This is a genomic window from Paenibacillus sp. J22P90 (genome assembly GCF_059692195.1).
The window spans coordinates 1-56,207 of record NZ_JCAUAY010000018.1 but is presented as its reverse complement, the minus strand read 5'-3'; the positions used below and the strand labels follow the sequence as shown (position 1 = coordinate 56,207).

Below are 56,207 nucleotides of genomic sequence, written 5' to 3'. Positions count from 1 at the left end.
AAGTCCAATTCCAGTGGATACAACGATACCTAATACTAGTGTTGTCCAAAATAAATGAAACCATTTACGCAATGTCACGTTAAATTACCTCCACACATCAACTCTAATTGTTAATTGTACCAACCTTTGCGATAAAAAGCCAATCACGACCCCTAATATTCTGACCCTAACCACACATACTAAGACCATTAAAGTTAAGGGAAGGGAGCACGTAGTTATGTTAAAGACAAGACTTAGAAAGCTTCACGTCCTACCGATCATTTCAATGGCTTTACTTCTCACTTCTTGCGGAACTGATAACTCGTCACAAGGCCAATCTCAAGCAGCTACGTATAAAGAACAGAAGACGATGATTCTCGATATTTTAAAATCAGACGATGGTAAGAAAGCCATCAGTGCTGCGAATCGCAGTATTATGAATGGAGACATTGGCGCAAACAGTATTTCCGGGCAATCGCAAATCAAGCTTCTGTCCGCAAATGAATCCCTCCAGCTTCAGATGGCCGTTAAGGACGTCCTGACCGCTAAGGAGAACAATAAATTTTTATCGGATATGATGAAAGACCCTAAATTCGCAGGAGATTTTGCCGCGGCAATCCAAAAAGAAACCAAACAGATGTTCAAAGAACTGTTGAAGGATCCGACCTATCAAAAGTCGCTCATCGACGTCATGAAAAATCCGGATTACGAGAAAATGGTATTAGACGTCATGAAAACAGCGCCATACCGGCAACAGATGATGACTGTCATGGAAGAATCCATTCAGAGTCCTCTCTTCCGGGCACAGTTAGTCGAATTACTTAAGTCGGCAATTGAGCAGCAAAGTAAGCCAGATCAAATGCCTTCCGCAAAAAGCCAAGATAAAGGTGGCGACGCAGCTAAAGAAGGCGATAAGAAAGAAGAAGGCGGGGATGACAAAAAGAAAGAAGAGTCCTCAGGTGATTCCGAAAAGCAAGGTGAAGAGAAAAAAGATGGTGGGACTGACTCTGGTACTTAAATCAAATGCAAAAAGGAAGAGGTTGCAGTATATCACTGCTCCCTCTTCCTTTCTCATTTTCCAAGCTTCGCAATCATTCTATCTGCGATTTCTAGATAGATTTTTCCTGTTTTGGATTCCGCTTTATAGACGGATGGCGAGTAATCCTTTTCAGAAATATGGTTATCCGGAGCCCCTAATGGGATTTGTGCTAATAACTCACTATGTAGATCTTCTGCAAGCTTAGCTCCGCCACCTTTACCGAAAATGTAATCAATGCTACCGTCTTTACTCTCATAGTACGACATATTCTCAACGATACCCAGAATTTCATGATTCGTCTGAATCGCCATAGCACCTGCTCGCGCAGCAACAAAAGCAGCCGTCGCATGCGGCGTCGTAACAATGACTTCTTTGCTTTGTGGAATAAGCTGATGTACATCTAACGCAACGTCACCTGTACCTGGCGGAAGGTCAAGCAAGATATACTCAACATCGCCCCAATTCACTTCGTTGAAAAAGTTACGCAGCATTTTACCCAGCATTGGCCCACGCCATACAACAGGTGCATTGTCCTGGACAAAGAATCCCATCGATATCACTTTTACCCCGAATTTCTCAACAGGAATAATGACGTTCTCAACGAGCTGCGGCTGCTCTTCAATCCCCATCATGTCAGGAATACTAAAGCCATAAATATCCGCATCGATGATCCCAACCTTTTTACCTCTACGCGCCAGTGCGACTGCTAAATTAACCGTTACAGTTGATTTACCAACGCCACCTTTACCACTCGCAACAGCGATAAACTCTACTGTAGAGGATTGTCCAAGAATCGGTTGTTGAATTGGCGGTTGCACCGGTTTTGGCGGAGCAGCTTGATCCGATTGTTGTGCAGTCCCTTCCATACGACTCCGCTCATGGTCGGTCATTAATCTGAAACGGATATGAACTTGAGGAACTCCTATATTTGCTAAAGATTGTTGAATGAATGCTTTGGCTTGCTCTTTATATCCTTCATCCTCTGATGCTACGATCAGGCTTAAGGATACCGCATCTTCCTTCACCATGACATCACGAACTAAATTCAATTCGACTACACTTTTATTAAACTGAGGGTCTATAAGCGTGTTCAACGCTTCTAGGATTTGATCTTTATGTACCATAGCCACATCACACCTTTTATTGGGACATTGTTTTTGCGGCTTTAATTATAACACATTATGAGGCAGAACCCACTTTTTCCCCTGCAAAATATCTCAGGATCCCTTGGTACACAGACGCGGCCAGCATATTCTGATAATTCTCATCCGCTAATAGTTTGGCTTCTTCCGGATTGGATAGAAAGCCAACCTCAACGAGAGCGCTCGGAATTTTTAGCGTTTTCAACAAATACACCGTCTTATCCGCCACTTTAGCAACACGATCGGTATTCTCCAGGTTCCGCCTCAACTCAGCTTGAATAAGCGCCGCTAGGTTAGGATTATCTGGATTATTCAAATAATAGAACGTTTGTGCGCCCCTCCACTTTTCGGACGGAATACTGTTCAAATGAATACTCAGAAACATATCCGCCTTATTGTCTTGAATAACGTCAGCGCGGTTGTGGAGATCTTGTGTTTTTCTTTTACTATAGCCCTTCGTACCGGACTCAGCCAGATCTGTATCCGTTTCTCTCGTCAGAACAACAATCGCACCAGCTTGCTGCAAATAATCACGCAAACGCAAAGTAATGGCCAAATTGATGTCCTTCTCAATGACACCATCCTTGCTCTCAGCACCGCCGTCTGGGCCTCCATGGCCCGCATCAAGCGCGATTGTCTTACCCGATAGAGGAAGCGTCCAATCGGACCATGTCTTCGTTGCAGGGAGCTCGTACGCATAAATAAAGACAACCAATGCAAGCAGCAGAGCGGAAAGCATTAGTTTCATACTGCTGTGAAAGGTCAGCCATACCACTAACCTTTTCTTCCTTTTGCGCATAAAAAATCCACCTCTGTTCCCCTATAGACTCTGTAACATCTATATGGGACAGGGTGGACAAATATACCGACTTACTTGTGTAGACCACATTCCGTTTTCTCGATGCTTGACCAACGTCCTGCGCGCGGATCTTCACCTTCTGCAACTGGACGTGTGCAATGCGTGCAACCAATACTCGGGTAATTACGATCATGAAGTGGATTATATATAACGTCATTATCACGAATATATTGCCAAACATCTTCCGAAGTCCAGCTAGCTAATGGATTGAATTTGATTAGACCAAACTTCACGTCATATTCAGCTTTTTTAGCATTTGCGCGTGTAGGTGCTTGATCGCGGCGAATACCTGTAATCCACGCATCGTAGTTTCTAAGAATATCTGTCAATGGATCTACTTTACGGATGTTGCAGCATTGGTTCGCGTCAGTTTTCCAAAGCTCATCCCCGAATTTTTCAGCTTGCTCATCAAGCGTAAGTTTAGGTAAAACTTGAATGAATTTTGTACCATAGTGTTTCTCAAGTCGTTCTTTCGTTTCATACGTTTCGTCAAAGTGTACATTCGTATCTAAATAAAAGATATCCACATTCGGGTTAATCTTTTGTAGCATGTCGACGAGAACCACATCTTCAGCACCAAAACTACAAGCAAGAGTTAAACTTCCGAACGTTTCTACAGCAAGTTTCAATATGGATTCAGGCGATTGATTTTCGAATTCTTCCGCTGCTTTCGTTACAAAGGCTTCCTTTTCAAATAGATTCATCTTTACGATTCCTCCAATAGTCGATAATCCCGACTGCTATTGTATGATTTATATTTAATTATATCTGACTTCTACAAGGTGTCAATTACTTTTCATCATTTTGGTATTAACTTCTTTTTCACGTAGGAGTGCAGATGATGAAATGCAAAAAAACCTCTCCAGCCATAAGCTGAAAAGGTTTTTCTGAAGCGCCAGAGGCGCAAAATCTTAACGTTTGGAGAACTGAGGAGCACGACGTGCTGCTTTCAATCCGTATTTTTTACGCTCTTTCATACGGGAATCACGTGTTAGGAATCCTGCTTTTTTCAAGGATCCACGGTATTCCGGATCAGCTTTCAACAATGCACGGGAGATACCGTGACGAATTGCGCCAGCTTGTCCGCTGATTCCGCCACCATTTGCAAGAACTAGAACATCGTATTGACCGATAGTTTCAGTTAGAGCAAGTGGTTGTTTAACGATTAGTTTCAACGTTTCTAGACCGAAATACTCATCTAGATCACGTTTGTTGATAATGATGCGTCCTTCGCCCGGTACTAAGCGCACACGCGCTACCGAATGCTTACGACGACCCGTTCCATAATATTGAACTTGTGCCACGAAACGTTCCTCCTTATATTAACCGCGAAGATTCCAAACTTCAGGTTGTTGTGCTGTGTGCGGGTGCTCTGCTCCACCGTATACTTTAAGCTTAGTTTTCAAGCTGTCGCCTAGACGGTTCTTAGGAAGCATACCATGAACTGCGAATTCGATCATACGATCAGGTTTGCTGTTAAGCAAATCTTGAGCGGAAGTCACTTTCAAACCACCTTGGTACATGGAGTGGCTGTAGTACATTTTGTTTTGCATTTTCTTACCAGTAAGCTTAATTTGGGAAGCATTGATAACGACAACGAAATCACCAGTATCTACGTGTGGAGTGAACTCCGGTTTGTGCTTACCGCGGATAATGCTAGCAACTTCACTTGCAAGACGGCCAAGTGTTTGGCCTGCAGCGTCAACAACGTACCATTTACGCTCTACTTCATTTGGCTTAGCCATATATGTGGTGCGCATGCTTAATCCTCCTAAAAATATATCTGAAATACATTAGTTATAGTTGTAAATGTAACATAAAACGATGGATTGGTGTGGTCTTTGTGATCAGGGGCTGTGGGATAGCCGATCACGAAAGCCAAGTTATATTTTACACGAAAATGTCTCAAGAAGCAAGTGGTGATGATAACTTTTTAATAGTCGACTTTCCACAAGGTTAATCCCATAGCTTCAGCTGTAGGGCCTGCCTGAGAGCGATCTCGAGCTTCAAGAACACGCTGCATATCGCTGCTTGGTCTCTTACCCTCACCGATCTGAATCAGGGTTCCTACGATGATCCTCACCATGTTATAAAGGAAGCCATTCCCGGTTACGATCAACCGAATACGCTCTACTTTACCCGTCGCTAACAACGGATCGGTCTCCGTCTCCAACCTTACCTCAAATAAGGTTCTCACTTTGATTTCCTTATCCGTTCTCACAGTACAAAACGAAGTAAAATCATGCTCACCTAGCAAACAAGGGAGCGCCTCTCTCATGGCTTCCACATTCAAAGGTGTGGGGTGATGATACTCGTAGTTGCGGTGAAAGACATCAGGGAAGCGCGCCGCTCGAATCGTATAACAATAAGTCTTACGTTTCGCGGCTTTGCGAGAGTGAAAAGTAGGAAGCACTTCTTCCGCAGTATGTGCGACGATATCCCTGGGTAGTCTAGCATTTAGAGCTAAACACCAACGTTCCACTGGAATCTTAGAACTCGTAATAAAATTAATAACCTGCGCTTTGGCATGAACACCGGCATCTGTACGCCCTGATGAGATGACTTTCACCGTCTCACCTGTCAACATGAACAAAGCCTGCTCTAATCGGTATTGTACCGTGTCAGATTTGGGCTGTATTTGAAAGCCAGAATAAGCTGACCCATCGTAGCTTATGGTAAAACGTAGATTTCTCAAGGCTTGATCCTCCATGAGTCATCCTTTCTGCCTAGCAGAGTCAATTGAAGCAACTCTTAGCACTAGAAAGCGATCCAAGACTGCAAAAAAAGGGCTTCACCAGAATCTAGTGATTCCGTCCACCCTTTCCCATCCGTCTTCTATGCGCGATCTACTAGCTCTAGGTAAACCATTGGTGCTGCGTCGCCGCGGCGTGGTCCCAGTTTAAGGATACGTGTGTATCCACCTGGACGCTCGGAGTAACGAGTAGCCAAATCAGAGAATAGTTTTTGAATCGCATCTTGATTTTCGTTAGCAGCTTCTCTACGAACAAAAGCAGCAACCTGACGGCGTGCATGAAGATCTCCACGTTTCGCAAGAGTAATTAACTTCTCAGCGATTGAACGGATTTCTTTAGCTTTTGCTTCTGTTGTTTGAATGCGCTCATGTATGAACAGATCTGTTACCAGATCACGAAATAATGCTTTACGATTACTGGAATCGCGGTTCAATTTTCTGTAGTTCATTGAGTTAACCTCCTTCTGACAAGATTATTCCTCGGTACGTAGACCTAAACCCAGCTCTTCGAGCTTCTCTTGAACTTCTTCAAGGGATTTGCGACCTAAGTTCCGAACTTTCATCATGTCTTCTTCTGTTTTGGTAATCAGCTCTTGTACGGTATTAATCCCTGCACGTTTGAGACAGTTGTAAGAACGAACAGATAGATCTAGTTCTTCGATAGTCATCTCAAGAACTTTCTCTTTCTTATCTTCTTCTTTTTCAACCATGATCTCAGCGTCTTTTGCCTCATCCGTCAAACCGACGAACAACAGCAAATGCTCAGTTAAGATTTTCGCGCCCAAGCTTACTGCTTCTTCTGGTCGAATACTTCCATCGGTCCACACTTCGAGGGTCAGTTTATCATAGTTAGTCACTTGGCCGACGCGAGTATTCTCAATAGAATAGTTTACCCGAGTAATAGGCGTGTAGATCGAATCAATTGGAATAACACCAATTGGTTGCTCTTCATGCTTATTTTTGTCTGATTGGACGTAACCGCGCCCTCTGCCCGCATGAATCCTCATGTGAAGACGTGCATCTGGAGACAAGGTAGCGATGTGTAAATCCGGGTTAAGGATCTCAACGTCACTATCACCACGGATATCAGCCGCAGTAATATTACCTTCTCCTTCAGCATCAATTTCTAGCACTTTCTCCTCATCGGAGTGAATCTTCAACGATAAGCCTTTCAGATTGAGGATAATTTCCGTAACATCCTCAAGTACGCCAGGAATCGTTGAAAATTCGTGCAAAACGCCATCGATTTGGACAGAGGTTACTGCTGCCCCCGGTAAGGAGGACAGTAGGATACGACGTAGTGAGTTTCCTAAGGTTGTACCGTAGCCACGCTCCAAAGGCTCAATGATAAATCTACCATAAGCGCCATCTTCACTTAATGCTACAGTTTCTATTTTTGGCTTTTCGATTTCGATCATGAAATGTACCCTCCATTCAATACGTCGGTTCCCTCTGGATACTTCGTTGAAAATTTCATAGTATGCCTATCCTTCAATCCATTATTCACGGATTTGGAATAATTATACTACAAAGTGATCCTGAATTATACGCGACGACGTTTTGGAGGACGGCAGCCATTATGAGGAACCGGCGTCACGTCTTTAATCAGGTTTACTTCAAGACCTGCTGCTTGCAAAGAGCGGATTGCTGCTTCGCGGCCAGCGCCTGGACCTTTAACCATAACTTCAACAGTTTTCAAACCGTGCTCCATTGCTGCTTTAGCTGCTTTTTCAGCTGCCATTTGTGCTGCGAAAGGAGTACTTTTACGGGAACCTTTAAATCCAAGGTTTCCTGAACTTGCCCAAGAAATTGCGTTACCATGCGGATCCGTGATCGTTACGATCGTGTTGTTAAATGTTGAACGGATGTGTGCTACACCGCTCTCAATATTTTTCCGGTCACGACGTTTCGTACGGACAACTTTTTTAGGTTTTGCCATTAGCTCTAACCCCCTTTATTATTTCTTCTTATTAGCTACTGTACGACGAGGACCTTTACGTGTACGAGCATTTGTTTTAGTACGTTGACCACGAACAGGAAGACCACGGCGGTGACGAAGACCACGGTAGGATCCGATTTCGATTAGACGCTTGATGTTAAGGGAAATCTCACGGCGAAGATCGCCTTCTACTTTAAGAGTTTTGTCAATTACATCACGGATTTTGCTCACTTCATCTTCCGTTAGGTCGCGAACGCGAGTGCTTCCATCGATTCCAGTGGATTCAATGATTTTTTGAGCAGTAGTGTTACCAATACCGAAAATGTAAGTCAACGCAATTACAACTCGTTTGTCACGAGGTAAGTCAACTCCAGCTAAACGTGCCATCTACAGATGCACCTCCTTTTAACCTTGTTTTTGTTTGTGTTTCGGGTTTTCGCAAATAACCATTACATTGCCTTTACGGCGAATGACTTTACATTTCTCACAAATAGGTTTTACTGACGGTCTTACTTTCATTTTAAGCCCTCCTTTTCATCGTAAGCAACCATGTTGCGTTTTCGTTAGAAAACTTGCTTCGTAAGCATACGCCTTGAGAGAGTAACTTACTTCTAAGCCGAACATTTATTTGAAACGGTAGGTTATACGGCCTCTCGTCAAATCATAAGGCGATAATTCTACGGTAACCTTATCTCCAGGCAAAATGCGGATAAAATGCATTCTGATTTTTCCTGAAACATGGGCTAGGATTTTATGACCATTTTCCAATTCAACTTTAAACATTGCATTCGGAAGAGGTTCAATCACTGTACCTTCTACTTCAATTACATCTTCTTTGGCCACAGTCATTCTCCTTTCTCTTGTGCTTCAACTTGCATAAGTTCAACGAATTTGGCGATTGCAAAGCGCAATTTCCCATTAGTCACACGACCTGTATCCCTAATGCTTGACGCTACTTCGCTGCTAATCGTTTCTTGTAAATGAAGATGATTCAGGTTCTTCTTCTTCGGTTGATCGAATTTGCGATGATCGCCGTCGGCAAGCCAGACAAAACGATGATCTACAATACCAATCACGACCGCATATTCTCCGGGATCTCTACCGCGAAGCACCTTTACGATTTGACCTACTTGCGGAATCTTACTATCCACTCAGTTCACCTACGATCTAGGCAAAGTTAATATTTCATAACCAGCTGCCGTTATAGCAACCGTATGTTCGAAATGAGCACATAAGGTACGATCCGAAGTGACAACTGTCCAATCGTCTTCGAGTGTTTGGACAAATCTTTCGCCAACGACCACCATGGGTTCAATGGCTAAGACCATGCCTGGTTTGAGCCTGGGACCTTTGTCAGGTATACCATAGTTCGGAATTTGTGGTTCTTCGTGAAGATCCGTTCCAATACCATGACCGACATACTCTATAACCACGGAGAAGCCTGCGTCTTCAATACAAGTTTGGATTGCATGCGACAACGTGTAGAGTCTAGCATCCGGTTTAGCTTCTGCAATGCCTCGATAGAGTGATGCTTCTGTTACTGTCAACAAGCGTTGAGCAGTTTCAGAAATTTCACCGACAGGATATGTCCAAGCAGAATCTCCATGATAACCTTTATATTGAGCACCAATATCAATACTGATAATGTCGCTCTCTACGAGCTTTCTTGGACCAGGAATACCATGAACTAATTCTTCGTTGACTGAAGCACATATGCTTCCAGGAAAACCATTGTAACCTTTGAAAGATGGAATTGCTCCCTGACTGCGAATGAATTCCTCTGCGATCTGATCAAGTTCTTTCGTTGTAATGTTCGGACGAATCGCCCTTGCCAATAAGCGGTGCGTTTCGGCTACGATACGCCCAGCTTCTCGCATTAGGTCTAGTTCAACCTCGGACTTACAAATGATCATTACGCTAGACCTCGTAGCAGTGAGCTAATTTGTTCGGTTACCGCATGAATGTCTTGTTCCCCGTTAACCTCACGCAATAATTCCCTCTTTTGGTAGTAATCCAGAAGTGGAGCCGTTTTGTTGATGTATTCATCCAAACGTGTTCCGACTTTCTCTTCCGTATCATCAGATCGTTGGTACAACTCACCGGAACATTTATCGCATACGCCTTCTTGCTGAGGTGGGTTGAAGATGACATGATACGTAGAGCCACAGGATTTACAAATTCTTCGGCCAGTAAGTCGAGCTAGCAGAAAGCTGCGATCAACGGATAGATTGATAACAATCTCAATCTTCTTACCAAGTGAATCAACGATTTCAGACAATGCATCTGCTTGAGCTACCGTACGTGGAAACCCATCGAGCAAAAATCCTTTATCGCAATCCGGCTGAGCAAGACGCTCTTTCACAATACCGTTCGTTATTTCATCAGGAACTAGAAGCCCTTTATCTACATATCCCTTAGCTTCGATACCCATTGGAGTACCTTGGCTCATAGCTGCGCGGAACGCGTCGCCAGTAGAAATATGAGGAATTTGAAACTCGGAAACGATTTTCTCTGCTTGCGTACCTTTGCCTGCACCAGGAGGCCCCATAAATATTACGTTCACAATTAAAACCTCCCCATCGCACTCGGCATTACGAACAGCACAATAGGTGCCGATGTCGCAGAACTTGCCCCATCAGAACCTATTAGCTATTTATTGATGAACCCTTTGTAATGACGCTTAATCAATTGGCTCTCGATTTGCTTCATAGTCTCAAGACCAACGCCTACTACGATAAGTAAAGAAGTACCACCTATTTGAACCGAACTAGGCAAACCGGCAAGTCCTCCAAATAGCATTGGAAGAATTGAAATTGCTGAGAGAAACAGAGCTCCAGAAAGAGTAATTCTGGTCATTACGCGCGTCAGATAAGTTGATGTGGTTTTACCTGGTCTGATACCTGGTATGTATCCGCCATTTTTCTTCATCTGATCAGCCATTTGAACCGGATTAATTTGTACGAAGGTGTAAAAGTAAGTGAAACCAATAATCAACAGTACATAAAGTACAATCGCTAATGGTGCAGTTTGGTTAATACTCAAGTTGTTGATGATCCATTCTGCCACTACATTTCCTCTCCAGTAACTTGCAATGGTTGGAGGAAACATCAAAAGAGATAGTGCGAAGATTACCGGGATAACACCAGCAGCATTCACTTTAAGTGGAATGTGCGTTGTTTGCCCACCATACATTTTACGTCCAACTACTCGCTTCGCATATTGTACAGGTATCTTACGAACACCCTGTTGTACGAATATAACGCCCGCGATAATCAGAACAACAACTACTGCAATAATGATCAGTTTCACAATGTTCAGGAACAAAGCTCCATCGGTTGCAAACAGTGATTTGTAGATTTGTTGAATGCTTGTTGGAATCGCCGAAACGATACCAGCAAAGATGATAATGGAAATACCGTTACCAATACCGTACTCCGTGATTTGCTCACCTAGCCACATCAAGAAAGCTGTCCCAGCTGTCAACACGATAGCGATTAATGCGAAAGTTGTAAACCCAGCATCAATGACCAAACCACTGTATAGGCGGTTAAAGCCGATTGATAAACCGAAAGCTTGAATCAACCCTAGAACAATCGTACCGTAACGAGTCACCTGCGTCATTTTCTTTCTTCCTACATCTCCTTCTTTCGCCCATTGCGCAAAGCGCGGGATGACATCCATGGACAAAAGCTGAACAATGATCGAAGCCGTGATATAAGGCATAATTCCCATCGCAAAGATGGAGAATTGGAAGAGCGCACCGCCGGAGAACGTGTTAAGCAAACCAAAGACATCGCTCTGATTCGCTTGATCTTGAAGTTTCAGAACATCTGTATTAATGTTTGGCACCGGAATGAAGGCACCCAAACGGTAGACGATTAGCAAGAGTAGCGTAAATACGATCCTTCTGCGTAAATCTTCTACTTTGAAGATGTTGGCAATGGTATTAAACATTAAATCACCTCGGTTTGACCGCCGGCAGCTTGGATTTTCTCAATCGCTGATTGAGAGAACTTATTCGCTTTAACGGTTAATTTTACTGTGATTTCACCGTTTCCTAAAATCTTAATACCGTCTTTAGGAGCTTTAACAATACCAGTCTCCATTAATACTTCTGGAGTTACTTCGGTACCAGCTGCGAAATTGTTCAAATCTTCAAGATTCACGATCGCGTACTCCGTACGGAAACGGTTCGTGAAACCACGTTTAGGTAAACGACGGTACAATGGGTTTTGTCCACCCTCAAATCCAGGACGAACGCCTCCACCGGAACGTGCGTTTTGACCTTTATGTCCGCGAGTTGATGTTTTACCCATACCACTACTTGTTCCACGTCCAACACGCTTAGGTGATTTACGAGCGCCAGTAGCAGAACTTAGCTCATGTAACTTCATCGTTGCACACCTCCTCTAGATCTTAAATTCGTAATTCTATGCTTCGATTTCTTTAACTTCTACCAAGTGGCTAACTTGATTAACCATGCCTCTGATTGCAGCATTATCTTGGTGAAGAACAGTTTGGTTCAACTTACGAAGACCAAGTGTTTTCACAGTAATGCGTTGTGTTTCAGGACGGCCGATCAAGCTGCGTTTTAGGGTAACTTGTAATTGTTTAGCCATGTTTACCCCTCCTAACCTAATAGCTCTTGAACAGTTTTACCGCGAAGCTTTGCAACTTCTTCCGCTTTTTTCAAGCGGCTCAAGCCTTCAAGCGTTGCGTTAACCATGTTCATGGAGTTCGATGAACCCAGGGATTTTGTCAAGATATCGCCTACACCAGCAAGTTCAAGTACTGCACGAACTGGTCCGCCAGCGATAACTCCTGTACCTTGGGATGCTGGTTTCAAAAGAACGCGTCCTGCGCCAAATTTACCAGTAACAAGGTGAGGAATCGAAGTGCCTACGATAGGAACATGAATCAAGTTCTTTTTCGCATCTTCAATACCTTTACGGATTGCATCTGGAACTTCGGAAGCTTTACCGATTCCTGCACCAACCCAGCCATTGCCATCGCCAACGACGACAAGTGCGCTGAAGCTGAAACGACGTCCGCCTTTTACTACTTTAGCTACGCGATTAATATTAACGACTTTTTCTGTTAGCTCTAAAGTATTAGGATCTACACGCAAGTCTTTTACCTCCTTATTAATGTATTTCTAGAATTCAAGACCAGCTTCACGAGCTGCGTCAGCTAATGCTTGAACACGTCCATGATAAAGGTATCCACCGCGGTCAAAAACCACTTGTTCTACACCTTTTTCTTTCGCACGTGCCGCGATTAATGCGCCAACTTTACGAGCAGCTTCAACGTTACCACCGTTACCAATTTCACTTTTCAGCTCTTTATCTTGAGTCGAAGCTGCAACGATTGTTACACCAGTTGTATCATCGATTAGTTGAGCGTACATATGTTTGGATGAACGGAAAATGTTCAAACGTGGGCGAAGAGTTGTACCTTCAATTTTCTTACGAACACGAAGGTGTCTTTTCAGACGAGCTTTATTTTTATCGCTTTTAGTAATCATCTATACTTACACTCCTTTCATCATCTTATGATGCGAGGCTTATGCTTACGTAGCAAGTTTTCAATAGAAAACTGTTAGCTATTACCCGCGATCTTTCGATCTTATTTCTTCTTACCAGCTTTACCTTCTTTACGAAGAATACGCTCGCCTTCATACTTGATACCTTTACCTTTATACGGTTCTGGCTCACGTACGGAACGAACTTTCGCTGCCATTGCGCCAACTACTTCTTTATCAATACCTTTAACGATGATTTTCGTGTTCGTTGGAACATCGAACTCAATACCGTTCTCAGGCGTGATTTCAACTGGATGGGAGTACCCAACGTTGAGAACTAGTTTGTCACCGCTTTTGTTTGCACGGTAACCAACGCCGACTAGATCCAAAGATTTCGTGAAGCCTTCCGTTACACCACTTACCATGTTGGCAACAACACTACGTGTTGTACCATGCAGGGAACGGTGGAGCTTGTTATCGGAAGGACGCTCAACAGAAATCTCGTTCTCTAGAACACTGATTTTCATATCTTTATGAAGTTCACGGGACAAGGATCCTTTAGGACCGTTAACCGTGATTTGAGTATTGTCTAGTGTTACATTTACACCATTTGGAATGGTGATTGGCTTACGACCAATACGAGACATGTTTGCACCTCCATTCAATTACAATTGTATTACCAAACGTAGCAGATAACCTCTCCGCCAGCTTTGGATTGACGAGCATCTTTATCCGTCATAACTCCTTGAGACGTGGAGATGATGGCAATCCCTAATCCGCCTAGAACACGAGGGACTTCTTGAGATTTAGTGTAAACGCGTAGACCTGGTTTCGAAATTCTTTTCAAACCAGAGATAACACGCTCATTGTTTGAACCATATTTCAGGAACAAACGAATGATACCTTGTTTGCTATCTTGAACGTACTCAGCATCACGGATAAATCCTTCTTTTTTAAGGATTTCTGCGATCTCCCTCTTCACTTTTGAAGCTGGGATTTCAACTGTCTCATGACGTACGATGTTCGCATTACGAATGCGTGTTAGCATATCTGCAATTGGATCTGACATGACCATTTTGTGTAAACCTCCTTCCCGAAAATAGGGTGATTACCAGCTTGCTTTTTTCACGCCTGGAATCTGACCTTTGTGTGCTAATTCGCGGAAACAAATCCGACAAATTTTGAACTTGCGAAGCACTGAATGCGGACGTCCGCAGCGCTCACAACGTGTGTATGCTTGCACTTGAAACTTCGGGGTACGTTGCTGTTTTACTTTCATCGAAGTTTTTGCCACTTAATATAACACCTCCTGATAGGTACGACTGGTAACCTATTTAACGAAAGGCGCTCCGAGTTGTGTTAAAAGCTCGCGAGCTTCCTCGTCGGACTTAGCCGTCGTTACGATAACAATATCCATACCACGAACTTTATCGATTTTATCATACTCAATTTCAGGGAAAATGAGTTGTTCTTTCAAACCAAGCGTGTAGTTACCGCGACCATCAAATGCTTTGTTGGAAATACCGCGGAAGTCACGTACACGTGGAAGTGAAACGTTAAACAATTTATCCAAGAAGTGGTACATACGCTCGCCACGAAGAGTTACTTTCGCACCGATCGGCATATTTTCACGAAGTTTGAAACCCGCGATCGCTTTTTTGGATTTTGTTACAACTGGTTTTTGACCAGAGATTTTTTGAAGATCTTCAACTGCAGTATCAAGTACTTTGGAGTTCGATACAGCTTCACCAACACCCATGTTGATTACAACTTTCTCGATTTTAGGCACTTGCATAACTGTTGTGTAGTTGAACTTTTGAATTAATGCAGGTGTAATTTCGTTCAAGTAACGATCTTTCAATCTTACTGCCATGACTTAGTATCCTCCTTTCCTTACATGTGTGTATTAGTCGATAACTTCGCCGGATTTTTTCGCGATACGAACTTTCGTTCCGTTATCCAATACTTTGTATCCTACGCGAGTAGGTTTGCCGCTCTTAGGATCAATTAGCATCACGTTAGAAACGTGGATTGCAGCTTCTTGAGTCAAGATACCGCCTTGTGGGTTAAGTTGGGATGGTTTCGCATGTTTCTTAACCATGTTTACACCTTCAACAAGAACACGATTTTGACGAGGGTAAGCAGCGATAACGCGGCCTTTCTTACCTTTGTCTTTGCCCGTGATTACAAAAACAGTATCGTCTTTTTTCACGTGCAATTTATTGTTATGAGATTCTAATCTCTTTTTAAGTCTTGGCATTAGCTTCTACACCTCCTGGGGTTCTCCGCATCGGAAAACAACATCGTAACACGTCTTAGATAACTTCTGGAGCCAAGGATACGATCTTCATGAAGTCTCTATCGCGAAGTTCGCGAGCAACTGGTCCGAAGATACGAGTACCACGTGGGCTTTTATCTTCTTTCACGATAACAGCTGCATTCTCATCAAATGAGATATATGAACCGTCTTTACGACGAGCTCCGCTCTTCGTACGAACGATAACTGCTTTAACAACGTCACCTTTTTTGACAACGCCACCTGGTGTTGCTTCTTTTACTGAACATACGATCAAATCACCAATGTGACCAACGCGACGACCAGTACCACCCAAAACGCGGATACACATTAATTGTTTCGCGCCAGAGTTGTCAGCGACAGCCAAACGAGTAAATGGTTGAATCATCGTATTCCCTCCTTTCGGGGTTCATATCTAGAATATTAGATAACAACTGCCACTTCAAGAATTTCAACCAGTCTCCAGCTTTTATCTTTGGACAACGGTCTAGTTTCACTGATTTTCACAGTGTCACCAATCTTAGCTTGGTTGTTTTCATCATGTGCTTTGAATTTCTTTGTAGATTTAATTCTTTTGTGGTAGAGTTCATGTTTTTTGTAAGTTTCTACAGCAACTACAATGGTTTTATCCATTTTATCGCTGACAACCTTACCGATCAGAACTTTACGATCGTTACGTTCAGTCATCTAAGGAACACTCCCTTCTAGATTTGGTTACCCAATACCCAGTTCTCTTTCACGCAAAATAGTCTTGGCACGAGCGATCTCTTTACGCAAATCACGAATCTGAGTCGGGTTGTCCAATTGACCAGTAGCTAGTTGAAAACGGAGGTTAAAGAGTTCTTCTTTAAAACCATTAACTTTTTGCTCGATTTCAGCAGTGGTTAAGTTCCGGAATTCACTACCCTTCATTTGCTTCACCGCCTACTTCTTCTCTTTTCACGAACTTCGTTTTGATTGGAAGCTTGTGAGCAGCAAGACGCATTGCTTCACGAGCAACCTCTTCGCTTACACCCGCTAGTTCAAACAAAATTTTGCCCGGTTTTACTACGGCAACCCACTTCTCCACGCTACCTTTACCACTACCCATACGAACTTCAAGCGGCTTCTGTGTAACTGGTTTAGCTGGGAAAATTTTAATCCATACTTTACCGCCACGTTTGATGTAACGTGTCATGGCAATACGTGCTGCTTCGATTTGACGGTTGGAAACCCAAGCCGGTTCAACTGCTTGCAGACCATATTCGCCAAAAGCAACTTCCGTACCGCCTTTAGCGCGACCTTTCATGTTACCGCGGTGTTCTTTACGGTGTTTTACACGTTTAGGTACTAACATGATTTAATTTCCTCCTTCCGGCTGAGCCTTTTTCTTAGCTGTCGGAAGCACTTCTCCACGATAAATCCATACTTTAACACCAATACGTCCATAAGTAGTAGCTGCTTCAGCTGTACCATAGTCGATATCCGCACGAAGTGTATGAAGTGGAACAGTTCCTTCGCTATATCCTTCCGTACGAGCGATCTCAGCACCGCCAAGACGTCCGCTAGTTGCAACTTTAATACCTTTTGCTCCGGATCTCATAGTTCTTTGCATAGCTTGTTTCATTGCACGACGGAAAGAAACGCGACGCTCCAATTGAAGTGCAACAGACTCAGCTACTAGGATAGCATCAAGATCTGGGTGTTTGATTTCAGAAATGTTGATATGAACCTTTTTATTGGACATTGCTGCGATGTAGTTGCGAATTACTTCAACTTCTGCTCCGCCTTTACCAATAACCATTCCTGGTTTAGCAGTATGAATCGTTACGTTAACGCGGTTAGCCGCGCGCTCGATATCGAAGTGGGAAACTGCTGAATCTTTAAGTTTATTTTTTAAGTATTCGCGAATTTTAACGTCTTCAAGCAGCAGAGTTCCAAAATCTTTTTCTGCGAACCATTTGGACTCCCAATCACGAATGACACCAATTCTAAAACCTATCGGGTGTACTTTCTGACCCACACGTTACCCCTCCTTATTTTTCAGATACCACGATTGTGATGTGGCTGGTACGTTTTTTGATCGCGCTAGCGCGGCCCATTGCACGTTGTTGGAATCTTTTCATTGTTGGCCCTTGATTTACGAAAGTCTCGGAAACAACAAGTTTGTTTGGATCTAGTGAATAGTTATGCTCTGCATTGGCAATTGCGGAATTCAATAGTTTCTCCAGAATTGGAGAAGCTGCTTTCGGTGTATGACGCAGAATTGCGATCGCTTCACCTACCGCTTTTCCCCGAATCAAGTCAACAACTAGCTTTGCTTTACGAGGAGCAATCCGAGCGTGGTTCAATATTGCTTTAGCTTGCATGGTAGTACCTCCTCTCGGTTAAAAATGAATTAACGTTTTCCGGTTTTCTTATCGTCATCGTGACCTTTATACGTTCGTGTTGGAGCAAATTCACCAAGCTTATGCCCAACCATATCTTCCGTTACATATACTGGCACGTGTTTTCTTCCGTCGTAAACTCCGAAAGTGTGACCAACGAATTGCGGGTAAATTGTAGAACGACGGGACCACGTTTTAACAACAACTTTCTTTTCCGCAGTATTCAAGTCTTCTACTTTTTTCAGTAAGTGTCCATCAATAAAAGGACCCTTCTTTAAGCTGCGACCCATGGGTGTTCCTCCCTTCCTTGAACCTCAAGAGAATTCATATATCCGTGACTATTACTTCGTACGGCGACGTACAATGTATTTATCGGATGCTTTTCCTTTTTTACGAGTTTTGAAACCAAGCGTCGGTTTACCCCATGGAGACATAGGTGATTTACGTCCGATTGGTGCACGTCCTTCACCACCACCGTGTGGATGGTCATTCGGGTTCATAACAACCCCACGAACTTGTGGACGATTGCCTTTCCAACGATTACGACCTGCTTTACCGATTTTCACTAGTTCGTGATCTTCGTTACCAACAGATCCTACTGTTGCGCGGCAAACTTTCAAAACTTTACGAACTTCACCGGAAGAAAGACGGATCGTTACATAAGTTTCTTCTTTACCAAGCAATTGAGCTTCTGTACCAGCAGCGCGCACTAGTTGTGCACCTTTACCAGGTTTCAACTCAATGTTGTGGATAACTGTACCAACTGGAATGTTTTCCAATGGAAGAGCGTTACCTACTTTGATGTCAGCTTGTGGTCCAGAAACGATACGATCGTCCACTTTAAGTCCTTTAGGAGCGATGATGTATGTTTTTTCGCCATCAGCATAGTGAATCAATGCGATGTTTGCGGATCGGTTAGGATCGTACTCGATTGTAGCAACGCGTCCTGGTATTCCATCTTTAGTACGTTTGAAATCGATAATACGGTATTTACGCTTGTGTCCACCACCATGGTGACGAACCGTAATTTTACCTTGGTTGTTACGACCAGCATGCTTGAACAAAGGAGCAAGCAATGATTTCTCCGGTGTTGATGTAGTGATTTCTTCAAAAGTAGAAACCGACATCGCACGACGAGCTGGTGAGGTTGGTTTATATTTTTTAACTGGCACTCTGTTTCCTCCTTACTTTAAGAGATAGGTTATACTGTTTCGAAGAATTCCAATTCTTTGCTTTCCGCGCTTAGGGACACGATAGCTTTCTTCCAGATGGAAGTGTAACCAGAGTGACGACCATAACGTTTAGGCTTAGCTGGCATTCTGAGTGTGTTTACATTTGTAACTTTCACTTTGAAAATCGCTTCGATAGCTTGTTTAATTTCTGTTTTGTTAGCGCGAAGATCCACTTCGAAAACATACTTTTTGTTAGCCATTAGGTCGCTTGTACGCTCAGTGATGATCGGGCGCTTGATAATGTCGCGTGGATTTTTCATTGTGCAAGCACCTCCTCAACTTTCTGTACAGCCTCTTGTGTTAAGATCAATTTGTCATAAAGCATGACATCAAGAACGTTAACTCCATCAGCAGCAACAAATTTCACACCTGGGATGTTACGAGCAGACAAAGCAACATTGGAGTCGTTAGCAACGCCTACAACTAGTACTTTGCGATCTACTTTAAGGTTGTTCAAGATTGCAACGAAATCTTTCGTTTTCGGAGCATTCAATTGAAGTTGATCCAGAACGATCAAGTTGTTATCGATAAGTTTCGAGGACAAAGCGGATTTGATCGCTAAGCGACGAACTTTTCTAGGCAATTTGAAACCATAGCTACGAGGAGTTGGTCCGAATACGGTACCGCCGCCTTTCCACTGTGGAGCACGAATACTACCTTGACGCGCACGACCTGTACCTTTTTGTTTCCAAGGTTTACGACCACCGCCGCGAACTTCTGAACGACCTTTTGTTTTGTGAGTCCCTTGACGCACAGCTGCTTGTTGCAAAAGAACAGCTTCGTGAATCGCATGAACGTGAGGCTCAATTCCGAAAACAACGTCAGACAGTTCAATTTCTCCTACCTGAGCACCTGTTACATTATATAAAGCTACTTTTGGCATCTGTCTTCCTCCTTTCTTACTTTTTCACAGCAGACTTAACGCTAACGTAGCTGTTTTTAGGGCCCGGAATGGAACCTTTAACTAGCAATACATTACGCTCAGCATCTACTTTAATGATTTGAAGATTTTGTAGTGTTACTGTTTCGTTACCCATATGTCCTGGCAATTTCTTACCTTTAGGAACGCGGTTAGCTTGAATGGAACCCATGGAACCTGGTCCGCGGTGATAACGTGATCCGTGTGCCATTGGCCCAGTGGATTGGTTATGTCTTTTAATGTTACCTTGGAACCCTTTACCTTTGGAAGTACCCGTTACATCAACGAATTCGCCCTCTGCGAACAGATCTGCTTTCAGTTCTTGACCTACTTCATAGTCACCCAACTGAATGCCACGAATTTCTTTAACGTAGCGCTTAGGCGTTGCCCCTGCTTTTTTCGCATGGCCAAGCTCTGGCTTAATGATACGACTAGCTTTTACATCATCAAAACCGATTTGGATCGACTCATAACCATCGTTATCCACATCTTTCTTTTGCAGTACCACACATGGTCCCGCTTGAATGACAGTTACCGGAACTACGTTACCCTCCGGAGTAAACAACTGTGTCATCCCAAGTTTTTTTCCTAAGATACCTTTCATCGTTGACACCTCTTTTCCTTCCAGTATTAACTCTATAGTTGTTTTACAGTTTGATCTCGATGTCAACGCCAGACGGTAAGTCTAGACGCATCAAAGCATCAACTGTTTGTGGTGTTGGATTCACAATATCGATTAGACGCTTATGCGTACGCATTTCGAATTGCTCACGCGAATCCTTGTACTTGTGCACCGCACGAAGAATCGTGATGATTTGCTTCTCTGTCGGAAGCGGAATCGGACCGGATACACCTGCACCGGAACGCTTGGCAGTTTCCACGATTTTCTCAGCTGATTGATCAATAATTCTGTGATCATACGCCTTCAAACGGATACGAATTTTTTGCTTTGCCATATAAGTCCCTCCTTCTATCGCCCAATTTAGTATCGGACATACTCCGCGAAAATTCTCCAACAGCCATCCCCATGGCAAAGGGGCCTGGTGTGTCGGCAACCTTTCGCATCATCGCAACGTCACAGACCAACGTTTAATATTATATAAAATTACGAAACGAAAAGCAAGTGAAATTTTAGGCAAATACACAAAAACATTTTCACATGAATTTTCTCTTCTATATAAGTAACAAGCCGCAGTCGTTTTCTCAATCCGTTTACTCATTATAATAAATGATTGATAATAAAGCCACTGCATACTGTTTCCAATCGCGCAGCCACGAATAGCTCAAGAACAAAAAAAAAACATCCACCGATAAATCGATGGATGTTTCGATCTCTCAAAGAGAGATTATTTTTGGATTGTAGCAACCGCGCCCGCACCAACAGTACGTCCGCCTTCACGAATCGCGAAGCGTGTTCCTTCTTCGATTGCGATTGGGTTGATTAGTTCTACAGTAACAGTGATGTTATCACCTGGCATTACCATCTCAGTTCCTTCTGGAAGGTTGATGATACCAGTAACGTCAGTTGTACGGAAGTAGAACTGTGGACGGTAACCTGTGAAGAAAGGCTTGTGACGGCCACCCTCTTCTTTAGTTAGAACGTAGATTTGAGCTGTAAAGTTCGTGTGTGGTTTAACTGAACCTGGCTTAGCAAGTACTTGTCCACGCTCGATATCTTTACGATCAACACCACGAAGAAGGGCACCGATGTTGTCACCTGCTTGAGCGGAGTCAAGCAATTTACGGAACATCTCTACGCCTGTAACTACGCATTTGCGAGTTTCTTCAGCGATACCAACGATTTCAACTTCTTCTTGTACTTTAACAGTACCACGCTCTACACGGCCAGTAGCAACTGTTCCACGACCAGTGATTGAGAATACATCCTCAACTGGCATAAGGAAAGGTTTGTCCGTTTGACGCTCTGGAGTTGGGATGTAAGTGTCGACTTGTTCGAACAACTCAACGATTTTATCAGCCCAAGCACCATCTGGGTTTTGAAGAGCTTCACGAGCTGCACCGCGGATGATTGGAGTATCATCGCCTGGGAACTCATATTCGTTAAGAAGGTCGCGAACTTCCATCTCAACCAATTCAAGCAACTCTTCGTCTTCAACCATGTCACATTTGTTAAGGAATACCACGATGTAAGGTACGCCTACTTGACGGGAAAGAAGGATGTGCTCACGAGTTTGTGGCATAGGGCCATCAGCTGCGGATACAACTAGGATAGCGCCGTCCATTTGAGCAGCACCAGTGATCATGTTTTTAACATAGTCAGCATGTCCTGGGCAGTCTACGTGTGCGTAGTGACGGTTAGGAGTTTCGTACTCAACGTGAGCTGTGGAGATTGTGATACCGCGCTCGCGCTCTTCTGGTGCTTTATCGATTTGGTCGAAAGCTACTGCAGCTCCACCGTATCTTTTGGAAAGAACAGTTGTGATTGCAGCTGTCAAAGTTGTTTTACCATGGTCAACGTGACCGATAGTACCGATGTTAACATGCGGTTTATTACGTTCAAATTTAGCCTTTGCCATTTTAAACGATTCCTCCTTAGAGTGACTATTAGTTTTATATTAAGCGCCTTTGCCTTTTGCAATAATTTCTTCTGCAATTGACTTAGGTACTTCTTCATAATGTGAAAGTTCCATGGAGTAAACACCACGGCCTTGTGTTCTTGAACGAAGTGTTGTGGAGTATCCAAACATTTCGGACAATGGCACTTTAGCACGGATGATTTGCGCGCCATGACGGTTATCCATACCTTCGATACGTCCACGACGGGAGTTAAGGTCACCCATAACATCGCCCATGTACTCTTCTGGTACAGTAACTTCAACCTTCATGATTGGCTCAAGAAGAACCGGCTTACACTTTTCTTTCGCAGCTTTAAGTGCCATGGAACCTGCGATTTTGAACGCCATTTCATTGGAGTCAACATCGTGGTAAGATCCATCAACAACTGTAGCTTTGATATCCACAAGCGGGAATCCTGCGATTACACCGTTCTTCATGGACTCTTCGATACCAGCTTGGATAGGTGCGATGTATTCTCTCGGAATAGCTCCGCCGACTACCTTGCTTTCGAAAGTGAAACCTGCTCCAGCTTCTTGCGGTTCGAACTCAACCCAACAATGACCGTATTGACCACGACCACCAGATTGACGAACGAATTTACCCTCAACTTTAGCTGGCGCACGGAATGTTTCGCGGTAAGCAACTTGTGGCTTACCAACATTCGTTTCTACTTTGAACTCGCGAAGCATACGGTCAACTAGGATCTCAAGGTGAAGCTCACCCATACCTGCGATGATCGTTTGTCCTGTTTCTTCGTCTGTGGAAGCACGGAAAGTCGGATCTTCTTCTGCAAGCTTTTGCAATGCGATACCCATTTTATCTTGGTCGGCTTTCGTCTTCGGCTCAACAGCAAGCTGGATAACCGGTTCAGGGAAGACCATTTTCTCAAGAATAACTGGGTTTTTCTCATCACAAAGTGTATCCCCTGTTGTTGTATCTTTCAATCCAACAGCAGCCGCGATATCACCGGAGTAAACGATGCTGATCTCTTGACGGCTGTTCGCATGCATTTGAAGAATACGACCAACACGTTCACGTTTTCCTTTAGTTGCATTCACAACATAAGAACCGGAGTTCAATGTACCGGAGTACACGCGGAAGAACGTTAGACGACCAACGAAAGGATCTGTCATGATTTTGAAAGCAAGCGCTGAGAACGGTTGATCATCAGCAGACTTACGAACCACTTCAGTACCATCGTCAAGTACACCTTTGATATCAGGTACATCAACTGGGGATGGAAGGTAGTTAATTACCGCATCCAACATCAATTGAACACCTTTGTTTCTGTAAGAAGACCCTACGATAACTGGGAAGATTTTCACTTCGCAGACACCTTTACGTAGAGCTGCTTTGATCTCATCAACAGTAATTTCTTCACCTTCGAGATATTTCATTGTAAGCTCTTCATCAAGCTCAGCAACTTTCTCGATAAGTTCTAAACGAAGTTCTGCAACTTGATCTTTGAACTCAGCAGGAATTTCAACTTTCTCGATATCCTTACCAAGATCGTCTTTGTACATATACGCAACTTCATCAACTAGGTCGATGATGCCTTTGAACTCGTTCTCAGCACCGATCGGAAGTTGAATAGCTACTGCATTTGCACCAAGTTTTTGACGCATGGACTCAACAACTTGCAGGAAGTCTGCACCGATGATATCCATTTTATTAACATAAGCAATCCGTGGAACGTGGTATTTATCAGCTTGTCTCCAAACTGTCTCCGATTGAGGCTCAACGCCCTCTTTCGCACTAAATACACCAACCGCTCCGTCTAACACACGAAGGGAACGCTCTACCTCAACGGTAAAGTCAACGTGCCCTGGGGTATCGATAATATTGATGCGGTGACCTTCCCATTGCGCAGTTGTAGCAGCGGAAGTAATCGTGATTCCGCGCTCTTGCTCCTGCTCCATCCAGTCCATTGTAGCTGCACCTTCGTGCACTTCTCCAATTTTGTGAACTTTACCAGTGTAGTACAAGATACGCTCTGTTGTAGTCGTTTTACCAGCATCGATATGAGCCATGATCCCGATATTACGTGTGTTTTTTAAGGAGAACTCTCTAGCCATAGGTCGTTATGTCTCCTTTCTCTTAATTGTTTTAGAATCCTACCAACGGTAGTGAGCGAAAGCTTTATTTGCTTCAGCCATTTTGTGTGTATCTTCACGTTTCTTAACGGAAGAACCAGTGCTATTGCTAGCATCGATAATTTCATTAGCCAATCTTTCTTCCATCGTCTTCTCACCGCGAAGACGGGAATAGTTAACCAACCAACGCAAACCTAATGTCGAACGACGGTCAGGTCTAACTTCGATAGGCACTTGATAGTTTGCTCCACCAACACGGCGAGCTTTAACTTCTAGTACTGGCATAATGTTTTTGATAGCAGTCTCAAACACTTCCATCGGCTCTTTACCTGTACGATCTTTCACGAGGTTAAAAGCGTTGTATAGAATCGTTTGTGCTACCCCTCTTTTTCCATCAACCATCATACGATTGATAAGACGAGTAACTAGTTTGCTATTATAAATAGGATCTGGCAATACGTCTCTGCGAGTAACTGGACCTTTACGAGGCATAGTTATCCCCCTTTCTTATAAGAATCATTCCTGATTATTATTTCTTATTTTTTAACTTTCGGACGCTTCGTACCGTATTTGGAACGGGATTGCTTACGGTTGTTAACACCGGAAGTATCTAGTGCTCCACGTACGATGTGATAACGTACCCCTGGAAGATCTTTAATTCTACCTCCACGGATCAATACAACGCTGTGTTCTTGCAGGTTGTGACCGATACCTGGAATGTAAGCTGTCACCTCTACGCGGTTCGTCAAACGAACACGTGCATATTTACGAAGTGCGGAGTTAGGCTTCTTAGGAGTCATTGTACCTACACGCGTGCAGACACCACGTTTTTGAGGAGCGCTCAAATCCGTTGCTTCTCTTTTCAAAGCGTTAAAACCTTTTTGTAAAGCTGGTGATTTGGACTTATCCACCTTCGCTTGACGACCTTTACGTACTAGTTGGTTAATTGTTGGCATATCGCCACCTCCTCCCTACATTCATAACATGATGAGCTTCTTGCAAGCCCACAGATCCAGGCGAGTCATAAATGAGCAAAGAGAAAGTCTTTGTTCTGGAGAGCTGTCAAAGTCACTAGTACTTACGCTAGCTTGTTCCACCAACAAAAACGTCATTAGCCATTATTCATTTACAACAGCTGCCACCGCAGCTCCAACTTCAATTCCACATGCTTTACCTAGCATCTTCATAGAATCTACGTAGGTTACAGGCACACCCTTCTGCGTACAAAGGGTTACCAAATTTATCGTTAATCGCGGATCTGCATCTTTAGAAACAAAAACTTCTATCGCCTTGCCTTGCTCGACTGTTTTTGTAACTTTCTTCGTGCCTACACATCTATTCTTCGCCTGTTTGACTATATCATAAGACATAAGGCACCCCCTTCAAAGAAAGGAAAGAATATCGACTTAGGCACACTACGATATATTAGCATTTTGATTGGCGAGTGTCAAGGGTTAGATTCATTAATTCTATTAAGTCAGCAAGCCTGATGAAAAAATAAAAAGAGATAGCACACCGCTAATCAAGTGGCTACCTCTTTTACTATATACAATTACTCTACAGCAACTGTTTCTTTTTCCAAATCTTCATCTAAAACGACAACCTCGTTAGGGTTTGTGATACGAATGTTACGATATCTTGGCATACCTGTTCCCGCAGGGATCAGTTTACCGATGATAACATTCTCTTTCAGACCCAACAATTGGTCGACTTTCCCTTTAATCGCTGCATCTGTCAAGACACGTGTTGTCTCTTGGAAAGAAGCTGCGGATAAGAAGGAATCCGTTTCAAGGGAAGCTTTTGTGATACCCAACAAGATTGGACGAGCAACCGCAGGCTCACTGCCAGCGAACAAAGCAACCTTATTAGCTGCTTCATACTCATGAATATCAACAAAGGAACCAGGAAGAAGCGTTGTATCACCAGCATCTACGATGCGGATTTTTCGCAACATCTGACGAACCATAACTTCAATGTGCTTATCGTTAATTTCTACCCCTTGGTTACGATAAACGCGTTGTACTTCTTGAAGAATATAGTTCTGAACGCCGCGGATACCTTTGATGCGGAGCATTTCCTTCGGATCGATAGACCCGTCCGTCAACTCGTCACCAGCTTCAACTTGTTGATTCAACGAAACACGTACACGTGATCCGTAAGGAACAGCATATACTTTGGATTCCGCTTCACCTTGAACTTCGATTTCACGACGATCCTTAGCTTCACGAATTTCCTTCACGACACCGTCGATTTCGGAAATGATCGCTTGACCTTTCGGATTACGTGCTTCAAAGAGTTCTTGAATACGCGGCAAACCTTGTGTAATATCGTCTCCGGCAACACCACCGGTATGGAACGTACGCATCGTCAACTGTGTTCCTGGCTCACCAATGGATTGCGCGGCAATAATACCAACTGCCTCTCCAACCTCAACGAATTGACCAGTCGCCAAGTTACGACCATAACATTTCTTACAAACACCATGATTGGTGCGGCAGCTAAGTACAGAACGAATTTGAAGTTTTTCGATACCTGCTTCAATAATTCTATCTGCAATACCTGATTCGATAAGCTCGTTACGTTGAACGATAACTTCACCTGTTTGTGGATGACGAAGCGTTTCGTAGGCATAGCGTCCTTCAATACGATCGTAGAGATCCTCAATAACCTCTTTACCGTCTTGAATTTTGCTAACCATAAAGCCTTTATCTGTTCCACAATCATCTTCACGAACGATAACATCCTGTGCTACGTCAACGAGACGACGAGTCAAGTAACCGGAATCCGCTGTACGAAGTGCTGTATCGGCAAGACCTTTACGCGCTCCGTGCGTGGAAATAAAGTATTCCAAGATTGTCAGACCTTCACGGAAGTTCGATTTAATCGGCAACTCCATAATCTTACCGGATGGATTCGCCATCAAACCACGCATACCGCCAAGCTGTGTAATCTGTGATTTGTTACCCCGTGCTTTGGATTCAACCATCATGCTGATGGAGTTGTATTTATCAAGGGATTTCATCAAGATATCTGTGATTTCATCCTTCGCTTTACTCCAAATCGCAATAACGCGGTCATAACGCTCTTCATCTGTAATCAAACCACGACGGTATTGGTTCGTAACTACGCGTACTTTCTCTTCGCAATCCTTAAGGATGGCTACTTTTTCAGTTGGTACAACAACGTCAGAGACAGCTACGGTAATACCCGCTTTGGTGGAATACGTGAATCCAAGCTCTTTAATTTTATCAAGAATCATCGATGTTTGCGTTGTGTGGTACTTACGGAAGCACTCCGCAATAATCGATCCTAAATATTCCTTACCTACCGCTTTGTTCTCATCACGCTCTGCCATGATCGCTTTCAGATCAGCACCTTTTTCAAATACAAAGTGTGAATCTGGAATACCATTAAGCAAGTTCGTTTTGGTCGGCTCATTAATATAAGGGAAATCAGCAGGATAGATTTCGTTCATAATAATTTTACCGATTGTTGTGATCAACATAGCGTTTTGTTGTTTCTCAGTGAAGCTAGTTTTGTTCAAAGCTTTAGCAGGGATCGCTACACGAGCGTGCAGTGCCATTTTGCCCGATTGGTAGGAAGAAACTGCTTCGTGAACAGTTCTAATGATAGAACCAGCACCTTTAGCGAATTTGTTATCCGTTGTTAAGTAGAAGCTTCCAAGAACCATATCCTGTGAAGGAGTAACTACTGGTTTACCGTCTTTCGGGTTCAAAATGTTACCTGATGCCAGCATGAGCAAACGAGCTTCAGCTTGTGCTTCTGAGGACAATGGTACGTGAACGGCCATTTGGTCACCGTCGAAGTCAGCGTTGTAAGCTGTACATACGAGCGGATGAAGTTTAATAGCGCGGCCTTCAACCAGAATCGGTTCAAAAGCTTGAATACCTAATCTATGCAACGTAGGGGCACGGTTCAGAAGAACTGGATGCTCCTTAATTACTTCTTCAAGAACGTCCCAAACATCTGGACTTACGCGCTCAACTTTACGTTTCGCACTCTTGATGTTATGAGCCAAACCTTTATTCACAAGCTCTTTCATAACGAAAGGCTTGAACAACTCAAGCGCCATTTCTTTCGGAAGACCACATTGGTACATCTTCAAGTTAGGTCCTACAACGATAACGGAACGACCAGAGTAGTCAACACGTTTACCGAGCAAGTTTTGACGGAAACGACCTTGTTTACCTTTCAGCATATGGCTGAGGGATTTCAAAGGACGGTTACCCGGACCTGTTACTGGACGGCCGCGACGACCGTTATCGATCAATGCGTCAACCGCTTCTTGAAGCATCCGTTTCTCATTTTGAACAATGATATCCGGTGCACCTAGGTCGAGCAATCTCTTTAGACGGTTGTTACGGTTGATAACGCGGCGGTAAAGATCATTCAAATCGGATGTCGCAAAACGTCCACCATCAAGTTGAACCATCGGACGAAGTTCTGGTGGGATAACCGGAAGTACATCCAGTACCATCCAACCAGGCAAGTTTTTGGAGTTACGGAATGCTTCCATAACTTCCAAACGCTTAATCGCACGGTTACGACGTTGACCTTGTGCAGTTTTGAGCTCTTCTTTAAGTGTTTCTACTTCACGCTCGATATCAATATCGATTAAAAGCTTTTTGACAGCTTCCGCACCCATGCCTGCTTGGAAAGCATAGCCGTACTTCTCGCGATAGCTACGGTATTCTTTCTCAGACAATAGTTGCTTCTTCTCTAGCGGTGTATCACCTGGATCCGTTACTACGTAGGATGCGAAGTAGATGATTTCTTCCAAAGATCTTGGAGACATATCTAACGCAAGACCCATACGGCTAGGAATCCCTTTAAAGTACCAAATATGTGAGACAGGAGCAGCAAGCTCAATGTGTCCCATACGCTCACGACGTACTTTTTGACGGGTTACTTCAACGCCACAACGGTCACAAACGACGCCTTTATAGCGCACGCGTTTGTATTTACCGCAATGACATTCCCAATCTTTCGTAGGTCCGAAGATCTTTTCACAGAAAAGACCTTCTTTCTCAGGTTTTAAGGTTCTGTAGTTAATCGTTTCCGGCTTCTTTACTTCCCCACGGGACCAAGAGCGAATTTTATCGGGTGATGCCAAGCCGATTTTCATAAACTCGAAGTTGTTAACGTCCATCAAGGAGCAACCCTCCTTTAAGAATTTAAACCCACTTTGCAGTGAATCGTTCTCGATCTATTGCGGTGATATTAATCGTTGACGCCTAGCTCAGTGCCTTCGATATTTAAGTTCAGTTTATCGCTCGTAACTTCATCGTCATCATCAGCTTCGCGCATTTCGATCTCTTCTTCGTCACCAGATAGGATTTTAACATCCATACCTAAGCTCTGAAGCTCTTTGATCAAAACTTTGAAGGATTCCGGAACGCCTGGTTCTGGAACGTTCTCGCCTTTGACAATGGATTCGTATGTTTTCACACGGCCCACAACGTCATCTGACTTAACGGTAAGAATCTCTTGCAATGTATAAGCAGCTCCATAAGCCTCAAGTGCCCATACCTCCATCTCCCCGAAACGTTGTCCACCGAACTGCGCTTTACCACCCAGCGGCTGCTGAGTAACAAGGGAGTAAGGTCCTGTGGAACGGGCATGGATTTTATCGTCAACCATGTGTGCCAGTTTGATCATGTACATAACGCCAACGGTTACTTCACGCTCGAAGGACTCCCCTGTACGACCATCGTACAGAATTGTTTTACCGCTACGTTGCATACCTGCTTCTTCCATGGCATCAAATACGTCATACTCACGCGCTCCGTCGAATACCGGCGTTGCTGCGTGGATACCCAAATACTTAGAAGCCATACCTAAGTGAACTTCAAGTACTTGACCGATGTTCATCCGTGAAGGAACCCCTAGTGGATTCAGAACAACTTCAACAGGCGTACCATCTGGAAGGAAAGGCATATCTTCTTCAGGGAGAATACGTGCTACTACCCCTTTATTACCATGACGTCCCGCCATTTTATCGCCTTCGGAAATTTTCCGTTTTTGTGCGATATAGACACGAACGAGTTGGTTCACACCAGGAGGCAGCTCATCGCCATTCTCACGCGTAAATACTTTTACATCAACAACGATACCATCTGTACCATGCGGTACGCGTAGGGACGTGTCACGAACCTCACGAGCCTTCTCACCGAAGATCGCGTGTAGCAATCTTTCTTCCGCCGTCAGCTCAGTTACACCCTTCGGCGTTACTTTACCAACAAGGATGTCGCCAGCGCCGATTTCAGCACCGACACGGATGATTCCGCGCTCATCTAGGTTCTTAAGTGCGTCTTCCCCTACGTTCGGGATATCGCGAGTAATTTCTTCAGGTCCTAGCTTCGTATCACGAGCTTCAGACTCGTATTCCTCGATATGAATGGATGTGTACACATCTTCTTTAACTAGCTTCTGAGACAGCAAGATCGCATCCTCATAGTTGTAACCTTCCCAAGTCATGAAAGCTACGACTACGTTACGTCCAAGCGCCAATTCGCCTTGTTCAGTAGATGGTCCATCAGCAAGGATATCTCCCGCTTTAATCAGTTGACCTTTTTTAACAATCGGACGTTGATTAATGCAAGTCCCTTGGTTGGAACGCATAAACTTGTGAAGCTTGTATTTAACGATATTACCGCTGACTAGCTTGCCATCAACCATTTCCTGGCGACGCAGCCAAATTTCATTCGCAGCAGCCTTCTCAATAATTCCATCAAATTTGGAGACAATACATACTCCTGAGTCCTTAGCAACTTTGTGCTCCATACCTGTACCTACAAGCGGCGCTTTAGGAATAAGAAGTGGAACTGCTTGACGCTGCATGTTGGAACCCATCAACGCACGGTTGGAGTCATCGTTTTCAAGGAACGGAATTAACGCTGTCGCAACAGAGACAACTTGCTTCGGAGAAACGTCCATGTAGTCGACACGTTCAACCGGAAGTGTTAAGTTATCATCTTTGTAACGAACGATAATCGCGTCTTCGACGAACTTGTTATCTTCCGTCAATTTCGCATTCGCTTGCGCGATAACGTAGTTATCTTCTTCATCCGCAGTTAGGTAAGCGATTTGATCAGTTACCAAACCAGTCTTCGGATCCACCCAACGGTAAGGTGCTTCAATGAAGCCATACTCGTTGATGCGAGCAAATGTAGACAAGGAGTTGATCAAACCAATGTTTGGTCCCTCAGGCGTCTCAATTGGACACATACGGCCGTAGTGAGAGTGATGCACGTCACGGACTTCCATCCCTGCGCGCTCTCTCGTCAAACCGCCGGGTCCGAGTGCAGACAGACGTCTTTTGTGCGTCAATTCAGCAAGCGGATTCGTTTGGTCCATAAACTGAGAAAGCTGGGAGCTACCAAAGAACTCTTTGATCGACGCGATAACAGGACGAATGTTGATCAACGCTTGTGGCGTGATCACGTTAGCGTCTTGAATCGACATACGCTCACGAACAACACGTTCCATACGGGAAAGACCAATACGGAATTGGTTTTGAAGCAATTCACCTACAGAACGAAGTCTACGGTTACCAAGATGGTCGATATCATCCGTATTTCCAATACCATGCAGTAAGTTAATAAAGTAGTTAATGGATGAAATGATATCGGCAGGCGTGATGTTTTTGACAGCTTTATCAATAACACCGTTAGAAATAACCTTAACTACCTTGCCTTCTTCTGTTGGTGAGTATACGTTAATGCACTGAACAGGGATTGTGTCCGCGCCAGTTACACCTTTAGGAATCGTAAACTCTTTATATCCTGCACCTTTTTCAATAAAAGGAAGGATTTCATCAAGCACACGACGATCCAACAATTGTCCAGCCTCTGCAATGATTTCTCCTGTTTCGGAATCTATCAATGTCTCAGCTAAACGTTGATTGAACAAACGGTTTTTGATGTGTAATTTTTTATTGATTTTGTAACGACCTACATTTGCCAAATCGTAACGCTTCGGATCAAAGAAACGAGCAACGATCAAGCTTCTTGCGTTATCAAGTGTAGGTGGCTCGCCTGGACGAAGACGCTCATAGATTTCGATTAACGCTTTTTCCGTAGAATCCGTGTTATCTTTATCGAGCGTGTTACGAATATATTCGTTATCGCCAAGCAAATCTAGAATCTCAGCATCCGTACCAAATCCTAACGAACGAAGCAATACAGTAACTGGAATTTTACGTGTGCGATCGATACGAACATAGATGATATCTTTCGCATCTGTCTCAAGTTCCAGCCATGCTCCACGGTTAGGAATCACTGTAGCTGTGTAAGTTTTTTTGCCGTTTTTATCCACTTTCGTGCTATAATAAACACTGGGAGAACGAACGAGCTGGGAGACGATTACACGCTCCGCACCGTTAATAATGAACGTTCCTGTATCGGTCATGATAGGGAAATCCCCCATGAACACTTCTTGTTCCTTGACCTCGCCAGTTTCCTTATTAATCAAACGGACTTTGACTCTTAACGGCGCCGCATAAGTTACGTCGCGTTCTTTGGACTCATCAACGGAATACTTAGGATCGCCTAAGCTATAGTCGATGAACTCCAGTACTAGGTTCCCTGTAAAATCCTGAATCGGGGAGATATCCTGAAACATCTCACGAAGTCCCTCTTCCAAAAACCACTCATACGATTTTTGCTGGATTTCAATCAGGTTTGGAATGCCCAGAACCTCATTAATTCGTGCATAAGTCCTGCGTTTACGTCGTCCAAATTGAACAAGATGTCCCGCCAACTTTCATTCACCCCTCAACTCTACTCAATAAATAAAAAGAAAGAAGAAAAACTTCGACCGACGTACACTCAGGACGCCTCCGTTAGTGGAGCCCGTCCGAATTAAGCGACTGTATGGATGAAGGTTTTTTTCTGTATTCAATAACGTTATCAAGATTTGTTCCCATCCTGTTAGAATTTCCCAAAATTCAAACATTATACGTTGCCGGTTCGAATTTTATTCCTATTGGCTGAAAAAAACACTTGACATTTTTACTAACTAAAGACATGTGTCCCATCTTAATACTGACATTTTTTAATAATATCACATTTGAAATGTCAAGTCAAACAAAATCCCATGTATATTTGCGGGAATCTTACTTTGTCGCCTTAAGAATGCGGTACCCTTTATCCTTTGAAACTTCGACCACTTCACTATACATAGATTCCAACTTCTTCACTGCAGAAGGCGAACCTTGCTTCTTCTGGATGACGACCCATAGCGAGCCACCGACATGCAAACAATCATAAGCCTGTTCGAAAATCCGATGAACGGTTTCTTTGCCCGCGCGAATTGGCGGATTGGTCAAAACTGCGTCGAACTTCTTATCCTTCACTTGCTCTAGCAGATCGCTTTGTAGAATGGTGACATTCGCAATCCCATTTCTCCGCGCATTTTCCACAGAAAGTTCTACAGCTCTCTCATTGATGTCGACCATCGTCACATGCCCCTTCGGGCACATAACCGCAGCGCTCAACCCCATCGGCCCATAGCCGCAGCCCACATCGAGAACACTAGCATCTTCCGGCAATGCCATTGTTTCTATTAAATGCATGCTGCCATAATCGACACCTTTTTTAGAAAACACACCGGCGTCCGTAAGAAAAGTAAACGTCTTACCACGAAGTGTTTCTTGCGTCGTATGGACATCACTCTTCACAGTTGGCCGTTGTGTATAATAATGCTCTGACACGTTTGAATTCCCTCCTTTTTTACCTATAGGAAAATCCAATAACCACGTGCGTTCCTAAGGCTTTCCTAAGGGTAAAAACTTAGGCACAATAAACGTTGAAAAAAACCTCTTGAAGTCAAGCTTCAAGAGGTTTCCTAAGAAAAAGAAATTACTTAACTTCTACGGAAGCGCCAGCTTCAGTAAGCTTAGCTTTAACAGCATCTGCTTCTTCTTGGCTAACTTTTTCTTTAACTGCTTTTGGAGCTCCGTCAACAAGGTCTTTCGCTTCTTTCAGGCCAAGACCTGTGATTTCGCGAACTACTTTGATTACGTTGATTTTGGATGCGCCAGCGCTTGTCAAGATAACGTCAAACTCAGTTTGAGCTTCTTCAACTGCTACTGCTGCGCCGCCGCCTGCTGCTACTGGAGCTGCTGCTGTTACGCCAAACTCTTCTTCAATTGCTTTAACCAGGTCGTTCAATTCCAAGATTGTCATGCCTTTGATTGCTTCTAGGATCGTTGCATTTGTGCTCATGGTTAAACCTCCATTATCATTAATAAATTAGTTTTTTTGTTTGTAAAACAGGTAGTGCGTTAAAATTAAGCTTGACCTTCAGCTTCTTTTTTCTCTGCAACTGCTTTAACAGCAAGAGCAAAGTTACGAACTGGAGCTTGAAGAACGCTAAGCAACATGGAGAGAAGACCATCTCTGGATGGAAGTTCTGCAAGTGCTTTGATTTGATCGTATCCAACTACGCGGCCTTCAACCACGCCACCTTTTACGCTCAATTTATCGTTCTTTTTCGCAAATTCAGTCAAGATCTTCGCTGGAGCAACTAGATCGTCTTTGCTGAAAGCAATAGCAGTTGGACCAGTAAGGAACTCATCCAATGCGCTTAGCTCAGCATTCGCCGATGCGCGTCTAGCCAACGAGTTCTTGAGAACTACAAATTCAATACCAGCTTCGCGCAGGCTTTTACGTAGTTGTGTTACTTGAGCTACGTTCAAACCGCGGTAGTCCGCAATGATTGTAGAAGCGCTAGCTTTAAACTTCTCAGTTACTTCAGCTACAGCTTGTTCTTTCTCTGCAAGAATTTTCGCGTTTGCCATAGTACACCTCACTTCTTATGCATTTATCTTTCAAGATCGCAAACAGTAGGAGCATTAGCATTTCTTATCTATGAATAAGAAATGCCTTCGTAGACGCTACGAAGGCATGATGTGTTCACTTTTTCCTTGCGTGCAAAGAAATCGTTATATATATCATAACACCTCGGTAGGAAATTAAGCTCATCGGCACCTACTGTCTACGGTTTGCATATTCATTTTTAGGACCTTTGATAGAGTATCATGCCCAGTAACCGAAGTCAACTGGAAGCTTTTACTTATCTAAAGGATGACAGGTTCACACGTACGCTTGGACCCATTGTGGAAGATACAGCAATGTTCTTAAGGTATACACCTTTAGCCGCTGCTGGTTTCGCACGAACAAGTGCATCAACCAATGCTTTGAAGTTTTCGTTCAACTTGTCTGCATCGAAAGATACTTTACCAAGTGGAGCATGGATTTGACCTGCTTTATCAAGACGGTATTCGATTTTACCAGCTTTGATCTCTTGAACAGCTTTAGTAACGTCGAAAGTAACTGTCCCTGCTTTAGGGTTTGGCATTAAACCTTTACCCCCGAGGATACGACCCAGTTTACCAACTTCGCTCATCATGTCCGGAGTAGCTACGCAAACATCGAACTCGAACCAACCTTGTTGAATTTTGTTGATCATGTCTGCATCACCAACAAAATCTGCACCAGCTGCTTCAGCCTCTTTTGCTTTCTCGCCTTTTGCAAATACGAGAACGCGTTTTGTTTTACCAGTACCGTGTGGAAGTACAACGACACCACGAACAGCTTGGTCTTGTTTTCTTGGGTCTACACCCAGACGAACTGCAACATCTACAGTTTCATCGAATTTAGCAGGAGCTGTTTTCTTAACAAGCTCGATTGCTTCTGACGGATCGTACAAAGTTTCAGCGTTAACAAGCTGAGCTACTTCGCGGTATTTTTTACCGTGTTTAGGCATAATATTTATCCTCCTTAGTGGTATTAGCGGATAATCCTCCCACCGAGCGACTTCTATGTTTTCGTAGAAAACACTTCTGTAAGCTACGAGCTTACGCAGTCGCATTCCTTGCGGAATTAATCTTCGATGACGATTCCCATGCTGCGAGCAGTACCTTCGACCATACGCATAGCAGCCTCAACGGATGCAGCATTTAGGTCAGGCATTTTTTGTTCAGCGATTTCGCGAACTTTAGCGCGTTTCACAGTTGCAACTTTCTTCTTGTTCGGTTCGCCTGATCCTTTTTCGATACCAGCAACGACGCGAAGTAGAACTGCAGCCGGAGGCGTTTTAGTGATGAATGTAAAGGAACGGTCTTCGAAAACTGTGATTTCAACCGGAATGATTAGACCAACTTGATCAGCAGTACGAGCGTTAAACTCTTTACAGAAAGCCATGATGTTCACACCTGCTTGACCCAATGCTGGACCGATCGGTGGTGCTGGATTTGCTTTCGCAGCTTGAACTTGTAGCTTCACGATTTTAATAACCTTTTTTGCCATGATAGACACCTCCTTGCAGTAATATAGGAGCCCTTGACGAATCAAAGCCTCGCTATTCAAAGATCTAAGCGATCCCACTAACGTAGGTCTATCCCAAGGAATAGACCTGGTAGAGCCTTTTGGTTGTCATGCTCTTAGAGTTTCTCAACTTGGTCGAAATCGAGCTCAAGCGGAGTTTCTCTTCCAAACATGTTGACATGTACCTTCAGTTTACCCTTATCGGCAATAATCTCTTCGACAGAGCCAACAAAGTTTGCAAATGGACCAACCTTAACGCGTACAGTCTCTTTGAGTTCGAAGTCAATTACTTCCTTCGGCTCTTCCATTCCCATATGCTTCAGGATTGATTCAACTTCCTCAGGTAATAATGCAGTTGGTTTAGAGCCAGATCCTGTAGAACCTACGAATCCAGTTACTCCTGGCGTATTACGTACTACGTACCATGAGTCGTCGGTTTGAATCATTTCAACAAGGACATACCCCGGATAAACCTTACGCATGACGACCTTTTTCTTGCCGTCTTTGTTTACCAGTTCTTCTTCCATAGGCACAAGCACACGGAAGATCTTGTCCGTCATTTCCATAGACTCAACACGCTTCTCTAAGTTGGCTTTTACTTTGTTCTCATACCCTGAATAGGTATGTACGACGTACCATCTTTTTTCCATGAATAAATTCACCTATAGTCCTGTTTATTTAAAAACAAGGCGCAGCAACTCAGAAATTCCTAGATCCAGCACAAAAAAATAAATAGCAACAAAAGTTACTGTACCTATTACGACGAGCGTATAAGTAGTCATCTCTTTGCGACTTGGCCACTTGACCTTTTTGAGTTCTGACCAACTATCGGTGAAGAAGGAAAAAGTGGATCCGAAGCTTTGTCTCATTCTAGCCAAGAACGCCACAAACTACACCTCCAAAGAACTACCTAGTCTCGCGATGAGCAGTATGTTCATTGCAAAATTTGCAATATTTCTTCAACTCAATACGGTCGGGATTGTTGCGCTTATTTTTAGTGGATGCATAGTTTCTTTGTTTGCAATTTGTGCACGCTAATGTGATGATGACCCGCATGATGTACACCTCCTACAGACACTTTCTAATTAAAGCCCTTCTAAGCGCATCAAAAAGAAAGCGACTTTTAGGGCTACCTGAAACACTTTATCACAACTGCCCCCCGAGTGTCAAGGTAGAAGTCTCACAAATGCAAGAGTATCACCAGTATCGTCTCAGTCGAGGGTTGCTAAACCTACTCAGAAAGAAAAACACCCGTACAGCTCCAGCGGCACGGGCATTCCTACAAATCTCTGACTTCTAAATACCGCTCAAGCTTGCGCTTGACACGTTGGAGTGCATTGTCAATTGACTTCACATGACGATCGAGATCCACTGCAATTTCTTGATAGGATCTACCGTCAAGATAGAGCATTAGTACTCTACGCTCTAAGTCACTTAAAATCTCTCCCATTTTATCTTCAAGTCCCGTAAACTCTTCTTGATTAATCACAAGCTCTTCAGGGTCTGTAACCCTTGAACCGCTAATGACATCAAGCAGCGTACGATCAGAATCTTCATCATAGATGGGCTTATCCAGTGACACGTAGGAATTAAGAGGTATATGCTTCTGACGAGTTGCTGTTTTAATCGCCGTGATGATCTGCCGCGTGATACACAGTTCAGCAAAGGCTTTGAATGAAGCAAGCTTGTCTCCTCGGAAGTCGCGGATAGATTTATATAAACCTATCATACCTTCCTGCACAATATCTTCTCGGTCTGCACCTATCAAAAAATAAGAACGTGCTTTGGCACGAACAAAATTCTTATACTTGTTGATAAGATATTCCAAAGCTTCGCTACTGCCTTCACGGACTGCTTCGACAATGTCTTCATCTGGCTTGAGGTCATAATCATACATTCTCAGTTCTTTGAGGTCGACACTCACCAACAATCCCTCCGGCCTGCAAGACTACCCAGATTTCACTATAAAAGTTAGGTTAAGTATACATGATGAAAACTCACACCGTCAACGGGGAACCCCACCATTTCTAGCATTTGGAGGATTTACTCTCCTCTTCGCCACCGTTCCAACTTGGCTTTCATTTCGTCACTCAGCTTGCCGTCGAATGGATTCCTTTTCTTTGTCGTCTCGGTAACAATACGTTCACGAACCTCTTTGCGATTCTGTTTAATTTTCACTAGCAATTCTTTGGCAGGCAAACGAAGCGCCCCCAGACCAAATATGACATGCTGCTCGATCATATCCGACGTTGCTACGAAAATTTCCTTGCGCCTTCCCATCAGATTCCTAACCAATCGCTCGATTCGCTCATCTGCGGTTTCCTTCTCTTTGGTATAGAGCACGGCCAGCTTGTTCTGAATATACTTCTTACCCAGCCCCGGCACCATGTAGGCATCAAAAACTAGATAGACTTTCATCCCCGAAAAGGATTGAAACTCCGCCAGCATGTGGATGAGACCGTCGCGTGCTCCCTCAAGATCCGTATCCTTTAATTTGCTTAATTCCGGCCAGGCGCCAATAATGTTGTAGCCATCTACAATAAGGATCTGTTCCATCCTTTTTAACTCTTATTGCGCTGTCTGACCACTTCATACATCAATACGCCCGCGGCAACAGAGGCATTCAACGAATTAACGTGTCCAGCCATTGGCAGCTTAACTAAGAAGTCGCATCTTTCTTTAATGAGTCGGCCAACCCCTTTACCTTCGTTCCCAATAACTAAAGCAATCGGGATTGTAAAGTTGGCTTTGTATACATCTTGTGCCGCGGTAACGTCCGTACCAGCAACCCACACGCCTAGCTCCTTCAATTGCTCAATCGTTTGAGCGATATTGGTTACACGCGCAACGGGCACATACTCCACAGCGCCAGCTGAGGTTTTCGAAACGGTTGCCGTTAAGCCAACGGAGCGCCGCTTCGGTATAATGACACCATGAACCCCCGTGCAATCCGCTGTCCGCAGGATAGAACCAAGGTTATGCGGATCTTCGATCTCATCGAGAATCAAAATAAATGGTTCTTGCCCCATCGCTTTCGCTTTGTCTAAAATATCCTCAACTTCCACATATTCATATGCAGCCACTTGAGCTACAACGCCTTGGTGCTGAAGCCCCTCAGCCATTTGATCTAATTTGCGCTTGTCCGTAAACTGGACAATAATGCCCAGATTTTTGGCTTCCGCCACAATCGGGCCCGCGAATTGCTTCTGTGCACCTTCGGCAATCCATATTTTATTAATCGTCCGTCCTGCACGAAGCGCCTCTAAAACCGAGTGCTTCCCGCCAATAATGTCTTCATCCATCCTAATTCCTCCTAAAAGTACGTGCAAATGCTTATCTATTTCTGTTTCTGATCATACGTGATCGCAAAGTCTAAAATCTCTTTCAATCGCTCAAACGATTGCTTGTAATATAAATATCCGATTAAGCACTCAAACGCGGTACTGTGTCGGTATTCCAGCACATCCGCGTTTTTCGCCGTCGTTCCGGACTTGGCATTACGTCCCCGCTTCACGATGTCTACTTCTTCTTCCGTTAAACTCGGCAGCAAGGCTGTCAACAATTTGGATTGCGCTTTGGCGGAGACATATCCAGTTGCAGCCTTATGCAAATGGTTCGGGCGATGATTGCCCCCCGAGATGACATATTGACGAATATAGACCTCATACACAGCATCTCCTATATAGGCCAAGACGAGTGGATTTAGTAAATTCGGACTTTTCGAGGGAGGGAATGCAAACAAATTAGCGGCATCCTTGTTCATTTCCATCATTTGCGGCGCCAGCGAATCCCTTGTGGTGTATCCTCAAGGAATATCCCTTTCTCTGTCAGCAAATCACGGATTTCATCCGCGCGCGCCCAATTCTTCGTTTTCCGCGACTCCGTACGTTCAATGATCAATTGCTCAATCTCTTCATCCAGCAATTCATCCGCCTGTTGGGACAGGATGCCGAGCGTTGCATCGAACGCTTCCAACTGCGCCATGTAAAGTTTCACTGCATCCACATGTACCCGCTCCTGCTGTAAGTACAGGTTCGCTTCCGCAACAAGATCGAATACCGCGGTAATCGCATCCGGCGTATTGAAATCATCGTTCATTTTATCCACAAATTGTTTCGAAATTGCCTGCAGCTTATCTGTAATGCCCGCTTCAATATCTCCAGTTACAGATGCTGTAGCCAGGCGATGCTTCATATTGTCGTAAGCATTTTGAATGCGATCCAACGCGTTGGCAGCCTGCTTCAAGCTCTCATCACTGAAATTAAGCGGATTGCGATAGTGAGCGGATAGCATGAAGAACCGGAATACTTGCGGTTTAATTTGTTTAATCAGATCGCGGATGAGGATCCCGTTTCCGAGCGATTTCGACATTTTCTCATTGTCGATATTCAAGAACGCATTGTGCAGCCAATAATTGGCCATCGGATGACCCGTCACTGCTTCGGTTTGGGCGATCTCACACTCATGGTGAGGGAACGTTAAATCTTGCCCGCCTCCGTGAATATCAATCGTTTCACCTAAATATTTGCGCACCATCGCGGAGCACTCAATATGCCAGCCTGGGCGACCTTGCCCCCAAGGGCTATCCCAATAAATCTCGCCTGGCTTTGCGGCTTTCCATAGGACAAAGTCCTGTGGGTTTTCTTTACGCTCATCCACCTCAATACGAATTCCGTGCTGAAGCTCTTCCAGATTTTGTTTAGAGAGCTTGCCGTAATCCGCAAATTTTGAAGTCCGATAATAGACATCGCCGCGAGCTTCATAAGCGAAATCCTTCTCTACAAGCGCAGCAATGAAATCGATGATTTCTTGAATGTTCTCCGTAACCCGCGGATTCAAAGTAGCTTCATGCACACCTAGGGATTGGATATCTTCTAAGAAGGCCGCGATGAACGTTTCGGCCAGCTCTGGCACGGAAACTGCCATCTCCTCGGCTTTCCGGATCATTTTATCATCGACATCGGTAAAGTTTGTGATATAAGTTACCTCATATTGCTGAGATTCCAAATAACGACGAACGACGTCGAAAAATATAACAGGCCGGCCATTTCCTATATGAATGTAGTTATATACTGTCGGGCCACATACGTACATCTTCACTTTACCCGGCTCAATAGGGACAAACTCTTCCTTCGTACGCGTTAGTGTATTATATACTTTGAGTGTCATGTTCTCCTCAGTTCTCCATTCTTCTTCCGCTCTTCTTCAAGTTGGTATTTCAAATCATTAATTTGACCTTGTAATTCTTGGAAAATATCAACGATTGGATCCGGTAAATTACCATGATCCAACCGATTCACGCGGATGCCGTCTCGTTTTACAACTTTGGCAGGAATCGTAACGACTGTGCTATTGGAAGGAACCTCCTGAATGACAACGGCATTGGAGCCAATGCGTGAGTTTTCGCCAACTAGGAAGGATCCAAGAACTTTGGCACCAGATCCAATAACTACATTATTGCCAATTGTTGGGTGTCTCTTACCTTTCTCTTTCCCTGTTCCACCTAAAGTTACACCTTGATACAGGATGACATCATCCCCGATCTCGCAGGTTTCCCCGATAACAACACCCATCCCGTGATCAATAAACAACCTTTGACCAATCGTCGCACCCGGATGGATTTCGATTCCAGTCATGAACCGGCTTATTTGAGAAACGATACGTGCCAGGGTATACATCCTTCTTGTATAAAACCAATGTCCAATTCGATGCGACCAAATCGCATGAAGTCCCGAATACGTAAATACAACCTCAAACCAACTGCGTGCGGCAGGGTCGTTATCGAATACGGCGGATATATCAGATTTGATCGTTGACCACATATGCTCACCTACTTGCCTAGAATAATGGGACGAAATAAACGGCTACGCCGTCTTTCAAGGACGTGAGCGTTTATCCAGAAATATAAGACAATTTAGAACGTGAAACTTATAAAGTCTTATATTTTAAAATAAAAAAAGCCCCTGCAGCCCTAAGGCTGCAGAGGCGTGGTTATCGCGGTTCCACTCTGCTTGGTGACTCGGAAGTCTCCCAACTCAAACCCATAACGTGGGTGTTCCGGCAACGCCTACCCTACTCAAACTGAGTATTCGGCGCGGCTGCTCACAGGTGCATTTCTGATCACAAGGATTGGATAACTCACAGCCAAAGCCTCGCGGCCTTGATTATCCTCTCTGACGAATCCTCACTTAACCATACTCTCCTGATCATGGCATTTCGTATTCATTGATTTAAGTATAGCGAAAAGAATCCCGCTTTACAATAAGCTCTGTAGACGTGAAACGACTTTTTCTTTCCCAAGTAGGAAAAGGGACACATTCAAATCCGGTCCATGGACTTGACCTGTCAACGCGGAGCGCACAGACATGAACAGCTGCTTCCCTTTGAAGCCTGTTTCCTTCTGTACAGCTTTCAGCAATGCCGGCATAGCTTCAACCGTGAAAGCTTCCGCTTGCTCCACTTGCGTCAAGAAGCTCGCCAACACGACTGGCACATGCTCTTCTTTCAAAATAGCTGCTGCTTCTTCATCGATGACCAGCTCTTCTTTAAAGAAGAGGCTGGACAATTCCACGATCTCAGCCGCGTAGCGCATTCTTTCTTGATTGAGGCCTACGAGCGCCTCTACCCATTGTTGCGAAGCCGCGTCCAAGTCACCTTGGATATACCCGGCTTTGCGCAAATGCGGCAGACACAGGTCTACGACGCGGGAGAGCGGAGCCTTTTTCAAGTAGGCATTGTTCATCCAGTTCAATTTATCCATATCAAACACAGCTGGACTCTTAGATACACGATCCAAATCAAACTGTGCGATCAATTCTTCCTTGGTGAACATCTCTTCTTCTCCGCCAGGGGACCAACCTAGCAGTGCAATAAAGTTCACTACTGCTTCGGGTAGATAGCCCAGCTCTTTGTACTGTTCAATAAACTGGATGATGGACTCATCCCGTTTGCTCATCTTTTTACGGTCCTGATTCAAAATCAAGGCTAAATGCGCAAAGTCCGGAATCGGCATACCTAACGCTTCATACATCAGGATTTGTCGCGGTGTATTGGACAGATGCTCTTCTCCACGAATCACCAGGTTGATTTTCATCAAGTGATCATCCACGATTACAGCAAAGTTATACGTAGGGATGCCATCCGCACGGGCAATAATGAAATCGCCGACCCCGTTGGAGTCGAACTCCACGTGCTCGCGAACTTTATCTGTGAAGCCGATGATTCTGTCGGCAGGCACACGGAAACGCGTAGATGGTACGCGTCCTTCCGCTTGATACGCGGCAATCTGCTCAGGCGTCAAGTTACGGCATTTGCCGGAGTAGCCGCCCATTTCACCGCTAGCTTCTTGCTCAGCGCGCTCTTGCTCTAAATCCGCTTCGGAGCAATAGCAGCCGTAGGCGTGACCGCTTTCCAGCAGTTTGTCTAGGTAAGTGCGATAAATATCGAGTCTTTCCATTTGACGGTATGGACCGTAAGGGCCCCCGATATCCAAGCTCTCATCCCACTCTAGGCCAAGCCATCTCAAACCATTCAACTGGTCTTCGATACCAGACTCTTTATGACGAGTTTGATCCGTATCTTCAAAACGCACAACAAACGCTCCACCATGCTTGCGAGCTAATAAATAATCAAACAGTGCCGTACGGGCACCGCCAATATGTAAATGTCCAGTCGGACTAGGTGCATAACGCACGCGTAAAGGCTGACTCATCGACGTATCCCCTTTTCATTCCATTCATGAATACCTGCTATTTTAGCACATCTCGAATTAAACAAACAACCGATTGCGCGGCAATTCCCTCGCCACGACCCGTAAATCCTAACTGTTCCGTCGTTGTCGCTTTTACATTCACTTGATCTGGCTCTGCCTCTAAAGCAGCAGCGATAATTTCAACCATTTGCGGGATGTAAGGCAGCATTTTCGGCTTCTGCGCAATAATTGTGGAATCGGCGTTCCCTAATTTGTAGCCCTTCTCTTTCGCTAATTGCCATACCCGCTTCAATAAGACTAGGCTATCCGCGTCTTTATACTCAGCAGCTGTATCCGGGAAGTGCTTCCCGATATCGCCAAGGCCTAGTGCGCCTAAGATGGCGTCACTAATCGCGTGCAGCAGCACATCCGCATCCGAGTGCCCGAGCAACCCTTTTTCATAAGGAATCGTTACGCCTCCAATAATGCACTTACGACCCTCTACTAATTGATGAACATCAAATCCATTGCCTACACGAATCATTTGCGATCCTCTCCCCTTACGTTATGTAAAATCCATTCTGCCCAAGGTAAATCCTCCGGGGTCGTTATTTTGATATTATAATAGTCCCCTTCTACCACATGCACCGCAGCGCCCAAACGTTCCACTAAACTCGCATCATCCGTCCCCATGAACCCATCCTGCTGAGCCTTCTCATGCGCCTCCTGCAGGAGAGAAAGACGAAAAGCCTGCGGCGTTTGGATCGCCCACAAGCTTCGTCTATCCGGTGTTGATTGAATGCGATGATCCGCTGCATCCACAACCTTAATTGTATCCTTAACGGGAACGGCGAGGACAGCTGCCCCTACTTCTTGTGCCTTCGCAAGGCAATCGAACATGTGTTCGATCTTCACGAAAGGGCGAACACCGTCATGCACAAGCACCCATTCCGTGCCCTCTTGCAAAGCATCCAGACCTCGTCTAACAGAATCTTGACGCTCCGCGCCTCCTGCTAGCACACACGATACCTTCGTAAGCGCATAGCTCGTGACATAGCCGTTACAGCGACTCACATCATCTGCACCAACAACGAGAATAATTTCATCCACTTCATGTATGTTTTGAAATAATTGCAAGGTATGTACCAGAATTGGCTTCTGTCCCAGTTGCAGGTATTGTTTGCTTTCTGCTGTACCCATGCGCGAGCCCTTGCCCGCTGCCACGATGATAACCCCTAGCTTCCCCATAAGTCCTCCAACTTGGCGCTTTCACACGAAAGCTTTCTTCGTAATCATAAGCCCAAGTCAACTTGAAAGAGCTATGTTACATCTCCTTATCATACTGGTTTTACTGTGCTTTTTCCAATAGTTTTGGTTTCGCAAAAATCATTCGACCAGCCGACGTCTGCAGCACACTCGTTACCATGACTTCCAGCGTCATCCCGATGAAATCGCGTCCACCTTCCACAACGATCATCGTGCCATCATCTAAATAGGCTACACCTTGTCCATGTTCCTTGCCGTCTTTAATGACTTGAACAATAATTTCTTCTCCCGGTAGGACAACTGGCTTCACCGCATTCGCAAGATCGTTGATATTGAGCACCGATACACCTTGCAATTCACACACTTTATTCAGGTTAAAATCGTTCGTAATCACTTTCCCTTGAAGCACTTTGGCTAAACGAACCAATTTGCTGTCAACTTCAGCGATTTCCTCGAAATCCCCTTCATAGATGAGGACTTTGACTTCCAGCTCTTTTTGGATCTTGTTCAAAATGTCCAGTCCGCGACGACCACGGTTGCGCTTCAGTAAATCGGACGAATCTGCAATATGCTGCAACTCTTCCAATACGAACTCCGGAATCACCAATGTGCCCTCGATAAAACCCGTCTTGCAAATATCTGCGATTCGGCCATCGATGATAACACTCGTATCCAAAATCTTATGCTCTTCGTATGGACGATGCGTCTGCTTCTCTGGACCGCCAGATCGGCTCTTCGCAATGACCTGCACAAGCTCTTCCCGCTTGCTGTAGCCGATACGGAAGCCCATAACTCCCAATACAGCAGACACGAGGAACGGTAAGAAAGGACCGGCCCATTTGGCTTGCTCCAACACTGGAAATAACATTACGGAAACTAATAGCCCAATCACAAGACCTAGCGTACCCGCAAGCAAGTCCGACACGGGAATATCCGTGACATTTCGTTCTCCTCTCATCAATAGCTTCATACCCACATTAGCTACCCACGCTGAAACTAAGAACATCCCTACTGCACATAAACTATTAATCCAAAATACTTGTCCTGCTTGGCTTGTTACATCCGTTGTTCGAAGGAACTCATCGCTCCACCTATAACCTAAACTGCCACCCATGATGGCTAAAATGACTTGTACCCATTTTTTCATCACAGATTCACCTCCTGCATCACTTTTTATAAGCCTTATTACAATTATGTTCCAATTTATGTAACGTTAATCACTTCTTTAGTCGGAAAATTGAAATATTAGAGAGCATCCATTATAATAAAATGGAAGTTACCAACCTACCAGAGGTGGATGGAATGAGCTCCTTGACTTTAAAGCAGTTTCAAGATCAAGTGTCTGATTTGTTACTCCGTCACCGCAGTCTGCTTGATGTCTTATCCAAATTTCAACAGTCAGGCGCAGCTGCCAACCGTTCCGTGGTGAAATCCATTACTGAATGTGGATGTATCCAGGTTCATGCAGCCAAGCAAGAGTATCATCCAGAGATGACCTTGGATGAGGCTAAGGATGTTCTTCGCACCCATGTATCTGGACACTTATGTGAACAATGCATCGAGGTCGTTAGCAGCGAGCTAGGTAGGAATCTCTTCTACATGTCTGCGCTAAGCAACATTCTAGACATTAATTTGGAGCAAGTCGTTGAGAATGAATCGAAGAAATGTACAACACTGGGCCTATTCAACATGTCATGATGATGAAAACAAAAAAGCATTTATTTTCTTCCCGAGATTTCAGGAGAAAATAAATGCTTTTTATTTTCGAACAACGTGCTAGACGTCAGATTTTACGGAATTGTTGTCGTCTACGCCACGTCTTTTGTTCTTTCTGCGAAGATTGCGGAGACGGATGAAATATCCATCAACGTTTTTTTTTAGGCCGTAGAGCGCGTACCCTAGAAGCGGTACGAAAATCATTTTGGAAATGGATTCAGGCCATTTGATCGCAATCAAAATTGCGGCTGCAACGATAATCGGCGTGATCCAGATCGCTGCTTTAGGGATACCGGCTTTTTTGAAATTCGGATATTTCACTGTGCTGACCATTAAGTATGACAATAGAACTGTACTTACAAGAAGTACATAGACGTTAATATCGTTTACGAATAAAGCTAATGTACAAAGAACACCGCCTGCTGCTGGAATCGGTAAACCGATGAAATAGCCAGGCGTACCGGCAACAACATTGAAACGAGCTAAACGCAGCGCTCCACAGATCGGGAAGATCGCCGTTACAATCCAAGCAAATGCTGGACTAATCACGGTAGGGTCATTGAAAGCAACGACATACATGATGAAAGCAGGAGCGACACCGAATGAAATCACATCGGATAAAGAGTCTAATTCTTTACCAAACTCACTTTGAGCGTTCAACGCTCTTGCAACACGTCCATCGAGTCCATCCAACAGCATAGCGACAATGACAAGCACGGCAGCGACGCCATGTTCTCCACTAAAGGCTAGGATGATCGATAATACGCCTAGGAATAAGTTCCCTACTGTAAAGAGACTGGGAATTGATTTTGTTAACATATGTTTTTGTCCACCTCTGGATTTACTATACCCTAAACTTGACTTCATGAAACCTCAACAATGATACTTTATGATTGTATCCACTTTAAATATGTCTGTCAATGAACACTTGTTCCTGAATTCTTTTGAGACCTTCCTTAATGGCGCGGGCTCTCACTTCTCCGATTCCGTCAACTTCATCCAATTCCTCGATCGTCGCCATCATCATGTGTGGCAAGTAGCCAAACTTCTCCACCAGATTACCAATAATGATCGATGGTAACCGCGGAATTTTGCCTAAAATGCGGAAGCCACGTGGGGAGACAGGCTCTTCAGCTATCGAATTGGTATGAGAATACCCAAGCAAACGAATGATTTGCTGGGGCTCAAGCAGCTCATCAGATGACAGACGCTTCAAACCAGCCTGCATCTCTTTGACTCTTTCCTCAGATAATTCTCTTACATAATCTTTTACGAGCAAACGCGCCTCAAGTTCCGCATTCCCAACAAGTTCTTCTAATTGCATGCTAATTAGGCGTCCTTCATTGCCAAGCTCGTTAATATAACGATTAATTTCGGCTTTGATACGCAAAACCATTTCAAATCTAGCGATGACATTCGTAATATCATGCAGCGTAACTAACTCCTCAAATTCGGAGGCGCTAAGGTTCGTTAAAGACTGATCGAGAACAACCTTATATCTCTCCAACGTCTGGATCGCTTGATTCGCTTTGGTCAGGATGACGCCGATATCTTTGAGCGCATACCTTAAATTGCCTTGATAAAGCGTGATGACATTCCGCCGTTGTGAAATGGAAACGACTAATTTATTCGTTTGCTTCGCTACACGCTCCGCTGTACGATGTCGAATTCCTGTCTCCGAAGAGGGAATCGATGAATCTGGAATTAGCTGCGTGTTCGCATAAAGGATACGTTTGATATCCTCGCTAAGAATGATCGCACCGTCCATTTTGGCAAGCTCATATAAATAGTTAGGCGAAAAGTCGCAATTAATTGAGAACCCGCCATCCACGATTTCTGTTACCTCGGAACTAAAACCTACGACGATCAGGCCACCTGTCTTGGCGCGTAGGACATTCTCCAATCCATCACGAAATGGAGTACCAGGGGCTACCAACTGGAGCAACTGGCTCATCACATCTCGTTTCGTCTCTTCTTTACTCATCATTTTCCTCCTGAAGGCTTGTAGGCTTACAAAACCACGTTAACCAAGCGCTGCTTTCAATGCCTCTGCCACGGTGTTTACGCCAATAATCTCCATCCCTTTCGGATGAGTCCATCCCTTCAAGCTTTTCTCCGGCATAATTACCCGACGGAAACCAAGCTTCTCTGCTTCCTTCACACGTTGATCAATCCGAGATACGCCGCGGACTTCACCTGTTAACCCGATCTCACCGAACACAGCATCAAAAGGTTGCGTCGGTTGATCCCGGAAACTGGATGCGATACTAATGGCAATCGCTAGATCCACCGCGGGTTCATCCAGCTTAATTCCACCGGCCACGTTTAGGTAGGCATCTTGATTTTGCAAAAACATGCCCATTCGTTTCTCTAATACCGCAATTATTAAAGAAAGGCGATTGTGATCGACACCTGTTGCCATTCTTCTTGGAGATGGAAAGTTCGTCGAAGAGACTAATGCCTGAATTTCCACCAAAACGGGACGCGTCCCTTCCATACTGGCAACAACGGCTGAACCTGCTACGCCAAGCGGCCTTTCGGATAGAAACAGCTCAGAAGGATTGTTCACTTCCACGAGGCCAACCTCTTGCATTTCAAAAATTCCGATTTCATTTGTGGAGCCAAAACGGTTCTTCACAGCTCTAAGCACACGATAAGAGTGATGTCGCTCTCCTTCAAAGTAGAGCACACAGTCTACCATATGCTCCAGCATTCTAGGTCCCGCTATTGCCCCTTCCTTCGTTACATGCCCGACAAGGACCGTTGCAATTCCCTTACCCTTAGCTATTCTCATAAAATGCCCTGTGCATTCTCGAACCTGTGATACAGTTCCAGGCGCCGAAGTAATCGACGGATGAAATACAGTTTGGATCGAGTCAATTACGAGAAAATCAGGATTCGTTTCTTGTATAGCTTCCTCAATAAGCTCGAGGTTTGTCTCACATAATACATACAGTAGTGGAGATGAGGCATTCAGGCGATCAGCACGAAGCTTCGTCTGCTTGATGGATTCTTCTCCTGAAATATAAAGGACTTTTTGCTGAGCTTGTGTGAGTTCGAAGGACGTTTGCAGGAGCAAGGTCGATTTCCCAATACCAGGATCTCCACCAACGAGGATTAATGACCCGGGGACAATACCTCCCCCTAGGACCCGATTTAATTCTTTGTTGCTTGTAACAACTCGTGGTTCCGAGCTACTTTCTATATGTATGATGGGGATCGGTTTTTCTTTCGTTTTGGGGATCGAAGATGTCATCCCTTGTGTACGAACAACCGTTTCAATTTCTTCCACCATCGTATTCCAAGATTGACAACCTGGGCATTTGCCCATCCATTTCGGTGAATCATAACCGCATTCTTGGCAGCTAAATTTCGTTTTTTGTTTACTCATAGAAGCGCTACTCCTTAACATGGGGATATCCTTTTTGGCTATCCTTACCAATAAAGTTTACCATTTTTATGTTTCTCATGAAAGTGCTGAGCCAAAATAAACGTTTGTATCACTCACATATTATTTGAAATAAAAAAGCACCTCACTCCACCCTCATCGGATGAAGTGAAATGCTTCTTCACTTGCTCTTATTTTGTTAACGAGACGCCTTCGCCCTTAAGGACAACTAGTTCGCCTTCATTCTCATCAATGGTCAGTGAATCGCCTTTAGCAATATTGCCTCTGAGCAATTCTTCCGACAAGCGATCTTCAATATGCTTCTGAATCGCTCTACGCAATGGACGAGCACCATAGGTTGGATCAAATCCTTCTTTAGCAAGGAACATCTTCGCTTTATCCGTCAGTAAGAAATCAACTTCTTGCTCTTTCAGACGTTTGCGTAGATCATCAGCCATCAAGCTGACAATTTGGGCAATGTGCGCTTCATCCAAAGAGTGGAATACGATGATTTCATCGATCCGGTTAAGGAACTCAGGACGGAAGCTTTTCTTCAACTCGCCCATCACCTTGTCTTTCATGTTACTGTAGTCTTTACCAGCATCCAATGCAGCTGTGAAGCCCAGCGAAGAGTTTTTCTTAATCATATCCGCGCCGACATTGGAAGTCATGATGATTAACGTGTTGCGGAAATCAACTGTGCGACCTTTGGAATCTGTTAAGCGACCATCCTCTAGCACTTGCAACAGGATGTTGAACACTTCCGGATGCGCCTTCTCAATTTCATCTAGGAGGACGACAGAGTAAGGTTTGCGGCGAACTTTCTCAGTCAGCTGACCGCCTTCTTCATAGCCCACATACCCTGGAGGCGCCCCTACTAAACGGGAAGTCGAGTGCTTCTCCATGTACTCGGACATATCGATACGTACAACGGCGTTATCGTCTCCGAAGAGGGACTCTGCTAATGCGCGTGCAAGTTCGGTTTTACCAACACCCGTAGGTCCTAGGAAAATAAAGGAGCCCATCGGACGCTTCGGATCTTTCAGACCTGCTCTTGCGCGGCGAATCGCACGACTTACCGCTTTTACCGCTTCTTCTTGTCCGATCACACGCTCATGAAGGATATCTTCCATTTTGAGCAAACGATCTGTCTCTTCTTCAGCAAGCTTGCTGACCGGAATTCCCGTCCAGCTCGCAACGATTTGTGCGATGTCATCCGGCGTAACTTCCGTATCCAGACGACCCTGTTTCTCTTTCCACTCATTCTTCGTGGAATCTAGCTCTTCGCGCAGCTTTTGCTCTGTATCACGAAGTCCTGCTGCTTTCTCGAACTCTTGGCTCTGAACGGCAGCATCTTTCTCTTTACGGATATTCTCAAGCTTGCTCTCAAGCTGCTTCAATGACGGCGGTGTTGTGTATGAACGCAATCTAACCTTGGAGCTCGCTTCGTCGATCAGGTCGATCGCTTTATCCGGTAAGAAACGATCTGTGATGTAACGATCCGATAGCTTAACAGCTTCTTGAATCGCAGCATCTGTAATTTTCACACGGTGATGCGCTTCATAACGGTCACGCAAACCATACAAGATTTGAACCGCTTCTTCAGGTGATGGTTGGTCTACCGTAATCGGTTGGAAACGACGCTCTAACGCAGCATCTTTCTCAATGTATTTACGGTACTCATCTAGCGTTGTAGCTCCGATACATTGAAGCTCTCCGCGGGCCAAGGCTGGCTTTAGAATATTAGAAGCGTCAATCGCACCTTCCGCTCCACCAGCACCAATCAAGGTGTGAAGCTCATCAATGAACAAGACGATATTGCCCGCTTGGCGAATTTCATCCATAATTTTTTTCAGACGATCCTCGAATTCACCGCGATACTTCGTACCTGCAACAACAGATCCCATATCTAGGGTCATAACGCGTTTATCTTTCAATGTTTCCGGAATTTCATTGTTAATGATTTTTTGTGCAAGTCCTTCAGCAATTGCTGTTTTACCAACCCCTGGCTCACCAATGAGAACAGGATTGTTTTTGGTTCTACGGCTCAATACTTGAATGACGCGCTCAATCTCTTTGCTACGACCGATCACAGGGTCCAAATGCCCATCCTTGGCGTAGGCGGTCAGATCTCTTGCCAGCCCATCCAATGTAGGCGTGTTCACATTAGGATTCGTACCATGGCTAGGCGATACGGTTTCACTGCTGCCCAAAAGCTGCAGAACCTGCTGTCTTGCTTTATTCAAGGAAACACCAAGATTATTTAGGACTCTTGCAGCTACGCCCTCACCCTCCCGAATCAGTCCGAGCAAAATATGTTCAGTCCCCACATACGTGTGACCTAATTTCCTCGCTTCATCCATCGAAAGCTCAATCACTTTCTTAGCTCTAGGGGTATACGCAATGTTCGTAGGTTGTTCTTGTCCTCTGCCAATTAGAGATTCGACTTCATCTTGAATTTTCTCAAGACCCAAGCCGAGCGCAACGAGTGCTTTAGCAGCAATGCCTTCGCCTTCACGAATAAGTCCTAGTAAAATGTGCTCTGTTCCAATATTGTTATGTCCTAATCGAACAGCCTCCTCTTGTGCAAGAGAAAGCACCTTCTGCGCACGTTCCGTAAATCTGCCAAACATCATAGCGAACACCTCCAAAAGTAGTATATCTATGGAATTCCTAAAGGATGTTACTCATACCCTGCCAAACTTCTCGCGAATCAGTTCCGCCCGCCGCATATCTCGCTCATCTGCATTCAACTTCTCACCTGCATATTGTTGAAGAAAACCAGGCTGCGTCATGACTAACAATTCATTAAGAATGTGCGACGATACATTGTTGATGATACCAAGGTCGATACCTAGCCGTACATCCGAGAGTCGCTGTGCAGCTTCCTTAGAGTCTATAATTCCTGCATAGGATAGAATCCCTAGGGAGCGATTCACTCGGTCAATGATCCGCATTCTAGACTCTTGTAATAGCTTATGTCTCGCGGCACGTTCATGCTCAATAATTTGCCTGGCCACACTATATAAATTATCAATGATCTCTTCTTCCGACTGACCTAGCGTGATTTGATTAGAGATTTGGAATAGATTACCTAAAGCTTCGCTACCTTCCCCATATAATCCTCTAACCGTCAACCCAACTTGTGTAACAGCAGATAAAATACGATTAATTTGCTGACTAAGCACTAGCGCGGGAAGGTGCATCATGACAGAAGCGCGTATCCCGGTGCCGACATTGGTCGGACAGCTTGTTAGGTAGCCTCTTTTTTCATCGTATCCATAATCCATCTGTGTTTCAAAAATATCATCAATTTGATTGGCCAGATCCCAAACTTCTTTAATCTGAAAACCTGGACATAAACATTGTATGCGAAGATGATCTTCTTCATTGATCATGATGCTAATCGATTCATTATCGCTTAAAATAACGGCACCATTCCTGGATTCGTTAGCTAAATTTGGACTAATTAAATGTTTCTCCACTAGCACCATTCGCTCGAGCTCATTGAGCTCCGCGAGTGGAATAAGCGAGAAGTTGCTTATCGTCTCCAGCTCTTCATTCTCAAGAACACCAGATAACTGCTCCAGCACTTCCTGAGATTGTTGATTGGTCGCGAGCATAGGATATGGATAGTCTCTCAGGTTACGGGCAATACGGATTCGACTGCTTATGACAATATCCGATTCTGGCCCTTCCCCTTTCATCCATTCACTTAAAGCATCTCCTGTAAACCGCTGTAATGTCACTGGATTCACACTCCCTTACAAACTTACATACCCGCAATTTTCTTCTCAATCTCACGAATTTGGTCACGTATCTGGGCAGCCTGCTCGAATTCTTCGCTCTCGATACAGGTCATCATATCTTTCTTCAAAAGATCGATTTCACGTTTGCTTTGAATGATACCACCACTGCGTTTGGGAACTTTCCCTACATGAACGATATTCCCATGCACTCGCTTGAAAAGAGGGTCTAGTTTGACTGAAAAGCTTTGATAACAGGCCCCACAACCAAACCGACCTAGTTTACTAAATTGCGAATACGTAAGACCGCAGCTATCACAGCGGATGGCCTGCGACTTTGCCGCGGACAATGGTTCAAAATCAAGTAACCCTGATAATAAATTGTGAATCGAAAAGCCGTTCGATGTTCCTGGAATCATCTCGCCCTTCTCGCGGGCACAATTCTCACAAATGTGGAACTCGTTCTTGTCCCCATTCACGATCTTGGTGAAATGAAGAGTCGCCGGTCGTTTTCCGCATTCCTGACAAACCATTCCATCTGCCTCCTTATTTGCTAAGCAAGGATATCAGCATTGCTTTAAGAATCTTGGCCCGAATTTCATCGCGCAGCGGCAGTTTAAAGGTCAATACATCTCGGGATATCGCCGCCCGAATCAGGTTAGCTTCTCTGGTGGAAATATAGTGCCCCTCTTGCAATTGATAAATAAGTCCCTCTGAGGTGACTTGATCAATGTGGGTATGAATCGTTCGGAAAATGTGATCCACAATCGATCCATGACTCTTGAGCTCGATCTTCTGGATGCGAATATAGCCGCCACCGCCGCGCTTACTTTCCACCAAATAGCCCTTTTCCAAGGTGAACCTTGTACTTATGACATAATTGATTTGAGATGGTACGCATTGAAATTGGTCCGCTAAATCGTTTCTTTGAATCTCGATAGCTCCTTCATTACTTTGTTGCAGAACATGTTTTAAATACTGTTCAATAATTTCTGATACATTGCGCATCAATTCGGCCTCCCAGATTTCTAGAAGTAAATTGACTTTGACTTTCTTTGACCTTAACTAAATTATAATCATTTCCTTTCTTTTTGACAAGTACTGCTCCTAAAATGTCTCCCCACGGATCCGATAGCCTTAAGTGAACCTTACTATTGTTGACCTTACCTACAGATTTATTCAATTATTAAAAGGGGATACGAACGCTCCGTTGCATATTTAAAATGCAAAAAAGAGCCTTACCTGGATTTCTCCAAGTAAGGCTCTTTCAATTGCTTGGCAACGTTCTACTCTCCCAGAACCCTGCGGTTCAAGTACCATCGACGCTGGAGGGCTTA

General features: G+C 44.3%; 72 protein-coding genes and 1 other annotated feature (1 of these 73 running past the window's edge). Of the genes, 2 read left to right on the top strand and 70 right to left on the bottom strand.

The window, feature by feature from the left end; translation table 11 throughout:
• Positions 1-78, bottom strand: partial view of a KinB-signaling pathway activation protein gene (locus AC58UX_RS31900; protein ID WP_497260062.1) — the 5' end (the start) only. Its footprint begins 519 nt before the window's first position; 78 of the gene's 597 nt are visible here — the first part of the coding sequence; it begins with the start codon at positions 76-78; the stop codon falls past the left edge of the window.
• Positions 79-217: 139 nt separating this feature from the next.
• Between AC58UX_RS31900 and gerD the strand changes: the two genes are divergently transcribed.
• A complete protein-coding gene (gene gerD, locus AC58UX_RS31895; RefSeq protein WP_497260061.1) occupies positions 218-997 on the top strand; it encodes a spore germination lipoprotein GerD in 780 nt (259 codons plus the stop codon).
• Positions 998-1,050: 53 nt separating this feature from the next.
• On the opposite strand, the gene salA is transcribed toward gerD, so the two are convergent.
• The 62 genes from salA to AC58UX_RS31585 all read right to left on the bottom strand — a co-directional run bounded on the left by salA (position 1,051) and on the right by AC58UX_RS31585 (position 47,170).
• Positions 1,051-2,142: an iron-sulfur carrier protein/transcriptional regulator SalA gene (salA, locus tag AC58UX_RS31890; RefSeq protein WP_497260060.1), complete on the bottom strand. Its 1,092-nt coding sequence runs from the start codon at positions 2,140-2,142 to the stop codon at positions 1,051-1,053.
• A 55-nt stretch (positions 2,143-2,197) separates the two neighbouring features.
• Positions 2,198-2,959 carry an N-acetylmuramoyl-L-alanine amidase CwlD gene (cwlD, locus tag AC58UX_RS31885; RefSeq protein WP_497260059.1) on the bottom strand — a complete coding sequence of 254 codons (762 nt, stop codon included), beginning with the start codon at positions 2,957-2,959 and terminating at the stop codon, positions 2,198-2,200.
• A 71-nt stretch (positions 2,960-3,030) separates the two neighbouring features.
• Positions 3,031-3,723, bottom strand: a complete 693-nt coding sequence (locus AC58UX_RS31880; RefSeq protein ID WP_497260058.1) for a phosphoadenylyl-sulfate reductase — start codon at positions 3,721-3,723, stop codon at positions 3,031-3,033.
• 207 nt (positions 3,724-3,930) lie between these two features.
• Complete coding sequence (gene rpsI, locus AC58UX_RS31875) at positions 3,931-4,323, bottom strand: 30S ribosomal protein S9 (RefSeq protein WP_057313444.1); 393 nt, start codon at positions 4,321-4,323, stop codon at positions 3,931-3,933.
• A gap of 18 nt (positions 4,324-4,341) precedes the next feature.
• A complete protein-coding gene (gene rplM, locus AC58UX_RS31870; protein WP_497260057.1) occupies positions 4,342-4,779 on the bottom strand; it encodes a 50S ribosomal protein L13 in 438 nt (145 codons plus the stop codon).
• A 173-nt stretch (positions 4,780-4,952) separates the two neighbouring features.
• A complete protein-coding gene (gene truA / locus AC58UX_RS31865; RefSeq protein WP_497260056.1) occupies positions 4,953-5,714 on the bottom strand; it encodes a tRNA pseudouridine(38-40) synthase TruA in 762 nt (253 codons plus the stop codon).
• Between the two features lie 140 nt (positions 5,715-5,854).
• A complete protein-coding gene (rplQ, locus tag AC58UX_RS31860; RefSeq protein ID WP_057304263.1) occupies positions 5,855-6,220 on the bottom strand; it encodes a 50S ribosomal protein L17 in 366 nt (121 codons plus the stop codon).
• Positions 6,221-6,244: 24 nt separating this feature from the next.
• The gene (locus AC58UX_RS31855; protein WP_090826685.1) at positions 6,245-7,189 is read right to left on the bottom strand and encodes a DNA-directed RNA polymerase subunit alpha; all 945 of its coding nucleotides are present in this window, start codon (positions 7,187-7,189) and stop codon (positions 6,245-6,247) included.
• Between the two features lie 125 nt (positions 7,190-7,314).
• Positions 7,315-7,710, bottom strand: coding sequence for a 30S ribosomal protein S11 (gene rpsK / locus AC58UX_RS31850; protein WP_028557470.1), 396 nt, complete (start codon positions 7,708-7,710; stop codon positions 7,315-7,317).
• 18 nt (positions 7,711-7,728) lie between these two features.
• The gene (gene rpsM, locus AC58UX_RS31845) at positions 7,729-8,097 is read right to left on the bottom strand and encodes a 30S ribosomal protein S13 (protein ID WP_314799735.1); all 369 of its coding nucleotides are present in this window, start codon (positions 8,095-8,097) and stop codon (positions 7,729-7,731) included.
• Positions 8,098-8,115: 18 nt separating this feature from the next.
• Entirely contained in the window at positions 8,116-8,229 is a 114-nt protein-coding gene (gene rpmJ / locus AC58UX_RS31840; protein WP_003333770.1) for a 50S ribosomal protein L36, read from the bottom strand.
• A gap of 105 nt (positions 8,230-8,334) precedes the next feature.
• Positions 8,335-8,553, bottom strand: a complete 219-nt coding sequence (infA, locus tag AC58UX_RS31835) for a translation initiation factor IF-1 (protein WP_009676800.1) — start codon at positions 8,551-8,553, stop codon at positions 8,335-8,337.
• 2 nt (positions 8,554-8,555) lie between these two features.
• Complete coding sequence (locus tag AC58UX_RS31830) at positions 8,556-8,861, bottom strand: hypothetical protein (protein WP_497260055.1); 306 nt, start codon at positions 8,859-8,861, stop codon at positions 8,556-8,558.
• A gap of 9 nt (positions 8,862-8,870) precedes the next feature.
• The gene (map, locus tag AC58UX_RS31825) at positions 8,871-9,623 is read right to left on the bottom strand and encodes a type I methionyl aminopeptidase (RefSeq protein WP_497260054.1); all 753 of its coding nucleotides are present in this window, start codon (positions 9,621-9,623) and stop codon (positions 8,871-8,873) included.
• Positions 9,623-10,273, bottom strand: a complete 651-nt coding sequence (locus tag AC58UX_RS31820; RefSeq protein WP_497260053.1) for an adenylate kinase — start codon at positions 10,271-10,273, stop codon at positions 9,623-9,625. The genes map and AC58UX_RS31820 overlap by 1 nt, the downstream gene beginning before the upstream one ends.
• Before the next feature lie 86 nt (positions 10,274-10,359).
• Entirely contained in the window at positions 10,360-11,664 is a 1,305-nt protein-coding gene (gene secY, locus AC58UX_RS31815) for a preprotein translocase subunit SecY (RefSeq protein WP_497260052.1), read from the bottom strand.
• Complete coding sequence (gene rplO, locus AC58UX_RS31810; RefSeq protein WP_056618269.1) at positions 11,664-12,104, bottom strand: 50S ribosomal protein L15; 441 nt, start codon at positions 12,102-12,104, stop codon at positions 11,664-11,666. The genes secY and rplO overlap by 1 nt, the downstream gene beginning before the upstream one ends.
• Before the next feature lie 36 nt (positions 12,105-12,140).
• The gene (gene rpmD, locus AC58UX_RS31805) at positions 12,141-12,329 is read right to left on the bottom strand and encodes a 50S ribosomal protein L30 (protein ID WP_310502667.1); all 189 of its coding nucleotides are present in this window, start codon (positions 12,327-12,329) and stop codon (positions 12,141-12,143) included.
• Between the two features lie 11 nt (positions 12,330-12,340).
• A complete protein-coding gene (gene rpsE / locus AC58UX_RS31800) occupies positions 12,341-12,838 on the bottom strand; it encodes a 30S ribosomal protein S5 (protein WP_056618277.1) in 498 nt (165 codons plus the stop codon).
• Positions 12,839-12,865: 27 nt separating this feature from the next.
• Positions 12,866-13,234 carry a 50S ribosomal protein L18 gene (gene rplR / locus AC58UX_RS31795; RefSeq protein WP_497260051.1) on the bottom strand — a complete coding sequence of 123 codons (369 nt, stop codon included), beginning with the start codon at positions 13,232-13,234 and terminating at the stop codon, positions 12,866-12,868.
• A gap of 101 nt (positions 13,235-13,335) precedes the next feature.
• Positions 13,336-13,878 (bottom strand): 50S ribosomal protein L6, encoded by a 543-nt coding sequence (gene rplF / locus AC58UX_RS31790; RefSeq protein ID WP_497260050.1) that lies wholly within the window; start codon positions 13,876-13,878, stop codon positions 13,336-13,338.
• Positions 13,879-13,907: 29 nt separating this feature from the next.
• On the bottom strand, positions 13,908-14,306 hold the full coding sequence (rpsH, locus tag AC58UX_RS31785; RefSeq protein ID WP_028557481.1) for a 30S ribosomal protein S8: 399 nt from the start codon (positions 14,304-14,306) through the stop codon (positions 13,908-13,910).
• A gap of 33 nt (positions 14,307-14,339) precedes the next feature.
• Positions 14,340-14,525 carry a type Z 30S ribosomal protein S14 gene (locus AC58UX_RS31780; RefSeq protein ID WP_145669499.1) on the bottom strand — a complete coding sequence of 62 codons (186 nt, stop codon included), beginning with the start codon at positions 14,523-14,525 and terminating at the stop codon, positions 14,340-14,342.
• 36 nt (positions 14,526-14,561) lie between these two features.
• Positions 14,562-15,104 carry a 50S ribosomal protein L5 gene (gene rplE / locus AC58UX_RS31775; RefSeq protein ID WP_056618284.1) on the bottom strand — a complete coding sequence of 181 codons (543 nt, stop codon included), beginning with the start codon at positions 15,102-15,104 and terminating at the stop codon, positions 14,562-14,564.
• Between the two features lie 33 nt (positions 15,105-15,137).
• Positions 15,138-15,491, bottom strand: a complete 354-nt coding sequence (rplX, locus tag AC58UX_RS31770) for a 50S ribosomal protein L24 (RefSeq protein WP_497260049.1) — start codon at positions 15,489-15,491, stop codon at positions 15,138-15,140.
• 55 nt (positions 15,492-15,546) lie between these two features.
• Positions 15,547-15,915 carry a 50S ribosomal protein L14 gene (gene rplN, locus AC58UX_RS31765; protein ID WP_028557485.1) on the bottom strand — a complete coding sequence of 123 codons (369 nt, stop codon included), beginning with the start codon at positions 15,913-15,915 and terminating at the stop codon, positions 15,547-15,549.
• A gap of 35 nt (positions 15,916-15,950) precedes the next feature.
• Positions 15,951-16,214, bottom strand: a complete 264-nt coding sequence (gene rpsQ / locus AC58UX_RS31760; RefSeq protein ID WP_028557486.1) for a 30S ribosomal protein S17 — start codon at positions 16,212-16,214, stop codon at positions 15,951-15,953.
• A 27-nt stretch (positions 16,215-16,241) separates the two neighbouring features.
• A complete protein-coding gene (rpmC, locus tag AC58UX_RS31755) occupies positions 16,242-16,439 on the bottom strand; it encodes a 50S ribosomal protein L29 (protein WP_028557487.1) in 198 nt (65 codons plus the stop codon).
• On the bottom strand, positions 16,429-16,863 hold the full coding sequence (rplP, locus tag AC58UX_RS31750) for a 50S ribosomal protein L16 (protein ID WP_028557488.1): 435 nt from the start codon (positions 16,861-16,863) through the stop codon (positions 16,429-16,431). The genes rpmC and rplP overlap by 11 nt, the downstream gene beginning before the upstream one ends.
• Positions 16,864-16,866: 3 nt before the next feature.
• A complete protein-coding gene (gene rpsC, locus AC58UX_RS31745; protein ID WP_314799768.1) occupies positions 16,867-17,529 on the bottom strand; it encodes a 30S ribosomal protein S3 in 663 nt (220 codons plus the stop codon).
• A gap of 13 nt (positions 17,530-17,542) precedes the next feature.
• Positions 17,543-17,875, bottom strand: a complete 333-nt coding sequence (gene rplV / locus AC58UX_RS31740; protein WP_028557490.1) for a 50S ribosomal protein L22 — start codon at positions 17,873-17,875, stop codon at positions 17,543-17,545.
• A gap of 29 nt (positions 17,876-17,904) precedes the next feature.
• Entirely contained in the window at positions 17,905-18,183 is a 279-nt protein-coding gene (rpsS, locus tag AC58UX_RS31735; protein WP_068661880.1) for a 30S ribosomal protein S19, read from the bottom strand.
• A 51-nt stretch (positions 18,184-18,234) separates the two neighbouring features.
• Entirely contained in the window at positions 18,235-19,065 is an 831-nt protein-coding gene (gene rplB, locus AC58UX_RS31730) for a 50S ribosomal protein L2 (RefSeq protein ID WP_497260048.1), read from the bottom strand.
• Positions 19,066-19,094: 29 nt separating this feature from the next.
• Positions 19,095-19,385: a 50S ribosomal protein L23 gene (gene rplW / locus AC58UX_RS31725; RefSeq protein WP_163953722.1), complete on the bottom strand. Its 291-nt coding sequence runs from the start codon at positions 19,383-19,385 to the stop codon at positions 19,095-19,097.
• Positions 19,382-20,008 (bottom strand): 50S ribosomal protein L4, encoded by a 627-nt coding sequence (gene rplD, locus AC58UX_RS31720; RefSeq protein ID WP_497260047.1) that lies wholly within the window; start codon positions 20,006-20,008, stop codon positions 19,382-19,384. The genes rplW and rplD overlap by 4 nt, the downstream gene beginning before the upstream one ends.
• Positions 20,009-20,024: 16 nt before the next feature.
• Positions 20,025-20,648, bottom strand: coding sequence for a 50S ribosomal protein L3 (rplC, locus tag AC58UX_RS31715; RefSeq protein WP_056618299.1), 624 nt, complete (start codon positions 20,646-20,648; stop codon positions 20,025-20,027).
• A 43-nt stretch (positions 20,649-20,691) separates the two neighbouring features.
• Positions 20,692-21,000 carry a 30S ribosomal protein S10 gene (gene rpsJ, locus AC58UX_RS31710; protein WP_028557496.1) on the bottom strand — a complete coding sequence of 103 codons (309 nt, stop codon included), beginning with the start codon at positions 20,998-21,000 and terminating at the stop codon, positions 20,692-20,694.
• Between the two features lie 390 nt (positions 21,001-21,390).
• Positions 21,391-22,581, bottom strand: coding sequence for an elongation factor Tu (gene tuf / locus AC58UX_RS31705; RefSeq protein WP_145669490.1), 1,191 nt, complete (start codon positions 22,579-22,581; stop codon positions 21,391-21,393).
• Between the two features lie 39 nt (positions 22,582-22,620).
• Positions 22,621-24,696 (bottom strand): elongation factor G, encoded by a 2,076-nt coding sequence (fusA, locus tag AC58UX_RS31700; protein WP_497260046.1) that lies wholly within the window; start codon positions 24,694-24,696, stop codon positions 22,621-22,623.
• A 39-nt stretch (positions 24,697-24,735) separates the two neighbouring features.
• Positions 24,736-25,206, bottom strand: a complete 471-nt coding sequence (gene rpsG, locus AC58UX_RS31695) for a 30S ribosomal protein S7 (protein WP_497260045.1) — start codon at positions 25,204-25,206, stop codon at positions 24,736-24,738.
• A gap of 44 nt (positions 25,207-25,250) precedes the next feature.
• Positions 25,251-25,670: a 30S ribosomal protein S12 gene (gene rpsL / locus AC58UX_RS31690; RefSeq protein ID WP_028557500.1), complete on the bottom strand. Its 420-nt coding sequence runs from the start codon at positions 25,668-25,670 to the stop codon at positions 25,251-25,253.
• A 162-nt stretch (positions 25,671-25,832) separates the two neighbouring features.
• Positions 25,833-26,084 (bottom strand): ribosomal L7Ae/L30e/S12e/Gadd45 family protein, encoded by a 252-nt coding sequence (locus AC58UX_RS31685; RefSeq protein WP_497260044.1) that lies wholly within the window; start codon positions 26,082-26,084, stop codon positions 25,833-25,835.
• 182 nt (positions 26,085-26,266) lie between these two features.
• A complete protein-coding gene (gene rpoC, locus AC58UX_RS31680; protein WP_497260043.1) occupies positions 26,267-29,887 on the bottom strand; it encodes a DNA-directed RNA polymerase subunit beta' in 3,621 nt (1,206 codons plus the stop codon).
• Between the two features lie 68 nt (positions 29,888-29,955).
• Positions 29,956-33,495 (bottom strand): DNA-directed RNA polymerase subunit beta, encoded by a 3,540-nt coding sequence (gene rpoB, locus AC58UX_RS31675; RefSeq protein WP_497260042.1) that lies wholly within the window; start codon positions 33,493-33,495, stop codon positions 29,956-29,958.
• A 355-nt stretch (positions 33,496-33,850) separates the two neighbouring features.
• On the bottom strand, positions 33,851-34,447 hold the full coding sequence (locus AC58UX_RS31670) for a class I SAM-dependent methyltransferase (RefSeq protein WP_497260041.1): 597 nt from the start codon (positions 34,445-34,447) through the stop codon (positions 33,851-33,853).
• 148 nt (positions 34,448-34,595) lie between these two features.
• A complete protein-coding gene (gene rplL / locus AC58UX_RS31665; protein WP_057313458.1) occupies positions 34,596-34,961 on the bottom strand; it encodes a 50S ribosomal protein L7/L12 in 366 nt (121 codons plus the stop codon).
• Positions 34,962-35,026: 65 nt separating this feature from the next.
• Positions 35,027-35,536, bottom strand: a complete 510-nt coding sequence (gene rplJ, locus AC58UX_RS31660; RefSeq protein WP_173121287.1) for a 50S ribosomal protein L10 — start codon at positions 35,534-35,536, stop codon at positions 35,027-35,029.
• A gap of 68 nt (positions 35,537-35,604) precedes the next feature.
• Positions 35,605-35,757 (bottom strand) — a sequence feature (ribosomal protein L10 leader region).
• A gap of 54 nt (positions 35,758-35,811) precedes the next feature.
• Positions 35,812-36,504, bottom strand: a complete 693-nt coding sequence (gene rplA, locus AC58UX_RS31655) for a 50S ribosomal protein L1 (RefSeq protein ID WP_028557507.1) — start codon at positions 36,502-36,504, stop codon at positions 35,812-35,814.
• A 116-nt stretch (positions 36,505-36,620) separates the two neighbouring features.
• Complete coding sequence (rplK, locus tag AC58UX_RS31650; RefSeq protein ID WP_028557508.1) at positions 36,621-37,046, bottom strand: 50S ribosomal protein L11; 426 nt, start codon at positions 37,044-37,046, stop codon at positions 36,621-36,623.
• A gap of 134 nt (positions 37,047-37,180) precedes the next feature.
• On the bottom strand, positions 37,181-37,714 hold the full coding sequence (gene nusG, locus AC58UX_RS31645) for a transcription termination/antitermination protein NusG (protein WP_028557509.1): 534 nt from the start codon (positions 37,712-37,714) through the stop codon (positions 37,181-37,183).
• A gap of 24 nt (positions 37,715-37,738) precedes the next feature.
• Positions 37,739-37,951, bottom strand: coding sequence for a preprotein translocase subunit SecE (secE, locus tag AC58UX_RS31640; protein ID WP_047683213.1), 213 nt, complete (start codon positions 37,949-37,951; stop codon positions 37,739-37,741).
• A gap of 19 nt (positions 37,952-37,970) precedes the next feature.
• Complete coding sequence (gene rpmG / locus AC58UX_RS31635; RefSeq protein WP_079418041.1) at positions 37,971-38,120, bottom strand: 50S ribosomal protein L33; 150 nt, start codon at positions 38,118-38,120, stop codon at positions 37,971-37,973.
• Between the two features lie 223 nt (positions 38,121-38,343).
• The gene (gene sigH, locus AC58UX_RS31630; protein WP_028557511.1) at positions 38,344-38,988 is read right to left on the bottom strand and encodes an RNA polymerase sporulation sigma factor SigH; all 645 of its coding nucleotides are present in this window, start codon (positions 38,986-38,988) and stop codon (positions 38,344-38,346) included.
• Between the two features lie 119 nt (positions 38,989-39,107).
• Entirely contained in the window at positions 39,108-39,620 is a 513-nt protein-coding gene (locus tag AC58UX_RS31625; protein ID WP_497260040.1) for an NYN domain-containing protein, read from the bottom strand.
• 5 nt (positions 39,621-39,625) lie between these two features.
• Positions 39,626-40,366, bottom strand: a complete 741-nt coding sequence (gene rlmB / locus AC58UX_RS31620; RefSeq protein ID WP_497260039.1) for a 23S rRNA (guanosine(2251)-2'-O)-methyltransferase RlmB — start codon at positions 40,364-40,366, stop codon at positions 39,626-39,628.
• Positions 40,367-40,401: 35 nt separating this feature from the next.
• Positions 40,402-40,827, bottom strand: a complete 426-nt coding sequence (locus AC58UX_RS31615; RefSeq protein WP_497260038.1) for a Mini-ribonuclease 3 — start codon at positions 40,825-40,827, stop codon at positions 40,402-40,404.
• 5 nt (positions 40,828-40,832) lie between these two features.
• A complete protein-coding gene (cysS, locus tag AC58UX_RS31610; protein ID WP_497260037.1) occupies positions 40,833-42,233 on the bottom strand; it encodes a cysteine--tRNA ligase in 1,401 nt (466 codons plus the stop codon).
• Complete coding sequence (gene cysE / locus AC58UX_RS31605) at positions 42,230-42,886, bottom strand: serine O-acetyltransferase (RefSeq protein WP_497260036.1); 657 nt, start codon at positions 42,884-42,886, stop codon at positions 42,230-42,232. The genes cysS and cysE overlap by 4 nt, the downstream gene beginning before the upstream one ends.
• A gap of 434 nt (positions 42,887-43,320) precedes the next feature.
• Positions 43,321-44,775 (bottom strand): glutamate--tRNA ligase, encoded by a 1,455-nt coding sequence (gene gltX / locus AC58UX_RS31600; protein WP_497260035.1) that lies wholly within the window; start codon positions 44,773-44,775, stop codon positions 43,321-43,323.
• A 37-nt stretch (positions 44,776-44,812) separates the two neighbouring features.
• Entirely contained in the window at positions 44,813-45,298 is a 486-nt protein-coding gene (gene ispF, locus AC58UX_RS31595; protein WP_497260034.1) for a 2-C-methyl-D-erythritol 2,4-cyclodiphosphate synthase, read from the bottom strand.
• Complete coding sequence (gene ispD, locus AC58UX_RS31590) at positions 45,295-46,002, bottom strand: 2-C-methyl-D-erythritol 4-phosphate cytidylyltransferase (protein ID WP_497260033.1); 708 nt, start codon at positions 46,000-46,002, stop codon at positions 45,295-45,297. The genes ispF and ispD overlap by 4 nt, the downstream gene beginning before the upstream one ends.
• Before the next feature lie 100 nt (positions 46,003-46,102).
• Entirely contained in the window at positions 46,103-47,170 is a 1,068-nt protein-coding gene (locus AC58UX_RS31585; protein ID WP_497260032.1) for a PIN/TRAM domain-containing protein, read from the bottom strand.
• Positions 47,171-47,322: 152 nt separating this feature from the next.
• Here AC58UX_RS31585 and AC58UX_RS31580 point away from each other — a divergent pair, with 152 nt between their 5' ends.
• Entirely contained in the window at positions 47,323-47,718 is a 396-nt protein-coding gene (locus AC58UX_RS31580) for a nucleoside triphosphate pyrophosphohydrolase family protein (protein WP_497260065.1), read from the top strand.
• A gap of 78 nt (positions 47,719-47,796) precedes the next feature.
• Here AC58UX_RS31580 and pssA read toward each other — a convergent pair whose 3' ends face one another.
• The 7 genes from pssA to AC58UX_RS31545 all read right to left on the bottom strand — a co-directional run bounded on the left by pssA (position 47,797) and on the right by AC58UX_RS31545 (position 55,878).
• The gene (gene pssA, locus AC58UX_RS31575) at positions 47,797-48,555 is read right to left on the bottom strand and encodes a CDP-diacylglycerol--serine O-phosphatidyltransferase (RefSeq protein WP_068661861.1); all 759 of its coding nucleotides are present in this window, start codon (positions 48,553-48,555) and stop codon (positions 47,797-47,799) included.
• Between the two features lie 85 nt (positions 48,556-48,640).
• A complete protein-coding gene (disA, locus tag AC58UX_RS31570; protein WP_497260031.1) occupies positions 48,641-49,720 on the bottom strand; it encodes a DNA integrity scanning diadenylate cyclase DisA in 1,080 nt (359 codons plus the stop codon).
• A gap of 39 nt (positions 49,721-49,759) precedes the next feature.
• Positions 49,760-51,127 carry a DNA repair protein RadA gene (gene radA, locus AC58UX_RS31565; protein WP_497260030.1) on the bottom strand — a complete coding sequence of 456 codons (1,368 nt, stop codon included), beginning with the start codon at positions 51,125-51,127 and terminating at the stop codon, positions 49,760-49,762.
• A 188-nt stretch (positions 51,128-51,315) separates the two neighbouring features.
• Positions 51,316-53,760 (bottom strand): ATP-dependent protease ATP-binding subunit ClpC, encoded by a 2,445-nt coding sequence (gene clpC, locus AC58UX_RS31560; RefSeq protein WP_497260029.1) that lies wholly within the window; start codon positions 53,758-53,760, stop codon positions 51,316-51,318.
• A 51-nt stretch (positions 53,761-53,811) separates the two neighbouring features.
• The gene (gene mcsB / locus AC58UX_RS31555) at positions 53,812-54,873 is read right to left on the bottom strand and encodes a protein-arginine kinase McsB (protein WP_497260028.1); all 1,062 of its coding nucleotides are present in this window, start codon (positions 54,871-54,873) and stop codon (positions 53,812-53,814) included.
• Positions 54,874-54,896: 23 nt separating this feature from the next.
• Entirely contained in the window at positions 54,897-55,403 is a 507-nt protein-coding gene (mcsA, locus tag AC58UX_RS31550) for a protein-arginine kinase activator protein McsA (RefSeq protein ID WP_497260027.1), read from the bottom strand.
• A gap of 13 nt (positions 55,404-55,416) precedes the next feature.
• Positions 55,417-55,878 carry a CtsR family transcriptional regulator gene (locus tag AC58UX_RS31545; RefSeq protein ID WP_497260026.1) on the bottom strand — a complete coding sequence of 154 codons (462 nt, stop codon included), beginning with the start codon at positions 55,876-55,878 and terminating at the stop codon, positions 55,417-55,419.
• Positions 55,879-56,207 lie beyond the last annotated feature (329 nt).

Excerpts from the sequence above, each read along its gene's own strand:
- rplV (WP_028557490.1), bottom strand. The coding sequence starts at position 17,875 with ATGCAAGCTAAAGCAATATTGAACCACGCTCGGATTGCTCCTCGTAAA.
- rlmB (WP_497260039.1), bottom strand. The coding sequence starts at position 40,366 with ATGGATGAAGACATTATTGGCGGGAAGCACTCGGTTTTAGAGGCGCTT.
- tuf (WP_145669490.1), bottom strand. The coding sequence starts at position 22,581 with ATGGCAAAGGCTAAATTTGAACGTAATAAACCGCATGTTAACATCGGT.
- rplK (WP_028557508.1), bottom strand. The coding sequence starts at position 37,046 with ATGGCAAAAAAGGTTATTAAAATCGTGAAGCTACAAGTTCAAGCTGCG.
- salA (WP_497260060.1), bottom strand. The coding sequence starts at position 2,142 with ATGGTACATAAAGATCAAATCCTAGAAGCGTTGAACACGCTTATAGAC.
- rplM (WP_497260057.1), bottom strand. The coding sequence starts at position 4,779 with ATGCGCACCACATATATGGCTAAGCCAAATGAAGTAGAGCGTAAATGG.
- rpsL (WP_028557500.1), bottom strand. The coding sequence starts at position 25,670 with ATGCCAACAATTAACCAACTAGTACGTAAAGGTCGTCAAGCGAAGGTG.
- rplJ (WP_173121287.1), bottom strand. The coding sequence starts at position 35,536 with ATGGCAAACGCGAAAATTCTTGCAGAGAAAGAACAAGCTGTAGCTGAA.
- secY (WP_497260052.1), bottom strand. The coding sequence starts at position 11,664 with ATGTTTAATACCATTGCCAACATCTTCAAAGTAGAAGATTTACGCAGA.
- AC58UX_RS31855 (WP_090826685.1), bottom strand. The coding sequence starts at position 7,189 with ATGATCGAAATCGAAAAGCCAAAAATAGAAACTGTAGCATTAAGTGAA.
- rplO (WP_056618269.1), bottom strand. The coding sequence starts at position 12,104 with ATGAAGTTACATGAGCTAAGTTCTGCTACTGGCGCTCGTAAATCACCT.
- rpsQ (WP_028557486.1), bottom strand. The coding sequence starts at position 16,214 with ATGACTGAACGTAACGATCGTAAAGTTCTGATCGGTAAGGTTGTCAGC.
- AC58UX_RS31545 (WP_497260026.1), bottom strand. The coding sequence starts at position 55,878 with ATGCGCAATGTATCAGAAATTATTGAACAGTATTTAAAACATGTTCTG.
- nusG (WP_028557509.1), bottom strand. The coding sequence starts at position 37,714 with ATGGAAAAAAGATGGTACGTCGTACATACCTATTCAGGGTATGAGAAC.
- map (WP_497260054.1), bottom strand. The coding sequence starts at position 9,623 with ATGATCATTTGTAAGTCCGAGGTTGAACTAGACCTAATGCGAGAAGCT.
- cwlD (WP_497260059.1), bottom strand. The coding sequence starts at position 2,959 with ATGCGCAAAAGGAAGAAAAGGTTAGTGGTATGGCTGACCTTTCACAGC.
- rpsK (WP_028557470.1), bottom strand. The coding sequence starts at position 7,710 with ATGGCAAAACCTAAAAAAGTTGTCCGTACGAAACGTCGTGACCGGAAA.
- fusA (WP_497260046.1), bottom strand. The coding sequence starts at position 24,696 with ATGGCTAGAGAGTTCTCCTTAAAAAACACACGTAATATCGGGATCATG.
- AC58UX_RS31580 (WP_497260065.1), top strand. The coding sequence starts at position 47,323 with ATGAGCTCCTTGACTTTAAAGCAGTTTCAAGATCAAGTGTCTGATTTG.
- rpmC (WP_028557487.1), bottom strand. The coding sequence starts at position 16,439 with ATGAAGGGTAGTGAATTCCGGAACTTAACCACTGCTGAAATCGAGCAA.
- rplX (WP_497260049.1), bottom strand. The coding sequence starts at position 15,491 with ATGCCAAGACTTAAAAAGAGATTAGAATCTCATAACAATAAATTGCAC.
- gltX (WP_497260035.1), bottom strand. The coding sequence starts at position 44,775 with ATGAGTCAGCCTTTACGCGTGCGTTATGCACCTAGTCCGACTGGACAT.
- rplL (WP_057313458.1), bottom strand. The coding sequence starts at position 34,961 with ATGAGCACAAATGCAACGATCCTAGAAGCAATCAAAGGCATGACAATC.
- AC58UX_RS31880 (WP_497260058.1), bottom strand. The coding sequence starts at position 3,723 with ATGAATCTATTTGAAAAGGAAGCCTTTGTAACGAAAGCAGCGGAAGAA.
- disA (WP_497260031.1), bottom strand. The coding sequence starts at position 49,720 with ATGAGTAAAGAAGAGACGAAACGAGATGTGATGAGCCAGTTGCTCCAG.
- ispD (WP_497260033.1), bottom strand. The coding sequence starts at position 46,002 with ATGGGGAAGCTAGGGGTTATCATCGTGGCAGCGGGCAAGGGCTCGCGC.
- rplD (WP_497260047.1), bottom strand. The coding sequence starts at position 20,008 with ATGCCAAAAGTAGCTTTATATAATGTAACAGGTGCTCAGGTAGGAGAA.
- rplC (WP_056618299.1), bottom strand. The coding sequence starts at position 20,648 with ATGAAAGGTATCTTAGGAAAAAAACTTGGGATGACACAGTTGTTTACT.
- rpsJ (WP_028557496.1), bottom strand. The coding sequence starts at position 21,000 with ATGGCAAAGCAAAAAATTCGTATCCGTTTGAAGGCGTATGATCACAGA.
- rplA (WP_028557507.1), bottom strand. The coding sequence starts at position 36,504 with ATGCCTAAACACGGTAAAAAATACCGCGAAGTAGCTCAGCTTGTTAAC.
- rplQ (WP_057304263.1), bottom strand. The coding sequence starts at position 6,220 with ATGAACTACAGAAAATTGAACCGCGATTCCAGTAATCGTAAAGCATTA.
- rplP (WP_028557488.1), bottom strand. The coding sequence starts at position 16,863 with ATGTTAGTACCTAAACGTGTAAAACACCGTAAAGAACACCGCGGTAAC.
- AC58UX_RS31615 (WP_497260038.1), bottom strand. The coding sequence starts at position 40,827 with ATGAACAAGGATGCCGCTAATTTGTTTGCATTCCCTCCCTCGAAAAGT.
- rplF (WP_497260050.1), bottom strand. The coding sequence starts at position 13,878 with ATGTCTCGTATTGGTCGTAAGCCAATCACCATTCCAAATGGTGTAAAT.
- mcsA (WP_497260027.1), bottom strand. The coding sequence starts at position 55,403 with ATGGTTTGTCAGGAATGCGGAAAACGACCGGCGACTCTTCATTTCACC.
- rpsH (WP_028557481.1), bottom strand. The coding sequence starts at position 14,306 with ATGGTCATGTCAGATCCAATTGCAGATATGCTAACACGCATTCGTAAT.
- rplN (WP_028557485.1), bottom strand. The coding sequence starts at position 15,915 with ATGATTCAACCATTTACTCGTTTGGCTGTCGCTGACAACTCTGGCGCG.
- rpsM (WP_314799735.1), bottom strand. The coding sequence starts at position 8,097 with ATGGCACGTTTAGCTGGAGTTGACTTACCTCGTGACAAACGAGTTGTA.
- clpC (WP_497260029.1), bottom strand. The coding sequence starts at position 53,760 with ATGATGTTTGGCAGATTTACGGAACGTGCGCAGAAGGTGCTTTCTCTT.
- pssA (WP_068661861.1), bottom strand. The coding sequence starts at position 48,555 with ATGTTAACAAAATCAATTCCCAGTCTCTTTACAGTAGGGAACTTATTC.
- radA (WP_497260030.1), bottom strand. The coding sequence starts at position 51,127 with ATGAGTAAACAAAAAACGAAATTTAGCTGCCAAGAATGCGGTTATGAT.
- rpmJ (WP_003333770.1), bottom strand. The coding sequence starts at position 8,229 with ATGAAAGTAAGACCGTCAGTAAAACCTATTTGTGAGAAATGTAAAGTC.
- rpmD (WP_310502667.1), bottom strand. The coding sequence starts at position 12,329 with ATGGCTAAACAATTACAAGTTACCCTAAAACGCAGCTTGATCGGCCGT.
- AC58UX_RS31625 (WP_497260040.1), bottom strand. The coding sequence starts at position 39,620 with ATGGAACAGATCCTTATTGTAGATGGCTACAACATTATTGGCGCCTGG.
- rplW (WP_163953722.1), bottom strand. The coding sequence starts at position 19,385 with ATGAAAAATCCACGCGACATTATCAAGCGCCCGATCATCACTGAGCGT.
- rplR (WP_497260051.1), bottom strand. The coding sequence starts at position 13,234 with ATGATTACTAAAAGCGATAAAAATAAAGCTCGTCTGAAAAGACACCTT.
- cysS (WP_497260037.1), bottom strand. The coding sequence starts at position 42,233 with ATGACACTCAAAGTATATAATACACTAACGCGTACGAAGGAAGAGTTT.
- rpsS (WP_068661880.1), bottom strand. The coding sequence starts at position 18,183 with ATGGGTCGCAGCTTAAAGAAGGGTCCTTTTATTGATGGACACTTACTG.
- cysE (WP_497260036.1), bottom strand. The coding sequence starts at position 42,886 with ATGTGGTCAACGATCAAATCTGATATATCCGCCGTATTCGATAACGAC.
- rpmG (WP_079418041.1), bottom strand. The coding sequence starts at position 38,120 with ATGCGGGTCATCATCACATTAGCGTGCACAAATTGCAAACAAAGAAAC.
- gerD (WP_497260061.1), top strand. The coding sequence starts at position 218 with ATGTTAAAGACAAGACTTAGAAAGCTTCACGTCCTACCGATCATTTCA.
- AC58UX_RS31685 (WP_497260044.1), bottom strand. The coding sequence starts at position 26,084 with ATGTCTTATGATATAGTCAAACAGGCGAAGAATAGATGTGTAGGCACG.
- rplE (WP_056618284.1), bottom strand. The coding sequence starts at position 15,104 with ATGGCAGTAAGATTGAAAGATCGTTACTTGAACGAAATTACACCTGCA.
- rpsG (WP_497260045.1), bottom strand. The coding sequence starts at position 25,206 with ATGCCTCGTAAAGGTCCAGTTACTCGCAGAGACGTATTGCCAGATCCT.
- ispF (WP_497260034.1), bottom strand. The coding sequence starts at position 45,298 with ATGATTCGTGTAGGCAATGGATTTGATGTTCATCAATTAGTAGAGGGT.